Annotated in this window: 43 protein-coding genes; 15 read left to right on the top strand and 28 right to left on the bottom strand. The window is 55.9% G+C overall.

Annotated features, from left to right (window positions below):
- Positions 1 to 737 precede the first annotated feature (737 nt).
- Complete coding sequence (locus tag C8J33_RS24965; protein ID WP_132665724.1) at positions 738 to 1,169, top strand: hypothetical protein; 432 nt, start codon at positions 738 to 740, stop codon at positions 1,167 to 1,169.
- 295 nt (positions 1,170 to 1,464) lie between these two features.
- On the opposite strand, the gene C8J33_RS24960 is transcribed toward C8J33_RS24965, so the two are convergent.
- The 3 genes from C8J33_RS24960 to C8J33_RS24950 all read right to left on the bottom strand — a co-directional run bounded on the left by C8J33_RS24960 (position 1,465) and on the right by C8J33_RS24950 (position 3,724).
- Entirely contained in the window at positions 1,465 to 1,917 is a 453-nt protein-coding gene (locus C8J33_RS24960; protein WP_245507281.1) for a helix-turn-helix domain-containing protein, read from the bottom strand.
- 633 nt (positions 1,918 to 2,550) lie between these two features.
- On the bottom strand, positions 2,551 to 3,030 hold the full coding sequence (locus C8J33_RS24955) for a hypothetical protein (protein ID WP_132665722.1): 480 nt from the start codon (positions 3,028 to 3,030) through the stop codon (positions 2,551 to 2,553).
- Between the two features lie 4 nt (positions 3,031 to 3,034).
- Positions 3,035 to 3,724, bottom strand: coding sequence for a ParA family protein (locus C8J33_RS24950; RefSeq protein WP_422039086.1), 690 nt, complete (start codon positions 3,722 to 3,724; stop codon positions 3,035 to 3,037).
- Positions 3,725 to 4,433: 709 nt separating this feature from the next.
- On the opposite strand from C8J33_RS24950, the gene C8J33_RS24945 reads away from it, so the two are divergent.
- The 3 genes from C8J33_RS24945 to C8J33_RS24935 are packed head-to-tail and all read left to right on the top strand — an operon-like array spanning position 4,434 to position 7,562.
- Entirely contained in the window at positions 4,434 to 4,835 is a 402-nt protein-coding gene (locus C8J33_RS24945) for a plasmid mobilization protein (protein WP_132665720.1), read from the top strand.
- A complete protein-coding gene (locus C8J33_RS24940; RefSeq protein ID WP_132665719.1) occupies positions 4,836 to 7,355 on the top strand; it encodes a relaxase/mobilization nuclease domain-containing protein in 2,520 nt (839 codons plus the stop codon). It abuts the gene before it with no gap.
- A gap of 21 nt (positions 7,356 to 7,376) precedes the next feature.
- On the top strand, positions 7,377 to 7,562 hold the full coding sequence (locus C8J33_RS24935; RefSeq protein ID WP_132665718.1) for a hypothetical protein: 186 nt from the start codon (positions 7,377 to 7,379) through the stop codon (positions 7,560 to 7,562).
- A 63-nt stretch (positions 7,563 to 7,625) separates the two neighbouring features.
- On the opposite strand, the gene C8J33_RS24930 is transcribed toward C8J33_RS24935, so the two are convergent.
- Genes C8J33_RS24930 through C8J33_RS24870 form a run of 13 tightly spaced genes read right to left on the bottom strand, consistent with a single transcriptional unit; the run spans position 7,626 to position 20,611 of the window.
- Positions 7,626 to 9,728: a type IV secretory system conjugative DNA transfer family protein gene (locus tag C8J33_RS24930; RefSeq protein WP_132665717.1), complete on the bottom strand. Its 2,103-nt coding sequence runs from the start codon at positions 9,726 to 9,728 to the stop codon at positions 7,626 to 7,628.
- The gene (gene virB11 / locus C8J33_RS24925) at positions 9,725 to 10,747 is read right to left on the bottom strand and encodes a P-type DNA transfer ATPase VirB11 (protein ID WP_132665716.1); all 1,023 of its coding nucleotides are present in this window, start codon (positions 10,745 to 10,747) and stop codon (positions 9,725 to 9,727) included. The genes C8J33_RS24930 and virB11 overlap by 4 nt, the downstream gene beginning before the upstream one ends.
- Entirely contained in the window at positions 10,728 to 11,945 is a 1,218-nt protein-coding gene (gene virB10 / locus C8J33_RS24920) for a type IV secretion system protein VirB10 (protein ID WP_132665715.1), read from the bottom strand. Before virB10 ends, virB11 begins: the two co-directional genes overlap by 20 nt.
- On the bottom strand, positions 11,945 to 12,754 hold the full coding sequence (locus C8J33_RS24915; RefSeq protein ID WP_132665714.1) for a TrbG/VirB9 family P-type conjugative transfer protein: 810 nt from the start codon (positions 12,752 to 12,754) through the stop codon (positions 11,945 to 11,947). The genes virB10 and C8J33_RS24915 overlap by 1 nt, the downstream gene beginning before the upstream one ends.
- The gene (locus C8J33_RS24910; protein ID WP_132665713.1) at positions 12,751 to 13,443 is read right to left on the bottom strand and encodes a virB8 family protein; all 693 of its coding nucleotides are present in this window, start codon (positions 13,441 to 13,443) and stop codon (positions 12,751 to 12,753) included. Before C8J33_RS24910 ends, C8J33_RS24915 begins: the two co-directional genes overlap by 4 nt.
- Before the next feature lie 35 nt (positions 13,444 to 13,478).
- Positions 13,479 to 14,507: a type IV secretion system protein gene (locus tag C8J33_RS24905; protein ID WP_132665712.1), complete on the bottom strand. Its 1,029-nt coding sequence runs from the start codon at positions 14,505 to 14,507 to the stop codon at positions 13,479 to 13,481.
- Between the two features lie 11 nt (positions 14,508 to 14,518).
- The gene (locus C8J33_RS27710) at positions 14,519 to 14,746 is read right to left on the bottom strand and encodes a hypothetical protein (protein WP_132665711.1); all 228 of its coding nucleotides are present in this window, start codon (positions 14,744 to 14,746) and stop codon (positions 14,519 to 14,521) included.
- On the bottom strand, positions 14,739 to 15,437 hold the full coding sequence (locus C8J33_RS24895; protein WP_132665710.1) for a type IV secretion system protein: 699 nt from the start codon (positions 15,435 to 15,437) through the stop codon (positions 14,739 to 14,741). The genes C8J33_RS27710 and C8J33_RS24895 overlap by 8 nt, the downstream gene beginning before the upstream one ends.
- A gap of 12 nt (positions 15,438 to 15,449) precedes the next feature.
- The gene (locus C8J33_RS24890) at positions 15,450 to 16,538 is read right to left on the bottom strand and encodes a lytic transglycosylase domain-containing protein (protein ID WP_132665709.1); all 1,089 of its coding nucleotides are present in this window, start codon (positions 16,536 to 16,538) and stop codon (positions 15,450 to 15,452) included.
- Positions 16,535 to 18,994 (bottom strand): VirB4 family type IV secretion/conjugal transfer ATPase, encoded by a 2,460-nt coding sequence (locus tag C8J33_RS24885; protein WP_132665708.1) that lies wholly within the window; start codon positions 18,992 to 18,994, stop codon positions 16,535 to 16,537. Before C8J33_RS24885 ends, C8J33_RS24890 begins: the two co-directional genes overlap by 4 nt.
- A gap of 2 nt (positions 18,995 to 18,996) precedes the next feature.
- Positions 18,997 to 19,296: a type IV secretion system protein VirB3 gene (locus C8J33_RS24880; RefSeq protein WP_080517092.1), complete on the bottom strand. Its 300-nt coding sequence runs from the start codon at positions 19,294 to 19,296 to the stop codon at positions 18,997 to 18,999.
- 1 nt (position 19,297) lies between these two features.
- Entirely contained in the window at positions 19,298 to 19,648 is a 351-nt protein-coding gene (locus tag C8J33_RS24875) for a TrbC/VirB2 family protein (protein ID WP_132665707.1), read from the bottom strand.
- Between the two features lie 12 nt (positions 19,649 to 19,660).
- Positions 19,661 to 20,611: a lytic transglycosylase domain-containing protein gene (locus C8J33_RS24870; protein WP_245507280.1), complete on the bottom strand. Its 951-nt coding sequence runs from the start codon at positions 20,609 to 20,611 to the stop codon at positions 19,661 to 19,663.
- A gap of 175 nt (positions 20,612 to 20,786) precedes the next feature.
- On the opposite strand from C8J33_RS24870, the gene C8J33_RS24865 reads away from it, so the two are divergent.
- The 6 genes from C8J33_RS24865 (at position 20,787) to C8J33_RS24835 (ending at position 25,511) form a co-directional block, all read left to right on the top strand.
- Positions 20,787 to 21,395 (top strand): hypothetical protein, encoded by a 609-nt coding sequence (locus tag C8J33_RS24865; protein ID WP_132665705.1) that lies wholly within the window; start codon positions 20,787 to 20,789, stop codon positions 21,393 to 21,395.
- Entirely contained in the window at positions 21,392 to 21,931 is a 540-nt protein-coding gene (locus C8J33_RS24860) for a thermonuclease family protein (RefSeq protein WP_012653026.1), read from the top strand. Before C8J33_RS24865 ends, C8J33_RS24860 begins: the two co-directional genes overlap by 4 nt.
- Positions 21,928 to 22,632 (top strand): thermonuclease family protein, encoded by a 705-nt coding sequence (locus tag C8J33_RS24855; protein ID WP_132665704.1) that lies wholly within the window; start codon positions 21,928 to 21,930, stop codon positions 22,630 to 22,632. The genes C8J33_RS24860 and C8J33_RS24855 overlap by 4 nt, the downstream gene beginning before the upstream one ends.
- Positions 22,633 to 23,013, top strand: coding sequence for a hypothetical protein (locus C8J33_RS24850; RefSeq protein WP_132665703.1), 381 nt, complete (start codon positions 22,633 to 22,635; stop codon positions 23,011 to 23,013). It begins immediately after the preceding gene.
- Between the two features lie 22 nt (positions 23,014 to 23,035).
- Positions 23,036 to 23,614, top strand: coding sequence for a hypothetical protein (locus C8J33_RS24845; protein ID WP_165929888.1), 579 nt, complete (start codon positions 23,036 to 23,038; stop codon positions 23,612 to 23,614).
- Between the two features lie 712 nt (positions 23,615 to 24,326).
- The gene (locus C8J33_RS24835; RefSeq protein WP_245507282.1) at positions 24,327 to 25,511 is read left to right on the top strand and encodes a D-alanyl-D-alanine carboxypeptidase; all 1,185 of its coding nucleotides are present in this window, start codon (positions 24,327 to 24,329) and stop codon (positions 25,509 to 25,511) included.
- Positions 25,512 to 25,514: 3 nt separating this feature from the next.
- Here C8J33_RS24835 and C8J33_RS24830 read toward each other — a convergent pair whose 3' ends face one another.
- From C8J33_RS24830 to C8J33_RS24810, 5 genes are all read right to left on the bottom strand, one after another.
- Positions 25,515 to 26,075 (bottom strand): DUF930 domain-containing protein, encoded by a 561-nt coding sequence (locus tag C8J33_RS24830; protein ID WP_245507279.1) that lies wholly within the window; start codon positions 26,073 to 26,075, stop codon positions 25,515 to 25,517.
- Positions 26,076 to 26,225: 150 nt separating this feature from the next.
- Positions 26,226 to 27,245, bottom strand: coding sequence for a serine hydrolase domain-containing protein (locus C8J33_RS24825; RefSeq protein ID WP_132665699.1), 1,020 nt, complete (start codon positions 27,243 to 27,245; stop codon positions 26,226 to 26,228).
- 15 nt (positions 27,246 to 27,260) lie between these two features.
- The gene (locus C8J33_RS24820) at positions 27,261 to 28,223 is read right to left on the bottom strand and encodes an alpha/beta hydrolase family protein (protein ID WP_165929887.1); all 963 of its coding nucleotides are present in this window, start codon (positions 28,221 to 28,223) and stop codon (positions 27,261 to 27,263) included.
- An 18-nt stretch (positions 28,224 to 28,241) separates the two neighbouring features.
- Positions 28,242 to 29,249: a serine hydrolase domain-containing protein gene (locus C8J33_RS24815; protein WP_132665697.1), complete on the bottom strand. Its 1,008-nt coding sequence runs from the start codon at positions 29,247 to 29,249 to the stop codon at positions 28,242 to 28,244.
- A gap of 116 nt (positions 29,250 to 29,365) precedes the next feature.
- Positions 29,366 to 29,686, bottom strand: a complete 321-nt coding sequence (locus tag C8J33_RS24810) for a hypothetical protein (protein ID WP_245507278.1) — start codon at positions 29,684 to 29,686, stop codon at positions 29,366 to 29,368.
- Between the two features lie 396 nt (positions 29,687 to 30,082).
- Between C8J33_RS24810 and C8J33_RS24805 the strand changes: the two genes are divergently transcribed.
- Positions 30,083 to 30,715, top strand: coding sequence for a recombinase family protein (locus C8J33_RS24805; protein ID WP_132665696.1), 633 nt, complete (start codon positions 30,083 to 30,085; stop codon positions 30,713 to 30,715).
- 105 nt (positions 30,716 to 30,820) lie between these two features.
- On the opposite strand, the gene C8J33_RS24800 is transcribed toward C8J33_RS24805, so the two are convergent.
- Positions 30,821 to 32,047 carry an MFS transporter gene (locus tag C8J33_RS24800; RefSeq protein ID WP_132665695.1) on the bottom strand — a complete coding sequence of 409 codons (1,227 nt, stop codon included), beginning with the start codon at positions 32,045 to 32,047 and terminating at the stop codon, positions 30,821 to 30,823.
- A 101-nt stretch (positions 32,048 to 32,148) separates the two neighbouring features.
- On the opposite strand from C8J33_RS24800, the gene C8J33_RS24795 reads away from it, so the two are divergent.
- A complete protein-coding gene (locus C8J33_RS24795) occupies positions 32,149 to 33,054 on the top strand; it encodes a LysR substrate-binding domain-containing protein (protein WP_132665694.1) in 906 nt (301 codons plus the stop codon).
- Here C8J33_RS24795 and C8J33_RS24790 read toward each other — a convergent pair.
- Complete coding sequence (locus C8J33_RS24790) at positions 33,033 to 33,908, bottom strand: LysR substrate-binding domain-containing protein (RefSeq protein ID WP_132443036.1); 876 nt, start codon at positions 33,906 to 33,908, stop codon at positions 33,033 to 33,035. The two genes, C8J33_RS24795 and C8J33_RS24790, sit on opposite strands and share 22 nt — an antisense overlap.
- 94 nt (positions 33,909 to 34,002) lie before the next feature.
- Here C8J33_RS24790 and C8J33_RS24785 point away from each other — a divergent pair, with 94 nt between their 5' ends.
- On the top strand, positions 34,003 to 34,410 hold the full coding sequence (locus C8J33_RS24785) for a tautomerase family protein (protein ID WP_132443037.1): 408 nt from the start codon (positions 34,003 to 34,005) through the stop codon (positions 34,408 to 34,410).
- A gap of 231 nt (positions 34,411 to 34,641) precedes the next feature.
- Here C8J33_RS24785 and C8J33_RS24780 read toward each other — a convergent pair whose 3' ends face one another.
- Both C8J33_RS24780 and C8J33_RS27205 read right to left on the bottom strand, forming a co-directional pair.
- Positions 34,642 to 35,529, bottom strand: a complete 888-nt coding sequence (locus tag C8J33_RS24780; RefSeq protein ID WP_132665693.1) for a retropepsin-like aspartic protease — start codon at positions 35,527 to 35,529, stop codon at positions 34,642 to 34,644.
- A 237-nt stretch (positions 35,530 to 35,766) separates the two neighbouring features.
- The gene (locus tag C8J33_RS27205) at positions 35,767 to 35,973 is read right to left on the bottom strand and encodes a hypothetical protein (RefSeq protein ID WP_165929886.1); all 207 of its coding nucleotides are present in this window, start codon (positions 35,971 to 35,973) and stop codon (positions 35,767 to 35,769) included.
- 104 nt (positions 35,974 to 36,077) lie between these two features.
- Between C8J33_RS27205 and ltrA the strand changes: the two genes are divergently transcribed.
- Entirely contained in the window at positions 36,078 to 37,553 is a 1,476-nt protein-coding gene (ltrA, locus tag C8J33_RS24770) for a group II intron reverse transcriptase/maturase (RefSeq protein WP_132665727.1), read from the top strand.
- Between the two features lie 399 nt (positions 37,554 to 37,952).
- On the opposite strand, the gene C8J33_RS24765 is transcribed toward ltrA, so the two are convergent.
- From C8J33_RS24765 to C8J33_RS24755, 3 genes are all read right to left on the bottom strand, one after another.
- The gene (locus tag C8J33_RS24765) at positions 37,953 to 38,642 is read right to left on the bottom strand and encodes a gamma-glutamyl-gamma-aminobutyrate hydrolase family protein (RefSeq protein WP_132665692.1); all 690 of its coding nucleotides are present in this window, start codon (positions 38,640 to 38,642) and stop codon (positions 37,953 to 37,955) included.
- A 141-nt stretch (positions 38,643 to 38,783) separates the two neighbouring features.
- Positions 38,784 to 39,863, bottom strand: coding sequence for a D-alanine--D-alanine ligase family protein (locus C8J33_RS24760; protein WP_132665726.1), 1,080 nt, complete (start codon positions 39,861 to 39,863; stop codon positions 38,784 to 38,786).
- A 34-nt stretch (positions 39,864 to 39,897) separates the two neighbouring features.
- Positions 39,898 to 41,076, bottom strand: coding sequence for an MFS transporter (locus C8J33_RS24755; RefSeq protein ID WP_207904062.1), 1,179 nt, complete (start codon positions 41,074 to 41,076; stop codon positions 39,898 to 39,900).
- A 103-nt stretch (positions 41,077 to 41,179) separates the two neighbouring features.
- Here C8J33_RS24755 and C8J33_RS24750 point away from each other — a divergent pair, with 103 nt between their 5' ends.
- A complete protein-coding gene (locus C8J33_RS24750; RefSeq protein WP_132665691.1) occupies positions 41,180 to 42,673 on the top strand; it encodes a PLP-dependent aminotransferase family protein in 1,494 nt (497 codons plus the stop codon).
- Positions 42,674 to 42,811 lie beyond the last annotated feature (138 nt).

The following is a 42,811-nucleotide window of genomic DNA, read 5'->3' as shown; positions in this document are numbered from 1 at the left end:
GGCCGGCTTCAAATCGGAACGGTGGCCGGAATGAAATCGGAATGGGTGGCCGGCTTCGTGTCGGAATAGGTGGCCGGCTTCATCGGAATACGCATGCTGATCATACAAAATCCGTCTAGCCGCTGAGCTAGATCTTGGAAAAAAGCGTTTCGTTTAGTTAATTTTTAGATCAGCGTCTCCGACGATTTTTTACATCACTTCCGATAGTTAGCCCGGCTGATATAGTCCCAAATTCGCTGAGTTTTCATTTCAAAGAAATTTGGAAAATAGATCCGAATTGACAAAAACCGCAAAAAGTGAAATAAAAACAATGCTGACAATTTCGTCGGTAACAGAGGGTCTTTATATGCAGGCCACATCATGTGCAAACCAACTGGTCGCTCTTTTCGGATTTTACCGCCAGTGCGACGGGGAAAGGTCCAACTAATATGTTCAAACTCCTCAAGCGCGAAGACATCCGTATCGTCATTCTCAAATCAATGATTGAGGGAGGCAATCGATACGGCTCCGACTTGGTTAATTCGCATCGCAGAATCAAGCGAGGAGCCGTTTATGTTCAGCTTCGCCGAATGACGGAAGAGGGCTTGGTAATGACGACAACCGGTTCGTATCCAGGTCATCCAGACGTTCCGAGAACAGCCTATATCCCGACCTCAGATGGAATACGAACGTATTCCAGAGCGGTTACTAACAGCCAAGATAGATTGGCTACCTTCGAACCCACAGGAGCAACATAAATGTCCAAAGCTAAGGCCCTAAGATTCAGGCGCTCGCTGATGCTGTATAGCGTCGGCCTCGTGATCGTGATGTCGGCATCAATCGAACTCATGCGGTTACTTGAACTGATATTCAATATCGAGCACTCGATGTCTACGATCGGGTTCTGCGTATTCTCCGCCCCCACGATCACGGCGTTTCTCGGCATCGGCATGATCGAGAGAACCGGAAGGAGGCGCGGATATCGGCAAGGAAATGCCGTAATCGGATTCTGCGCCCGGAACTTCAGTAGGACTGTTGCTGAATCCATCCGCGAGGATTTGCGTGACGATGTTACGACTTGGCATACCGGCATCAAGTTTATCGATGTTGCTCTCTTCAACTGGCGCGCATTGCGCGCCACTATTAACGCCGTATTTTCTGCCTATAGTCCAAAGGGTCCAAAGCTTTAAGAAGGCCAATACAATGAAACTAAGCAGTGCTTAGGCCCCCATCTCGAAGTGAGTGGGGGCCTTTTACAATTTCAGGCTTTCCGATGTTTCGCCAAAGGCCACGTAGGCCGGCTGCTTACGCCCATAAATGGCCATTATGACAGCCAACGAGACCAAGCGGATTGCTAGCGTCCTGGTTGTATGCATCTTCGGCTCACCTCAGCGATGGCTCTGATCTTCCTTCTACATAACAAGTCACGCCCTCGGCAAAGTCCCGCATTGGTAACGTCGTTAAGCGAGGCCCTCCCTCGTTACTTCACTTATCCGACCTGTCCTCCGGGGTCATCCGCGCGACTATGCCAATCAGGTTTCTCACAGCCTCGTGTGGGAGACCCCGCGTAAGGTGCGACAACTCGAGGTGATCTTTTGCCTCTTCCGGCGTTCGTCCGTAAAGATGAGGGGCGACTGCGAAGAGCATATCGATGGGCTGAAAACCCAGGAGCTCGCACAGGTGGATCATCCGTGTGACTGTCATCCTTGAAAACGCGCGTTCGTAGCGACCGTACACGGCTGTCGAGAGACCGACAATTGAGGCGAAGTCCGCCCTGGTGAGCTTTTCATCTTCGCGAGCCTTGCGCAGAAACGCGGCAAGCCTCTCGTCCATTTCTTTAAAGCACACGATGCCTTCGAAGCCAGGGCGGCGATAAAGCGGCCGGTCTACTTCGTCGTCGGTTGTCTCAACGAGGCCCTTCGAACTCTTGTATTTCATTAGGTCCCGCGTTTCCGACATCACCCTCAGCCTTAATCCACTCTTCGAGCGGTATTATGTACCAAGCTGAACCAACTTGGCACCAGTCTGTTCCTAAGAATCACCAAATCGTCTCTCTATCAATTTGGGGGTTAGGTGCACAATCGGCGGCAAGTTGCAAAGTTATCCAAATTGGCAAACAAAATTTTCGTACTTCAGCGCTTCGACGAGCGCAATATAGCTTGTTTTCAAAATTATCCAGCTATTTAGTTCTGATCGAAACTAGAGACCAACGGTCATCTTTCCGCTCAAAGATTCCTTCCAACCGGGTATCTTTTGTTAGCCACCCGAGTTTAGCAGTCATCTCACATGCGATGGCGTTTCGAGCTAAACTAATACAGCGATTGACGGAAACTGAAGATTGGGGGCCAGAGTTTTTGATATCCCATTTGGATAGGATAAACAGTTGCTCTTTGGCCGCTTGGTCAGTCGGCCAGTCGCCCTTATCGGTTACATCGGTCTCATTCAGGGTTCGCGCTAAGATCGAATGTTTGAGCGCGGGACGATCTATACCGACCATTGCCGCTTGCGGCGCGAGGATAGCTCCGAGCACCCCGCCCAAGGCAACCCCAAGAAGGAATTTGGGGTCTAGGATCAATATCCGTTGTCCCGCAAATAATGGTCTATGGCCGTCTTGATAATAACGGTCATTTTTATTTCATTCTCAACAGCGGCGCGGGCAAGGCGCTGCTTCGTGTCGAAGTCCAAGGGGCAGTTCACGAAGTGCTTGCTTTCCCTTGCCTTCGTCTGCTTCAGATCCTGCAGGCGGACACGGGATGACTCCTGACGGAGTGCCCGCGTCGTTGTGCGCTCCCGGCGAACCTCCTCATCGGGCGAAATCAAATTTCCGGCGCGTTGTTCCGGCGCCGGCTTAATCTCTGCCCGATCAGGGGCAACGATGGTTTCCCGGCCCACCGGGACGGTGTTGATGGCTATTTCTTGTGACGGAGGCCCGGGTGCGACAAGCGCGTCCTGTGGGGCCTTTAGGGGCATAACCTGAGCGGCTGGTAACTCCTGACGCGGCTTGCGAGGCGCAACCGCGAAATCTGTAACGCTTGTATCGCGTTTCACCATTGCATCAACTCCTTGCGTTGGTCTGGAGGAAGCCTTCGACTTCCTGTTTAAGGGCAAGAACTTCTGCCCTGGCCTTTTTTACGGGTTCTGTGAGCTCGAGCATCTGGAGGGTGCCATAGCCGGTTCGTATCTCTCGATAGGGATTCCGTTCTACAAGTTCAGTTTCGAGCAGATGCGAATTGTAGCCGCCCGAGCGAAGGTTAGCGACGAACGGGCGGATCAATCGATATTCCTCGAGGGCGCGGTTCGGCATGCTTATCCGCGTCCTGTAAATGAGGTGGGGAATGTCCCGGCCTACCCGATCACTCATTTCCGCCACGTCGCTTGCGGCTTGTCCTGCGGCAAGAATCTCGTCCTGCGATGGCTGGACCGGCGTAACCACCACATGGGAGCCCGAGATGATCGTATCCCTCGTGACGGTGTCCTGACCGGGGGAGTCCATGATCACCACATCATATTTTTCGGCGTCCTGGTCGAGTATATGCCGAATACCGGCGTCCTGGGCTGCAGTGACAAGAGTTATGCCGTCTGGCTGATAGTCTTTATCAATCGACCGCTGGAACCACGTGGAGAGATTCTGCCTACCGTCGGCATCAATGAGCAGGACAGTCTTGCCTTCCAGAGCAAATTCTCCGGCCAGCAGGATGACAGCAGTCGTTTTTCCTGCGCCGCCTTTGCCACTCACTGCGGACATACAAATCGCCATAGCTACCCCTTTGTCTTCCCGAAGAGACTGGTTGCCTTGAGCCTCGAAGAAGTGGGAGCACCCCTTCCGTCTCGCGGTATTGTGGATGAGCTCAAGTCAACGCGCACGGTTGTTGGGATCTAAACAACGGCAGTGAAACACGGTGCTTTCTTACGACGAATAAATGAGCCACGGACCTACTACGAGAAAATAGGGTGCTGACGTGCAGTTCGTCAACATGTTTGTTGAGATCGGAACCACGTTTCGACGGCACGACATGAAACGATGCAGTGCTTGTGACGTACGACCTACTCATGTTGGAGCAGGCATGGAAAAAGGCTACTGGGCAACCACACGACCTATCGTGTGGTTTTCTCATGTGACCTGTTCGAGTGGTGAACCCCGGAGCCGCGTGAAGGCCGACTTTGGCAGGCGAACGGAAGCCGCAAGGGCGTAGAGCGGAGCGTCCCTTGCGGGTGAGTACGTCTGCCATACCAAGGGCTTCTTAGCGGTTTTGGCGGTGAACCCTGGTGAGCGTTTCAATGCTTTGAAGCCGATGCGTAAGCGTCGGTATCAGTGGGACTAAGTTGGATGGAGGGGGTTATAATTTTGTGGTCTTAGGGGTGGCAGGATACGCAAAAATGTTTTACATTTTGCATGCTTCTATCGAGGGACTGGCCCTCGATGCCTTCGCGTTGCTCTGGAAAGCCTTCGGCTAATGAGTGAAAACAGTTTGGTGACGTCTGTGAACAAGTCCCGGAAAGCCCGGCTTGTGAACGTGCGCCTTACTGATGCCGAACATGGAAAGATCGAAGAGGCGGCCAAAGCGGCTGATATGAGCGTTTCGGCATTCTTCCGTTCGCTGCTGCTGGAGGGTGCAGGCGTGAGGCCGATTTTGACGCGTGACGACCGGCTTATTATGGCGGCATTACTGGAAGATATGCGCAAGATCGGTGTGAACTTGAACCAGGTCGCGCGAGCCCTGAACAGCGGGAAGGCTGTTCATCCGAGTGAGCTTGATATCAACCTTGCTAACGTTCAGTCGATTCAGGCCGCTGTCATGCTTGAACTCCGATCGCTTTCAAGACGTGCTGGCTATCAGCGGCGTGGGGAGGAATAGGTGGAGTTCTTTTTCGGCGCGTTCACGAGTGAATGGGAGCAGAAGCGCGCAGCGCTTTTGCATGAGATGTCACTTGGAGGAAAGGCGGAGCAATCCGAGGAAAATCTCTTCAAGTACGTTCATCAGATCAAGGAGGTTAAGCGCGGGGGAGGCGGACCCAAGGTGAAACCTATGCGGATGCCTCGCATGCAGTTTCCCCCGATCTCCATGCCTTCTGGTATCGCGGCGGCTACCAGCCGACCGATGGAGGCGCGTCTTACCAGCGTCGCGAAGGGTAGCCAGCCAGCTGTTGTGAAAATGGCCTCCTATGGCGGCGGCGCACGCGTTGGATCGATGCTCAACTACGTCTCGCGTGGCGGTGAGCTGAAGGTGGAGAATGAAAACGGTGAGAAGCTTGAAGGCCGTGAAGATCTTGCTCGTGTTCGGGGCGACTGGAACCACCTGTTTCAGAACCGGACGGAGAGCCGAGATATTGGAAGCTTCTCGGTGGAGGTAGCCGCCAGTGCTGATGGACAGGATTTGCATGGCCGGGTGCGAGATATCCTATCGAGCGGTTTTGGCGACCGGCGGTACGCTTATGCCGTTGCGGAGCGCGCTGATGGTTCATTGACGATTGATGGCCTTGTCGTTCTACGAAGCGGGCAGGGCAAGAGGCTTACAGCCGACGCCAAGGCGGCCGGGATCGTGCAGCAAAGTTTTGACGCTAGCGCAGTCGCAGGTCTGAGCGCTGCGAGGTTTTCCTTCAGAGGTTATGGAAACGGTGTCGATTACGGCACCACGAAGGTTCGGGAGCTTATCGTGGACAGTGCAGAGGTTCGGGATGATCGCGGTCGCTTAATAGCAGACGGTAAAGCGGCCGGAGATCTCGTTCAAAAGGAGTGGCGCGAAGAGCTTCACAGCCGCAAAAGCCGTGATGTGATGCATGTCATCATGTCGGCCCGTGCCGGAACAGATGCAGGAGCCTTTGAAGGTGCTGTTCGAGATTTCCTCGCTGACCAGTTTGCTGGACATCGGTACGTCTTTGCGATGCACGACCCTGAAACCGACACCAAAGAAGCAGGGGAGGGGGGCAAGCGTCCGCATGTCCATGCTCACGCTATCGTCACGATGCGATCAGAAGCCGGAGACCGGATCGAGACAACGCCGACGACCTTCCGCCAATGGCGTGAAGTGATGGCCGAAAAGGCGCGGGATCACGGCATCAATATGGAAATGACGGATCGACGGGAGTTCGCCTCAGCGCCTGCCTACACCCGTAATCAGGTTCGCGCTGTAAACCGCGACGGTAGGACCGAGCATGTTGGAACAAGTGAACCTGCCCAGGCTCGCTACGATGCAAAGCGATCCGGTCGACGCACCTTGGCGTCAAGTGATCGTAGTCGGCAGTACACGGTCAAGGCTCAGGAGACCTGGCAGAAAATAGCTGCGGTTTCCGGTGATAGGCGGACTGTAGCTTTCGCAGCTGAACATCGTGATGTCATTGAGACAGGGCTCAGAGAGCTGGATTCTGCAAATAATTCAACAGTCGTTCACTCGGATTTCGGCGGCGATTTCCGTACAAATATGATATCATTGCAGAAGATGCTTTTGGAGGCAGAGGACATGCGCGAGCAGACACGCCAGGAGTTTGAATCATACGAAAAGACCGTCGAAACAGCTCTATTCAGACTTGAGCGAAGCGCTGGACCCGACGACAGAGCCGGTTTCGATGAGGTTGCCACTACAGCCCGAGAGATTGTGGATCTCCGACGCGAAATGCTCGAGCTCACCGAGCGCGTTGGTGACAGAGATATTGGCAATGATGCCGATCGGGAACCGCTTGCTGACGGCAGGGATCAGCGTGGGGAAGCAGAGGGACGAGGTGAAGCCCTCGCCACCGACGCTGTCCGCGATGACGCCCAACGCCTCGCCAACGAGGCTGACGAGGTCAGCAAGAAGTGGGATGAGGCTGTTGCCAAGCATGGCGAAGTGGTTGTTGAAGCTGGCAATGATGCGATGATCGATGTCGAGCATTTCAGAGAAGGTATCGCGCTAGTACAATCGGGCGAGTTTTCTGAAGAAGACCTCGAAATGTACGAGACCGGGCTCAGGTCAGCGCTGCGGCGTGCCGCCGAGCTCGCGGCCGACGGAAACGCCTACCTTCGCGATGTCGCTATCGAGGATCCAGAGCTTCGCAGCGAAGTCGAAAAAATCGACCGCGAAGACGGTCGGTCAGACGAAAGCACGACCAACAAGACCGTTTCCACGTCTGATGTTCCTGACGATCGTCAGCGCGACCTTCAGCTTGATGCGGAAGAGGAGCAAGGCCAACTTCCAAACGAGCGCGAGGCGCACGAGCTGGCCGATACGATCGAGGCTACAAAAAAGCAGCAAGATCGTGTAAAACAAGAGCGTGAGGGACAGAAAGCAGGGGAAACCACGCGAACGGACCCTGCGCAGCAGCACGTGCCTCGTCTTGAAGAACTTGAGCGCGAGCAAAACGAACAGAGGGACCGCGATCGAGACGATCGTGAGCGGTAATAGGCCATGACGGAGCGATACGTGATTCAGACGGAGAACAGAAAGTCGGATGAAGCCGTAGGGAAGGGCATCGTTGCGATTTTTGCGCTTATTGCCGTTCTTGCTGCTGTCAGTTTCGCGTATCAGACGGCTGTAGGATGGTACGAGGCGGCTGCGATCTGGCTCGCAGAGGCGGGCCAATACCTTGCAGGCTTCTGGCCGTTCTAGGCCTTCTAGTAAGTAGAAATCTTAACGGCCCTGAGAGCGGAAACTCTCAGGGCCGTCTCATATTTAGGCTGTCTCTGGGTCTGGAACGGTTGCGGCGAACACGTCCATGATATTCTTACGTTTCGTCGGGTTCTTTCCAATGCTGTTTTTCTCGACCTGTTCGCGAAGCCTTTGTGCTGCAAGGGAATGCAGCGCTTCAATCTCTTCTCGCCGTGCGATGTCAGCCGACGCTGCGCTATTGCGCTTACGCGCGGCTTTGGGCCGGGCTGCGGGCGTGGTTTTGGCTTTCGAGGTGAACGCCGCCGGGTTGACGATACGCTTCGTCGGATTGGCGGCCGGCGCAATTGCTTCCGTTGGCTCCGGCGCCTCTGTTGCGGGAATCTGCTTTTCCGGCTCTTTCTGAGCGGGAACGGCTTCCGGGGTGTTCGTTTGGACTGCAGCCGAAGGCTCAGCTACCGGCGCTGCGTTTCCGGCATTCTCATATTCTGCAGTCGTCGCCGGGACCGGTTTCGATGGAAGGTACTCGATATCCGGGACGCTCGGGATGTGAGCCTGGGCATAGGCTTCAGCTGCCTTGAATGGCTGGGTGTTGAAGAACCGGAGCTTTTCGGCAAAGATTGGACGCTGGCCCTCTACCAACAGGATCATTCTGTTTTCCGGCATTTGCCGGACTTCCTGAGACATCATGAGGTCCCGCTCGCGAATTTGCTCGACCTTCGTCCGCCGTGGAAGTCCCATGATTTCGATGGTGCGAGACTCGGAGGAATAGCGAATGGTCCTCTTGCCGAGAGCTCGTGAGGCATAATCGGCCGTCGCCTGATCATTTGCACCAAGGATCAACTGGTAGCCGCAATTTCCCAAGAGCGAGTGCCGCGAGGTTTCTCCATATATCTCATCGAGGTTTTTTAGATCCTGGATAATGAAAGCGAGCTTGATTTTGTAACCGGCCACGTAAGGCAGCTTCGTCATGATCTCGTCCATGCGTTTCAGCTGGCGAAACTCATCGAGAAGGAAATAGACGGGAACGGAGTTTGGATCATGTTCGAGTGTGAGAATATCCATGACCTGCTGGACAAACAGGGTCAGCAAGGGCCTGAGAAGTGTGATGTCAGTGATGTTCGGAGCGAGATAGATCGTTATTGGCCGCCGCTTCATGGATCGAAGGTCCATGTCCGTGAAGTTCGTTGCGGCGACAACACGTTCGTTCTTGAAGGGTCGCATAGCCTTCTGGATATCGAGAAGGGCCGATGCAGCGGCCCGATCAGACAGTGAAAGATACGAGTTGAAACTCTCGACCGTAAATTTCGAGAGGTAGGGCTCTTTCTCCTTGATGTGCTTCATCAAGGCCTGGAGATCCACGCCGCTGTTGAAGAAGGAGTTGATTTCGCCGAGATTGCGGCGGTCCCGGTAAAAGGGGCTTTCGAGAATGTAGCTTATCGCGCCGGCGAGGACCTGCTGCGCGGTGGCCTGCCATACAGAATTCTCAGACTCCGTGTTCTCCGGAACAAGAATGCTGGCAATGTTTTGAATGTCGGTTGTTCGATTGCCCCGTTCCGGTCGCACAAAATCGAGCGGATTGTAGCTGTTCGTGCGCTCGGAGCCTGGTGCAAAAATGAAAACCTGGCTACCGTTCTTCTTCCGATAGCCGGCCGTCGCCTTGAAGACCTCTCCCTTCAGGTCGGTAACGATCATCGAGCCTTCGTGCATGAGGGCATTCGGGATGACGTAGCCGGCACCTTTACCGGACCTGGTCGGCCCGATGATCAAGTGATGACGATCATCCTTGGCCCGCAGAACCTTGCCGCCGAAGCGACCGAAAATGTGCCCCTTCTTGCCGAACCATTTCCCCGTCCGCAAACCCGCGATGTCCTGAAAAGCGGCGTCCCCTAATGGACTAGTGACGGGCCTAAGGCCGAGATAGGCAGTAATTGCGGCAATCACGAAGGCCGGCACCAATGATCCCAAGGCGACTTTCTGCAGGGTAGGATTATCGCTGTAAGCCCAGAACTGTTGGATTGGGGCGAAAGGATTGCTTCGTATCGTCGTGTCGAGAATTCTGCCGTCGCCGTAAAACAAGTGGAGGCCAGCGCCATATCCAAGCATCCAGGCCGCAAAGGCAACTGCGAGGCAAAACGCAAGATAGACGGCTTTGAAGCCTTTCGTCATGCTTCATCTCTTGCAAAGAAGATCTCCGAAACGCCGCGCTTGCCCCCTTCACGGCGGAGCTGGATGACGATCGGGATCACCATTTGAATGTAGGACATCAAGTCTTGCTTCGAGTAGCCAGCCGACATGCCGGATTGCTGCATCATCATGGCAAGCTGCTCATATGCCCCCATGGGGGTGTCCGCATGAACTGTGGACATGCTGCCCGGATGACCGGTGTTGATGGCACGCAGGAAAGAGAAAGCTTCAGCGCCTCTGATCTCCCCCACGAAAAGGCGGTCAGGACGCATGCGCAGTGCCGACTCGAGCAAGTTTTGAATGGTCACATTGGCAGTGCCCTGTGACCCCTTTGACGCAATCAGGTGAACCGCGTTCTTCTGGGGTGGGAACAGCTCCCGCGTGTCTTCGAGTGTCAGGATGCGCTCATTCAAGTCAACCGAGTTGAGGCAGGCATTTAAGAATGTCGTTTTGCCCGAAGACGTACCGCCGCTGATGAGGATCGATACCCGCTTTGTGATCGCGGTATGGATGAAGTCGTAGATCTTCTCTTCACGCAAATATCGGATGAGCTCGCGATCGACGTCGCTCAATCCCCCGACGGCAACCGACACCTTATCCAGCGATCCGTTATCCCTGTAGTCTTCGAGGGAGAAGTTTTGGACGACCTGCTTTCGGATCGTAATGGATCCACCGTCAGGAGCTGCGGGGGGTAAAACGACCTGAATTCGTTCACCAGTCGGGAGCGCAGCGCTTAGGATGGGGTTGGCCTGGTTCAAAAACTGTTTCGTAGAGGCGGCGACGCGTTCGCCTATGTTTTCGATTTCCTGCGCTGTCAGAGCAGAGATAAGATGATGCTCCATATGGTCCGCGCCAAACCGTTCCACGTAAACGTGGCCCGGCTTGTTGATCGCGATTTCGACAACCTTTGGATCGTCAAGAAATGGCCTGATGGGCTCCAACGAACGGGTCAGGAAATAATGGGGATCATGAACCAGTGGATTACCTGCCGGTGCGTTCACGTTTGATCTCCTTCATCGCTTCTGTAACCGGATCGTCGTACATGTCGCTGAAATCGAGGTCTTGGCGCACGAAGATGAAGATGCGTTCGCCTTGTGGGACGCTGATCGTTGGGGGGATACGGAGATTTTCCGAAAGCACGGTGTTTGCCATGTCGCTAAACGTCTGTGCGATCGTCTCGCGAGCGAGATCCGCCCCACGCTGCGCATCGTCATTGTTGGAACCTGAACTCTGTTCGCTTCCATATCCCGTCAGATAGCTTGCGCCGCCACCAACGATCGAAAGAAGGATGGAAGCGCCGAAGCGCTCCCGGAACTTGTTATCAACGTGACCTGTCAATCCTGACCGACCGAGGCTATCCGCTCCGATTGAGTTTAGCCTCACGCTGGCACCATCGTCACGGATCAGGCGTGTCCAGACGACGAAGATACGCTTCTGTCCACGCGTAACCTCCGACTGGTATTCGCCAATCAGCCGGGTGCCTGTGGGGATGATCACGCGCCGGCCGTCGAACGAGTAGACATCCTGAGATGTAATGGCGCGGATTTGCCCGGGAAGATCACTCACGATGGCTGTTTCCAGAATGCCTGGAATAAGTGTGCCTTCTGGCACTAAAGCGTCGAGGCGCTTCAGCTGTCTAGCCTTGGCGCTGCGATCTCCTATCGCGCTCGCGGAGGAGAGATATTGGCTATTCTTGTCCTCGCCGGCAACCGTCAACGGCTGGCCGTTGGCCGACCCGTCCAGCGACCCGTTCCCGTTGCCTCCCAAATTCTGGTCCATGGTGATCAGCTTTGACCTAAAGCGCTCGGGAAACTCCTCCACTTTGGGTACTTCCACGGTCGGAGGCGGAGCCACTGGTGGCGGCGGCACGTTGAACGTTGTCGTGTCGGCTGGCGGCTCGGGTGGCGGCGGAGGTGGCGGAGGTGGCGGCAGGACGACGACCGGCTGTTCCGGAGCAGGTTGCGGCTCACCATCGCGCACGAAGCCAGGCGGCCGGAACGTCGTGGTGCGAAACTCTTCATCCGACTGGGAATTATCCCGCGGCTCATCTTTCGAGGTCGCAAGGACCATGTATGCGGCGATAACGCCGAAAATCACCAGAGCAGCCATTCCGGCCGTCTGGTTCCGTTTTGCGTTCTTGTTGCTGACATCCGTTTCGTCAGCCTGCGCCATAGCTTCAAGTTCGGGGCTGCGCTTCATTAGTTGCCGCTCCTTCTGCGCTTGCTTGCGTCCGGATCAGGTTTTGGAGCCATGATGTCAGGGGCAGGGGCTGCAAAATCGGGCTTGCGTAGATTGAAAATGCAGGTCCATTGGTTCCCGTCTCGCAGCGTGTATTGCGTCGCCGTGCCATCAACGACGATGTATTCGCCCTCTTTTCTGAAATTCCGAAGGGTCTCAGAGAAGTCGGACTGAACCGCAAAAATCGCTGGTACGCGCCCTTTGAACTTAAAGAACGTCTTTTTCCCGTCATCGAAGACCATAGACGGCTTCAAAGCGGCATCACCCGAAAATGAATAGTCGATATTTACATTGGCCTTGTCGATATTGCTTACGTTCGGATTCGCGGCTCTAAACTCCGCCTCTTTCCGCAGAGATGCGTTCAAATCCTTCTCCGGATATACGAAACGGATACCGAAGACCTTCCGTTCGTCTGTCGGCGCGTAGTCATTCAGCTCCAAGAAGTAGATCCGCTTGGATGTCACGACATTCATGTTCGTAGAAACACCTTTCGCAATTGGTTTTACGAATAGGATGTTGCCTTTCTCAGACGGTGCGACCTGCCAGCTATCGGTGTCGCCAAGCGAGATCGTCTCGAACTTTTCATCTTCATCAAAAATGATCATCGTTGAGATGCCGTAGGTCGCAGAGACCTTCACCACGTTATTCGGCTGGTAGACAACACTCGTAACGCGTGAATCCAACGTGCCCGGCCTAGGCTGCTGTGCGCCGAAGGCGTGACTCATCGTCACGGCCATGAAGGCCGCAGTGAAAAATAGTCTGACTTTCATCCTGCTGCTCCCGGCGTAACCGTTTCCTGATCGCGTCGGTAGTTGTAGACTTGGAAGCCAAGCGGATTTTCAAAACGCCAATCGTTGCGCTCCGGTGTATCCGTGTATCGGAAGCGGACCACAGAGATGTAGTGCCGTGTGATGTTATCGCTCTCAGAGCTTTCGGTGGTCGAGAAGCGGACCAGCGCGGTGCTAGCGTTCGAGAACGTGACCGACTTAACGTCAACGGTGATCTTCTTGTTTCTGCCCAAGCGCCTGCCTGGGTTGTTCGGATTGGCCGCGCTCCATTCGTCTTGGAGCTCCTTAGCGGCGTCTGCCGTTGATAGGAGGGCGGCAATTCCGAAGTTTTGCTGTATCGCAAACGGGTCATAACCCTCGCGCGAGCGGATATAACGGACCACATTGGCCTGAGTGACAGCCTGCTGGTCAGTGAGGTTTGCAGAGCGCGTGAGCCCGGTTTTAACCTCAATGTAGCCGGTGTTTTTGTCGACCTCGACGATGTAAGGTTCGAAACTCTTGAGCGGCACCAACATCACCAATGTCCCGAGCGACATAAGGGTGATGGCGCTCATTATCATGGCAACGAACCAAGCAAATGTCCTTGAGCGATTTGCCTTCTTTACGATCTCCTGTTCCCATTTATCGCCATCTTGAAAATAGCTCCTGAGAGCTTCGTTTGAATCTGCCATGGTCTAGCCCTTAAACCCCTCTGAACAGCCTGCGTTTAGCGCGGCACGCTGTTGCTACTGATGCGATTTTGCATCGCACTCGCACTTGCATTTCGAATATTTTCCCGCATGCCGGCTTGTGTCCGCTCGCGTGCCTCCATGCCGAGTCGGCCAGCTGTGCCGGAGGCACTACGCGCGCCGGTTAGCATTGCAGCTGGAGCACTGAAGCCTGTCAGGCCCCCGACAGTTCGCGCCACTTGACCGATTCCGGCCGCGACGCCGCCCGTGATCCCCTGAGCAAGCGTCTGGATGTTGAAGAGGACAAAGGCACCTGCAGCACACAAAAGAAGGAAAGCCGCGACATCATCGAGTTGAAGCCTGCGCTGGTCGGCCGCCGCAGTGACCTTCGTCAACTCTGGATCCATTGCGGAGATCAGGAACGCAGCAACCACGTAAACGAACAACGGAATAAGCGCGTACATCAGCACACTTTGAAACCACGCCATTCCGTAGCTTCGGGTGGATTGAAACAACAAACATGCGATGAAAATGGGGGCGGTTCCTAGCAGCACCCACATCATGACCTTCGCAAGCAAAAGGATCGCAAGAGCGACCGCGATAAACACGCCGACGCCAAACATGATCAGAAAACCCACCATAGCCGGAAGAACGGAAAAATAACCGGCCTGTTCAGCAAAGGCCCCCGCCGCCTTGTTGGCCGTTTCCCAGATCATCGAAAGGCCGTTCGTCGGCTCCGTGATGCCTGTGTTGCTCACAGCTAGAATGGCGCGGCCAACATCTTCCGGCGTATCGCTCAGCCAGGTGTAGAAAAATGTGTTGAAGTTGCCCCATGAGTTTATGAAAGCAACGATCAGCGTCATCCTGACCACACGGCTGATGACCTCGCCGACACTGACCCGAGCCGTCCCCATGATCAGTTGAAGACCGTAGTAGGCGACGTAGGCGATCAGTAGCACGGTTAGAAGCGGCGTTACTTCGCTCGAAACCACCTCATAGGCGCTTCGCGTAAAGTCAGCGCCCGTCTTTTCGATCCGATCCAAAAGCCCACCGAGGAAATCCTCCATCGCCCAACATCCTATTCAGTTGCTATTGTGCCGATGGCCGCCAGAGCGGCGGATGGTTCGCCATTGACGCTTGTCATCGGACCACAGTCGTGACGTGGATCCTCAGCATAAGACGTCATATTGGCGGGCCGTTTGCATGGTGCCGTTTTCTCTTTCGCGGCCGTCCCACAGCCGGCAAGCCCGGCTGTCAAGGTCGCGACTAGAAGCACCGTTCCCGCTATCTCGAATGCCTTAATCACCGTAGGTCATCGCCTTTTTCGAGTTCGACATATCGACAAGACGCTGCTGATTTTGGGCATTAAGCGACTGAACGGTGCCATTCATGACGCCAATCATTTCGTTCAGGACCAGCCCCGATTGAACTTGGAGCTGCGTGTTCTGATCGATCGAGCCCTTGATATCCTCAGCCTTGCCGATCTGCTGACCCGCTTGCTGGAAGGATTGCGTACGCTGCTGCACAGCCTGATTTGATCCAGTCACCAGAGCAGCTACACCAAGGACCGTATTCATCACTTCCTCATACGACTTATCGCCTGAGAACGTGCTATCGGCCTTTCCCGAAAGGTTTTTCACCAGCTGCAGCCCGTTGATGAATGTGGAGGCTACTTTGCCGATATCGCCGCCCATGCTTCCGAAATTCGGCACGCCACCGCTCATCAAGCTGTCGAAGGACGGCATCTGGGAAACACTAAAGCCATTGCCGATAGCAAGGTTCTGCATAGGGCTTTGCACGCTTCCACGGTCACCCGTTACGGCTTTAAGTGTTTCTTCGACCGTCTTAAGAACCTCCTTGTTGGTATCGAGGATGTCGGTCGTTGTTTTCGATGTTTCCTGAGCAACCTTCAGGTTAGCATTGTCGATTGTGGGGACCTGAGCGTACGCTGTCGAAGCTAGAGCCAGCGAAAACGCCGTTGCGATCGTCTTTTTCATGGCAGTTCTCCTTTATTGTGTACTCAACATCAGTTTCATTTCGGACGCCCGTTCCCTCTTCTGGACGCAAGCTTGTTCCGTTTCGTTCCATTCTACGTTCAGCGCCGGGTCACAGAGCTTCACCGTTTCGGGGTCTTTATCGTCTTTTTTCTTCACCGAGCTCGTGCGAGACGAGCCGGACCTTTCACCGAGATCCAGCGCGTTCTTCGAGTTCATGAGTTCAGCCATTGTCGCTCCAAGACGAATGACCTGATTCATCATTTCGAGATTCGCGTTTCGCGCCCCTGAGTTCTGGTCCCAGCTGTCTTGGATCGTGCCCGTCTGCATCTGCCCGAGCTGCTGCAACCACGAACTGACATTGCCACTGCTTTCCGTGATGGACTGGCTCGTCGCCATAGCGTGCATCGAGCTGTCACGAGCACCCGAGAAGGCTGTGCTGCCTCCTCCATAGTTTATCGGAATGTTGGAGGTATCCGACCCGCCAAACTGCGGCATCCATTGTTTCGTGATGCTCGCGACATAGCCTTGGGTTTCTTTGAATGGTGGGATGCCGCCATACTTCTGCACGTTGCCAGGGCCAGCATTGTAAGCGGCCAGAGCGAGGTTCGTATTCCCGTTGAAACGCTTCAGCTGTTGCTTGAGATACCGCGCGCCGCCCCGAAGGTTGTCTTCAATGTTGTTTGGGTCAACGCCGAGGTCCTTCGCGGTTCCTGGCATAAGCTGCGATAGACCCGTCGCGCCTACCGGTGATTTTGCGCACGGGTTGAAGCGGCTCTCTTGATAGACAAGAGACATGAACAGCGTTTCGTCTACGCCCTCTTCCTGGGCAACGCGCTTTACGAGGCCGACGATCTCCGGATTAGCTTGCGCGGCAGACGGCGCGTCGCCTCCCTTCCCCTTTTTGTACATCGAGCAAGTGACGCTCGTGCTGACAGAATGACGTTTCTTGTCTGTTTCCTTGATGTCGTCGGTTGTTTTCTCCCTCACCGTGTCGTCCGCCGTTAGTGCGGCGTCGGTGATTGGAACCTGCGTAAAGGCTGCGCTTGGAGCGCCAATCGACATGGCTGTAGCAAGCAGCACCAGAGTGGGACTTTTCCTCATTCAGCATTCTCCCATCCGCAAAATTTAGCCAACCAGTTTTCCGGCTCGTCTCCGTATTGCTCGCGGAGTGCAGCGCACTCCTCGATCGTCTCCTTTCGCCCGGACAGGACTTTCACCAGATCGGGCATGCTCGACAGGTCGAGCCTGGCTATGACGGAGTCATTGCCGTGCTTGATCAGGAAGGTTCGCTTCTCGGGCGGGGTATTCTTGATGAAGTTGTATTCCTTCACCGTGAGACCAAAGCGCTTGATGTAGCTCTCTTCGTCTGCACGCGGATTTGGGAAGTGAATGTTCGTGGATGATTGCTCAATTAGCGTGTGGGACACCTTCGATTTTGCAATGTCGGCGGCCGACTGAGTGCCAAAGCCTACGATGCCGTTGAGCTTGCGAATGGTCTTCATTTTGTCGACAATGAACGCGCTGAAGGTGTCGTCCAGGAGCAACTGCCAGCCCTCGTCCATGAAGAACATGACGGGGTTGCCATCCAGCAGTTCATCAAGTCGATGGTAGAGATACATAAGTGCGGGTGTTCGCAGCTCCTCGTTGCCAAGAATGTTGGTCATGTCGAAGCCGAATACGGTCCTGCCGGAGAAGGACAGCACATCGTGCGGAGCGTTAAAGAGCCACGCTTTCTCACCTTCGATCCAAGGACGAAGGCGGGAATAGAGATCGTTTGCGTCCGCCCGTGCACGGCCCATAAGCAGGTTGCCGAGGTTGGTGAGGTTTCGCTGTTGTGCCGGCTCTTCCATGAGGCGGACGACAGCGCGCTCGATGATATCTTCATCTTCCTGGGTGAAGTCGCGGCGATCACGTCCACCGAGCATTGCCTTGAGAAGGCGCTGAAGAAATTCTCTGTTTGGTCCGGTGTTCTTCAACTGGAGCGGATTGAATCCAGTTGGTGTCCCCGGGGAAAGGATCTCGTAAGATCCGCCGATGGCTCGAACGAAGATTTCGGCTCCGCGGTCCTTATCAAAGAAGACGGCGCGCGGCGTTGGAGAAACTCGCATGGCCTGCGCTAGCAGGAAGCTCAAACCGACAGTTTTACCCGAGCCTGTCGGTCCTGTGACGGTAAAATGCCCGATATCGCGGCGGTGGAAATTGAACCAATAGGGCGTCTGCGATGTCGTCTCAAGGATAGTGATGGGAAGGCCCCAATGCGTACGTTCCGCCTGACCACTGGCGAAATTGTGCATCGATGACAGGCCCGAGAAGTTCGAGCTGGAGAGCATCGCCTTTCTAGCAATATAGGAGTGGTTGCCGGGCAACTGCGCCCAAAACGCAGCCTCAAGATTCAGATCTTCACGCAGCCAGTTGATGTTCATGTCCGTGAGGCATGCACCAAGTTCCGAAACGCAGCGGCTCAAGCCTTCGAGGTCCCGGGAAATGCAAAGTAGCGAAAAATGGTGGAAGCCGAATACGGCTTCCTGATTCAGCATGCTGTCGAGAGCAAAATTGATGTCAGATTCTACAGACGTCCCAGCTTCGTCCGAGGCACGGATTTGTCTCTGAAGGCGCGTTATGCGCTCCTGCGCAATCGGCTTGTCGGCAAGGGTAAACGACTGCGTCAGAATGAACTCGTGGTTCACCTGTAACAGTCCGTCCAACATGCCGGGTCCAGTGAAAGGAGGGTATTCCTTGATGGACAGCAGTGCGCCATACCGCGAATCTTCGTCCACGGCGGCATGCGCGTGCAAAGCGCGCTTGGCGAAGTGGAGACGAGATGTTCCAATGAAGTTGCGAATGCCCATACGCGGCAGTCGCATCTTCCGAGACACGCTACCCGTGAGGATAGAATTGAAGAATTCGCAGGGCTCGGAATACGGTTCGCCCTTGGTCTCTTCCTCCTGCCCCTCGATCTTTGCGGTATCGTCGGACTTCTTCCGGTAGGTTATGCCGAGCGAACGGGCTCCGTATTTACTCAGTTCACGGACGATATTGCCGATCAGTTCCTCTAGGTCCGTTACCTCTTCGCGAGTGGCCTGTGTTTTTGCGTCCTTGTTAGACTGCGTAAAAATCCGCTTGAGCGTGTCGCCAACACCAAGCGCCCCGCGCATGCCCGAACGGACGATCGTCAAGTAGATCTCGTTTGTGAACATGCGCTTCTTGCGAAGCTGACCCATGTATCGCGTATTCAGGATGTCGCAGAATGATTGATCAAACGTTCCGCCGATCTCGGTCTCGACCTCGCGACGGATCACGGTTGACCATAGGGAAAACCGGCTTGAGCCGAGCGCGCGGATCATCGTGTTCTGGACGACTGATCGCATATTCAATTCGGCCTGGTCTTCGGTCTGGAAAAACAAGCCGTCGAGCTTGATGACACTGGCGAGTGATCCATTCTCGAGACCTATCACCGTGTCCGAGACATGCCGCATGTAGGGAATATGAACGGACATAGGCCGCTCGTTTCCGGCGACCTTCCCAAATCCTAGCTCTTCTTTGACGACTTTCAGCATGATTATGGTCCGTACGAGTTGGTGCCCCAAAAGCGCTTATTGGGAGTGCGGGGGGTCTTGCGTGACGAAACCTGAAGCACGTCGAGAATTTTCGCGTCCCATGTGCAAAGCGAGAAAAGGACGAGGTAGCCAACAGGCGCGAGCAGAAGTGCGGCAAGATGGTTTGACGCAAGCCAGCCGATGATGGTGAGGCCGATGATCAGCACCACCGCCATGTATGGCACGCCCCATAGGGTAGGTGATCGGGTCAGACCGATCACCAAAGGCGTAAGCGCCGGCTTCTCATCCGAGAACTCGCTCAACTTACTGCCCGCCCACCGAAGAAATCATCTGATCAACAATGGCCGGAGCGCCGAAGACGAGCCCGATGCCAATAACGACCGCGCCGGCAGTAAACCAAGACAAACGACCGGCAAATGCCATGAAGCCCAGGGCGATAACGGCGATGATCGCCAACAACCGGCCAAATGGGCCAGTGATGAAATCCACGATCATCTGCACGGCGGTCTGGATAGGGCCGAAAGCACCGCTACCGCCCCCGCCTGCCCCTTGCGCAAAAGCCAGCTCTGCGCCGACGATCTGTACCGCCGCGACCACGCCGAGAAGCGCGATCACCTTAACCGCCTGGGATTGACCCAACTTCACACTTTTCATCTGACTCTCTCCTTAGAAGTGCATCACGCCGCCGACAAACTTGCCGGTCTTCTCAACGGCAATTACCCCGCTACCGTTGGCCGTATTCGTCGCCGCTGCCTCGCGGACGACATTTCCGGCCTTCCGCTTGCCCGTAGGCATCGGAAGGCCAAGCTGAAAATTGAGGACTTTTGCTACGTATCCGACCGTTTCCTGAAACGGCGGCACGCCGCCATATTCGTAGATCCGGTTCTCGCCGCTGTTGTATGCGGCGGCTACGAGCAGAGGATTTTGAAACTCATCGAGCAGGAAGCGGAGGTACTTGATACCGCCTTCGATGTTCTGCCGAGGATCGCAGACATCAACGACACCGAACCTCGTAGCGGTGTCAGGGATAAGCTGCATGGGGCCACGCGCACCTTTGGGAGAGTTGCGAACCACATCAAACCGGCTTTCGGCCCATGTAATCGCCACAGCAAACCCCTCGTCAACCTGATGGCGGCGCGCGGTTTCTACAACCAATGCTTTGATCTCGTCAGGCGTCATCGGAGACGCCCCGCACTCCTTTGTCCCCACCACGGGCGAAGCTAACACATTTCCTGCGCCAATTTGGCTAAGTGAACCGCTGGCACGAGGAGCGATAGGGGAGTCGGCTTCTGATCCTGTCACATCCACGAAGGGGGTGGTTGCTGCGCCAATTTTAGTAATCGGCAAAGCGGCCGCTTCGGTCATCTCTTTCTGCTGGTTCGCGTCCTTCACTACGCCATCAGCGCCCAAGACAAATTCTTTGGCTGCGACAGGCTCCCCAGCCCATCTTTCCGCGAAGTTGGTAGCTAGTGACAGTGGCTCAGCCGTTGTTGCTTCATTGTATCCGCTGGCTATTCTGGTATTTTTTACAGCATCTTGGGCATATGCGCAGTTGGCCGACCACAGCGTAACGAGAGCTGTCCCAAAAAGGACGGTGGTGCCTGAAAAGCCTGCCATGCTAGCCCTTTTTTCCATCGTCTCCGCCTGCCAAACGGTGTTGTGATTAGGAAGAAAACCGATTAAGTTGATGCTTGTATGATACCGATTTGGCTCAGACTTACAAGTTTTTGTGCCAGTGTTAAACCCCCTTTCTCAAGGGAATCCGTTGTACCAAGATGGTTAGGGCTAGAAAATGATACGGACCATCATTACCGCACTCGCAAGTTGCGCAATGGCAACACAAGCTTTTGCCGCGCCGGCAATCAACAAGGATTACGTCAAGTCGCTCGCCGCCCCCGGTAAGACGGCTTTGGTGATCGAGTATTATGACGGCAATGGGAAGGTCGTTGACCGGAAGGGCTATGCAACAGCCTCAGGGTTCAAGGCGGTATCCGGAACCGACTTCAAGATTGACGATAAGACGACAGTACATCTGTACGGTCTCCAGCCGTGTAAGGGGGATCTGGTCAACCGGACCGAAGATTATGCGGGAACCTGTGATGACTATGCTCTTAAGCAGCTTCAGGTCATGTTGCAGAGCCCAAAGGTCGTTTTCTGCCGCGCTTTCGTCAGCGAGCAGGGGGCGACGATGCAGAATGCGACGTGCTACGGGTACTACAATTACCCTGGTGCGATGGACTCGGTCGATAATTTCGAAGAGCAGCTTCTCTCTCTGGGCGCTCTTCGTCTCGCCAAGAAGCCTGATGGTTCGGTGGAGCGGCCTGATCTACAGGAAGCCGAGAAGCTCGGGAAAAAGGGCGACTTCGGCATGTGGGCTGATCCGCGGGTAAAGTCGCAATGAGGCGGATAGCTCTTCTTATGGCGGCATTGATGCCTTCCTGGGCTATCGCAGCCCCGGAGGGCTATTTCGATTTAAAGCCAGACGGGATAACGCTCGAGACCGGAGACACATGGGTGTCCAATGGAGAGCGGTTCCGTCTCTATGGCATACAGTCATGTTTGCGCGGCACCAACTATACCGATGCCCACGGTAATACTCGCGATTGCGGCGAGGCGTCCCTTGCTGTTCTTGCCGCCTATATCAAGGACACACAGCCGATTTGCGCACCAGTCGCTAAGGCAAACAACATTTCGTATGTCATTTGTTACGCGACCGTTGGGAGCCAGCGGCTGGATCTAGGGCAGGTTCTCGTCAGCAGTGGGTACGCGTTTGCTGCATTGAAGAGCGACGGACTTCCATATCATGTCCCCTACTCTGTGGCCGAACAGATGGCCCAGCAGAAAAAGGCCGGTCTCTGGCAGTTCAAAGACGTCCAGCACCCTTCGATTACCCTCAGCCGAGAAGCCAATCAGCGCGCCAGGAAGGCGGAGCAATGAAACATATTCCACTGTTCGGCGTCATTATCGCTGCGATTGCCACACCTTCAATGGCCGCCGACCTACAATACTATACCCCGCGCTACTCGGGGCGCGTTGCACCACCCGTCGATTCCGCGCCCGTCAGGTTGCCGGTCTTCAAAGGCGTTGTAACCGTTCTGGACGGCCGCACTCTTTGGTATGGCTCTCTCGGACTTGGCTATAAGGTCCGCCTCGCGAGTATCGACGCATGCGAGCTTCCGCAATGGGCTCTCCACCCCAAGTGGGTAGACCGGACAAAGCACCAAGCGCCTATGCCGGTTCCCTGTGGGCCGCTTGCGAAAGCTTGGCTTAAGCGAACCATTGGCAACAAGGTGACGGTCTGCACGACGCTTGGGTATGGGAATGATGGCATTCCTCTCGCTCAATGCACGGTCAAAGGCCGGGACGTGGCGACGGAAATGCTGCGCGTAGGTTGGGCGCGAGTGGATTCCCCCTACGCCAACCAACAGTACCTTTCCTATCAGCACGATGCCATGGCCGCCCGTTATGGAATGTGGGGCACCTATGTGCTCGACATGAACGAATGGCGGCGCAAAGCGGTTGATAAGACCCTTGAGCGGCGGCCTCTGGCGGATTTCAACCTTTTGGCTGAACGAAAAAGCGAAATCTCGCCGCCGTTTGATGACGCACGCAACAAACCTAAGAGGACAGATCGATAGTTGCCGGATATCGCACATATCGCGACATCGTTCGCGGTCGATCCGATGGCGGCGCTATTGGTTGCCATTCCACTTTCGCTCGCCCTGATCGTGCCCTGCGAACGTTTGTGGTGGATCCACGCCCCCTGCGCTCTGGTCCTCCTTGCGGTCTCAGCCTTATTCCAGGCCGAGCGTCATCTCGCTTTCGACAGCTATCTTGTCGCCTTTTTTGCATTTGCGGCGGTTTGCAGGGATATCCCAAACCGCCCCCTCCTCTACCGCGTCGGTATCCTCTGGTTTGCAGCATTCTCGTTGATCGCCGCCGTCATTTATGCGGCCTCCGACCGAACAGACCCCCACGCGATAGAAGCCAAGATCTCACACCGGCCAATTCCGCAGTGAACGAATGAGAGAGGGAAAGCTAATGAAAGCTCTGTATTTTGTCGCCGCAGGTGTTGCGGCTTTTGCCATGACACCTGCCGCAAGGGCGCAAGATGCGTCTTGGGGGTGCCAGATCCTCCTTTGCGCAGCGTCCAAAAACCCTTCATGGCAGGGGGTTGGGTACTGCGTGCCGCCGATGCAGAAGTTGATTTCGGCTATGAAGAAGCCGGGCTTTTCGTGGCCGATCTGCGAAGAAGCTAAAGCCGGGAAACCCGGCCATGAACCTTTTGAAGATTGCCCTGCCGGTTTTCAGGCCGGACGGGCATCGTCTGGCCGCGACAACGACTCCCTCTTTGGCGGTGGCGAGGCGAATGTATGCACAAAGACGATCAACCAGTGCAGCAACCGCGGCGCTTTCCGGACGCTCTACGGGAACGAACGCGCGAACCAGCAGGCCGGCATCACAATCCGCGAACTTAATTCAAACAATGACAACGGCTTTGGCAACAGCTGCCAAGTTGTCATCACGCAGCCACGGCCAATCAGGGCTGACCCCTATTACTTCGATATCCCGAACGACAAAGGCGTGAAGGAACGCCATTGGTTCAACCTCAATCTATGAGGCCAGCGCCATGAACCAGAACATTCTACTCGTAATCGCTACCGGCGTTGGCATTGCTGCCGGCTCCGGCGCAACTTACGTTTTGATGCCGCAACCAGATCCGCAAGTTCGCGCACCCACGCATGAAGAAATTGTAGCAGCCATAGAAGCTGATCCGTCTCTTCTGCCGCGCGAGTTTTTAGCTCCGGCCTTGGAGACCCCGAGCGAAGAAGAGGCCTTGGCGGCATACCGCCGAGCCTACTCCTCCAATCCGATGCGAACTCGCGGATCTGAGGACCGTATCTCAATACGACTTGGCGAGTGCGACCAGAATCCAGACGGGCCGGGAGTGTCTTGTCTTACGTCCATTAAGTTTACCCCGTCCGCCCAACCTCTCGATCGCGTTATTGGATATTCGAAATCCGCGTCAGGCGATTGGGTTGCGAACGGATATTAGAAGTGGTTCGGCCGGTAGGAGTTCACCGTCGCTTTCGGGCTCAATCGGTCGCGGCAACTGCGAGCTGACACCGGACTCAGGGAATATCCACGACGGCGGGACGATTCATGCTTTCTTAAATACGAATCCAATTCGTAAAATTTTAGCTTTCTTGTTGCGCAAATACGGCACTATTAATTCGCCATCAATCATCAGCATCAGGATGGCGTAACGATGCGCAATGTGTTTTGCAGACTAATAAAGCGGTCCTTGGTCGCATTCGCTGTTGCAGCCGCAATGAATATTTACGCGGCGCAGGCCTATGCCGGTTCTGCGCATTTTGTTGTTGATGCGAACACAGGCAGGGTGCTGAGTTCCGAGAATGCGGACGTTATAAATCACCCCGCGTCGCTCACGAAGATGATGACCCTGTATCTGACGTTTGAGGCACTGCACAACGGCCGCCTGTCGTGGGAGCAGCCCATCACCATGACAAAAAACGGGGCCAACACCATTCCGACGAAACTTGGTGTCCCTGCAGGCAAAACATTCACTGTTCGAGAGGCGGTTCTCGGCATGATCGTCAAATCGGCCAATGACGCGGCCGAAGCGATGGGCGATCATCTTGGCGGATCGGAAGCGCAATTTGCTGATATCATGACACGTAAGGCCCGCCAGCTCGGTATGAACCGCACCACGTTTCGCAATGGTTCTGGCCTTCCCGATGGCCGCCAGGTGACGACAGCGCGGGACATGGCGACACTCGCTATCGCCTTGATGAGGGATTACCCAAGAGAATATCAGCTCTTTGCGGAACGCTCTTTCATGTTTCGCGGACGCAAGATCACCGGCCACAACAACCTAATGTATCGCTATAAGGGTATGGATGGCATCAAGACCGGCTACACCAATGCCTCCGGCTTTAACCTCGTCAGTGCCGTGAACGACAATGGCAGACATGTTGTCGGGGTCGTCCTCGGTGGAAAGACAGCTCGCAGCCGGGATGCTCGGATGGCCTCGCTGCTGGATGCCACAATGCCGAAAGCATCAGTTCGGAACGGCACAGCGATCGCTCGTCTCTCCGTCAAAACCGATTTCGACCTTGCCCAGGGAAGTATCCCGCTCCCTGTAGTGGCCGATCGAGCAGCTCCAATTGAGGTTGCTTCGATCAGCAACGACATAACGAACTCGATCTCTGTATCGGTGGCAAAAACAGCCACAAGCGAGCGTGGCGGATGGGAAATCCAGATCGCCGCATCCGACTCCAATGCAGCCGCCCAGAGCCTGCTTGCCAGAGCAAAGGCGGATGCTCTCGGTAAATATGGCGCGATCTCCCCCTATACGCAGAGGACCACAAGCCGCTCTGACACACTCTATCGGGCAAGATTTACGGGTTTCGGCAGCCGGTCTGCGGCCATTTCAGCCTGCAAGGCGCTCAAGCGTCATTCCTATGCGTGCCTCGTGCTTCCGAACAACGGATAACGATCAATCGAGCGATTCACTCTCATCGGGCAAGCTGTGCTCGGCCCACTCTTCATGGGGAATGGGTTCGCCAACCAGAAACTCGAACGCTGAGACCATTTTGTGATCCGGCGTCAGCTCGCACTTGAATTTAAGCGCGTACCAGTCCTTCTTGCTGTGAAGCGCTGCGCCATCTGCTGAAAAGGCGTCCCCGATCATCTTCGGGTCAGCCATCGCATAGGCTACCAAACGATCGGGCCGAAGCTCCTTGCTCCAAGCGCCGACCTGGGCCATGGCTTCGAGGCCGCAAAGCTGTTCGATCTGGTCGGCGGGTGCGAGGGCTGCCAGTTCCTTTCTTGCCTTTCGGCTACGGGGATCATCGAGAACCTTCTCCGACAACATGCGCGTCGGCTTCACCATCGCCGGCGTGTCATCCTGTGGCTCGGCTTCTTGAGGAACTGTCGGCGTCGCTTTTTCCTCGGATTTGCCTACTGGTACGGCATCCTTCTGAATTGCGAGAGGTGGCTGGCGCGCGGGTTCGTGCCTCTCTTCCAAAACTGGGGGCGGGAGATTCACAATCTCCACCTGAACGCTTTCCTCTTGTGGCGAAGGCAATTGCATTGGAACCGGCAAGAGCCATGCGAGGACGCAAAGGGCGAGGTGTAGAAGGGCAGATGCAGCAAAGCTCCATCTGCCAAACTGATCCTCCGTACCCGCCCGCCGCATCATCACGCGTCACGGCGCAGCGGCGGCGAGCTGCTGCAACAGCTTGACGAAATGACTTGTCCGGACACCTTTCGCGTTTTGGGTCGGATCGACGGTTTGCACGACAACCAGATGCTTTGATGGCACGATGGCAATCGCCTGACCGCCGTAGCCGGACGCCAGCGCCGCACCGGGGCCGAAGACATCGGGGTTCAACGTCCACCACAGATAGCCGTATCCCATGCTGCCACGATCGGTAGAAGAATAAGCCGTGGTGGACGCCTTCACCCAGGACGCAGGAATAACCTGCCGACCGCTCCAGCGCCCTCCATCGAGATAGAGCTGGCCGAAGCGGGCAGCATCTCTTGCGCTGAGGCGAAACGGATAGGCGGGATGACTGGAATGCCGCTCGGATATATACGTGCCATCCCGCGCTGAGAAATCCTGCATGCCGATCGGTTCGGCGATGCGCTGCGCGAAGCTCTTGAAAATATCCTCGCCAGTCTTCTGCCGGTAGATCGTCCCGAGTGCGTTGAAATCCCAATTGTTGTAGAACCAGAATGTGCCGGGCGCGTGGCTTCCCCGTTCCGGCCTGTTTCGCCGCATGTCGCCGGTTTCATAGGCGGCCGGATGGTAGATGCCGGATCGCGCCATGAGCAGATCGCGCACCGTGGCCCGTTTTTCCGCTCCGGTCAGCGCCGGAGACTTGTCGTCAATATCGAGGTCGGCAAGGGTGTTGCCGAGATCAATGCGCCCCTCCGAGACCGCGATGCCATAAAGCGCGCTAAGCAGGCTTTTGCGGACGGAGGCGACATTCACCTTGCGGGACACGTCGCCCCAACTGGCGACCACCTTGCCGTCCTGCACCACCATGACCGCCGTGGGTTTCAGACTGGAGGCATAGTCTTGTGCCTCCTTCAACTTTTCAACAGACCAGCCGGCCGATGCAGGATTGATGCTTTGCCACGGCTCAGCGTTCGCATTTCCTGCGATCACAGAAGCAAAAAGCCAAACCAGAATGGCAAAGAGATTTCCACGATAGGGCCGCATGCTACCTCCACACGTTCATTGTTTTGGCGCGACATTGAGAGCGCGATTGAAAAATTCGACAACCTTCCGGTTAAATTGTTCGTGGAAGGCCGCGCGATCGAAGCCAGCTGGCCCCTTACAACTGCGCCTGTTTTCGTCTCCGGGCTCACATGGCCGGGAAAATGCGAAGTGATCCGCACCTTTTACGAGTTGGTATTCGGGCGTGGTTGGAAGCCTGTCCAAAAGGAGGGCTGTGTTTGCCGTAACAGGTGCTCTGTCGTCTTTCTCTGCGGCCCAAAGTTGGATCGGTATGCGCACCTTAGCCAACCCATCTCTATCGAACGAAAAACCCAACGCAGGTGCAGCGATGACAGCAGCCCTTATGCGCTCTTCATGATGCCACGCATATGAACCCGCGTCTTTTCCGACTACCCGCGAAAGTTCAGCGTCCAGCTTCAACCTGCAAGCAAATTCAGCGGTGGCTTTCCGACAATATTCCTGTGCCAAAGCAGCACGCGGAGACGCCCCGGACGCAACCAGCATTGTGAAGCCGCCAGCAGAAAATCCGAAAGCTCCGATCCGGGATCTATCAACCGCAGTGCGCCCCTCCCATTCGGATTGCAGGTAGTCGAGGACCCGGGTGACATGGCCGATGCGTTCAATCAACCATTTGCGTGCAGGGTCACGATCATCGCCCTTGGTGTCGCCGGGGTGAGCGATCGCGACGACGATGTAGCCGGCATCCGCAAGCGCTTCGGCAGTATCGGCATGCGCTGCAAGGCCGCCCCCGTTTCCGTGTGAGATAAGGACCAGTGGATGAATTGCCGTGCTGCCTGAATTGGCCGTCTCGGGAAGCCATATGGCAATTTTGATGGGCTTCCCGTTCCCGTTCTCGACGCTGTGTTGCTGATAGGCTGAAGCAACCGAGTTTCCGAACAACAAAAACGCTGCAAGGAGAAGGAAGGTCGCGGCAGATCGCACAACGAAAGGAAAACGCATGAACGCACTTGGCCTCATCTATGGAGCAGCGGCGGCGATTTTCCGCATAAGCTTGAAGAAATCCCGCATTTCGATACCGCGCCTGTTCTGAGCCGGGTCCACGGTCTGCACAATCACGAGCCGCTTTTCCGGCACATAGGCAACAACCTGGCCGCCGTAGCCAGCGTTGAAGGCACCGCCCTGTCCCCACTGATCGGTGCGGAGCGTCCACCACATGTAACCATAACCGCTATTGTGGTCGGATGGCTGCGACAGCGCCGTGGTGGATTCCCGCACCCAAGCATTGGGAATGACATGCCGGCCTTCCCACTGGCCTCCGTTGAGGAAAAGCTGTCCAAAACGCGCAAGGTCGCGGGCGCTCATGGTGAAGGGGTAGGCCGGATGAACCGAGGATTTATCGAGGGAATAGCTACCGTCACGCGCCGAAAAATCCTCCATGCCGATCGGCGCGGCGATGCGCTTCGCGAAGCTCTGGAAAATGTCCTCGCCGGTCTGCCGCCGGTAGATCGTTCCGAGCGTGTTAAAGTCCCAATTGTTATAGAACCAGAACGAGCCGGGGACATGACTTCCGCGTTCGGGCCGCTTCTGGCGGATATCAGCGGTTTCGTAGGCGGCGACGTGGTAGACTCCAGATCGCGCCATAAGCAGATCGCGGATGGTCGCCTGTTTCTCGGTCGCCGTCAGCGCCGGACGCTTGTCATCAATGCCAAGATCCGCAAGGGTGCTCCCGAGATCAATGCGGCGCTCTGCGACCGCGATCCCGTAGAGGGCGCTGAGCAAACTCTTGCGAACAGATGCAACATTCACCTTGCGCGATACGTCGCCCCAACTGGCAATGACTTTGCCATCCTGCACCACCATGATGGCGGTGGGCTTCAGGCTGGTGGCGTAAGCCTGCGCCGCCTTCAGCCCATCAATCGACCAACCCTCAGATGCTGGATCGGTGTTCTGCCAAGGCTGCGCATTCACACCCCCGGCCAGAACAAACGTCATAAAAGACATGATGGCAAATACAATCGAACGCATAGAATGACCTTGGAACAGTCAAGAGAATGAACAGCTTTATCTATCATGACGGCGCCAGCGTGGCTTCGGTAGATTGTCCCCGCATAAATTCGCTGTGGCTTGGAAAGCGATCTTCGCTATCCGTCAGCCACCTCTTCGATCACTTGCATTTCTCTTGGATCCAATGCTGCCTGGGTCGTCAGGATATAGGCAGCGATATATTCGAGTTTGCGGTCGGATTCGTTTCGGTCGGCTGGCTTGTGCATAACGATCGATAGTCGTGCTGCCTCGTCTTCCTTGGACGCAGCAGCCAAAGCCGCCGCATAAATCACAGGGCTCATGCGCTTAACCGCTCTCTTTTCGTCCCACTCCCTAACTGTCTTTGCCGTCGCCTTCTGAGCCGCAATGTGGCGCTCCATCTTTTCGAAGAGCGAACCGTCTCCCAATACCTGCTTCATTATCTTACACCTATCCACAAAACCGACCGAAAACTGTTTGGCCTCCCAAATCGAAGGGAGGGCAGGACCTGGTCCTGCTCCCGAGCTCGTGCGGAACAGCTGGAGAGAGGGGGACAAGCGCTAAACCGGAGGGGGATCACCCACCCGAAGGGCCGCGTTGGATTTTTGTAGAAAATCGGACCGGTGCTGCAAGCCGCAGGCTGAAGCATGGGGAGACCGGTTTAGTGCTTGTGGGGGAGAGAGGGCAGCGCGCCTTTCTCCCCTCTCAATGACTTATATTGTCATAATATCTAAATCGAGGTAGGTTTACATGACACAGAATATAACACGGGTTATGTGACGCGCTTTTAGTTTTTCGCCGCCGTCACACTGACTGTAACAAATACGAGCGTTAATGTGACAGCCCTTTTAGGATATGCCCGTGTCTCAAAATCTGACGGCACACAGCTTCACGATCTACAGCGGGACGCGCTGGTTGCGGCCGGTGTTGACGGCAACAATATCTATGAAGATTCCGCCTCTGGAAAAAAGGACGATCGTCCTGGACTGACAGCTTGCCTTAAGGCTCTTAGAGCCGGAGACACTCTCCTTGTCTGGAAACTCGATCGACTAGGCCGCGATCTCCGTCACCTGGTCAACTTGGTCGATGAACTCACGAAGCGAAATATTGGTCTCAAGGTGCTTGCCGGCGAAGGCGCGACGATCGACACCTCAACGGCCAATGGCAGGCTCGTGTTTGGAATATTCGCGGCATTGGCCGAATTCGAACGGGCATTGATCATCGAAAGGACCAAGGCCGGCCTTGAGGCGGCGCGGGCGCGCGGCCGCAACGGCGGCCGACCATTTAAAATGACATCTGCAAAGCTTAGGCTTGCACAGGCGGCGATGGGGAAGCCGGAAACAAAGGTTGCGGAGCTGTGCGCCGAACTGGGGGTAACGAGACAGACCCTCTATCGGTTCGTTGGCCCGGGTGGAGAGATCCGACAAGATGGAGAAAGGCTACTAGCGCGAGGCAAACGGGGGTCGTAAGGCCCACCGTGCAGAGCGGAGCCTGTCGCAGATATCCTGATTTTGCGACGGTGCAGAAGTCGGGCCAACATATCGAACAAAAATCGGGATTTCCGGGACGGCCTGTCAGGAGACCTCTATCGTTTGCTTCGGTTGGTTACGCAGCATGAAAACCATAAGGCCCGCCCCCACTGCCAGCCCAATCGAGATCAGCCAGACCCACTCATATCTCATGGTCAGGTCGAAGATGTATCCGCCCGAATATGCGCCGGCCGCCGCACCGAGCGAGTGCCCCGCCGAAATCAGTCCCATAGCAAGACCCATGACGCGTAGGCCTATATGGCTGGCGACGAGGCTGGCGGTGACCGGAACGGTCGCATAATCGACAGCGCCGAACAACATCGCGAAGACGACCAGCATTTCATAGCTGGCTCCGACATTCATGAGGATAAGGAAGGTCAGCCCGCGCAGGATGTAGATCGAGCCAAGCAGAACGACGCGGTTCATCCGATCGGTCAGCCAGCCAGCCCCGATCATGCCGAGCAGGTTGACCGCCGACAGGACGCCATAGGCCGCAGCGCTTGGAACCGGCCCGAAACCGCAGAAAGAAGCATAGGGCAGGAAATGCGTTTCGATCACGCCGGCCGTTGTGTAGCCGCAAAGAAGGAAGCTCCAGAACAAGACATGGAAAGCCGGTTTCCGCAGGATCGCGGAGAGATCGTCTTTCAGGGAGACGGATGGCATGGAAGAGGAAACGTCTTCCCCGTGGCCATCCTTTGTCGCCAGTGTCCGCCATAGCAGCGGGATGAGGACGAGGCAGGCCAGTCCGATGGCGAAAAAACTCCACCGCCAACTGAATACAGTCAGAACCGCCGCGACCAGGGGAACGATCAGGAATTGCCCGCCTGTTGAACCGGAGGTGGCGATGCCCGTCGCAAGCCCACGGTTTGTGTCGAATTGCCTTGCGATGGCCGTTGATACCACATGCGTTGCCACGATCCCGAAGCCGAGCGCCGACAATCCGCTGAAAGCCAGAACGAAAACGGCGGCATTGCTGGTCGCCGAGACGATCAGGCATCCGGTCCCGACAAGGGCAAGGCCGAGCGCGAGCGTTGACCTAACTCCATGCTGATCGACCAGACGGCCGGCGAACGGCGCGACTGCCGCCATGACCAGCAGCGCCGCCGCAGCCGATCCAGAAACGAAGCTGCGCGACCAGCCAAGCTCTTGGGACCAGATCGGCATGACCATTCCAAGCGTGGCCCGCGCCGAGAAGGCCAGAGCGAGAGCCAGAAAACTGAACGCGACGACCGCCCATTGCTGAATTGATGTCGATGATCGGCTCGAATCCATGAAATTTCCCCTGCATGTCTTGCGAGGACAATTCCGCGAGCAAGCGACGATCGGCAAACGACGGTTTTACCGGGCATGTTTAGCTGTGCTAAATATGCCCCATGACAATACCGCTCTCCTTGCTCGAAACGTTCATTGTCGTGGCCCGATCAGGACGGATGCGGGATGCCGCCATCGCTTTGTCCCTCACGCCTGGTGCAATCAGCCAGAGGGTGCGGGAACTGGAAGAACAGGCGGGGCATCGGCTGTTCAGGAGAACAGCGACAGGTGTCACGTTGACCGAGGCCGGGCAAACGTTGTTCGCTGTCTTGGACGAGCCGTTCCTCAGGATCGACGGCGCGCGGCGCGGATTGGAGCGGTCATCCAGTCATCGCATCAGGATCAGTACCATGGCGTCCTTTGCTGCGAACTGGCTGGTCCCGCGCCTGTCGCGCTTCTCGAAGATCCACCCCCATATCGACATCGAGCTGGAAACCGACAGCCGCATTGTGGACCTGAAGCGCGAGCCGGTGGATATGGCGATCCGTCACGGGCTTGGGGACTATCCGGGGCTCCTGTCGGTCCCCCTCGTCGCTCCCGAGCTGATCGTTGTCGCCAGCCCGCAACTTCTTCAGAGCCGCGCCCCTATCAGGATTCCTGCCGATTGCCTTGGGTTTCCTCTTCTGCACGACCTTGATCGTGCGGATTGGCGGCTCTGGTTCAAGGCATATGGTGAGGACGTGTCTGCGCAACTTCCCGGCCCCTCTTTCTCCGACGACCATCTGACGGTGAAGGCGGCCGTAGCAGGACAAGGACTTGCCCTGGTCCGCGATACCTATGCCGACGACGATCTCCGTTCCGGGCGTCTCGTGCGGCCCATCTCAATCCAGTGGCCGACGAACTTCGCCTATTACGCCGTGAGCACGGCGGAGGCGTTGCAACGACCCGCCGTTGCGCACTTTCGGGATTGGTTGGTCTCTGAAGTCCGTGCGGATTCGCAGATATCCTACAATATGCGACTGTCCTGATGGGCGATCTCTTTAAGCCACTTGACGAAATGCTCTGTCTTCGGTCTTCCCAGCCGGATCACCTGCACGGCATAAACATAGTTGCTATCCACAAACCCAAAAGGTGCGCGCAATCGACCGCAGCCAACGTCCTCAGCCACCAGATGCCAGGGAGCGATTGCAATGCCGAGGCTGTTGAGGGCAGCCTCAATGGTCATGTGATAATGATCGAAAATTCGGGTTCCGCCGGTTTCGTTATGCCCCTCTGTATGCGTCAGACGTGCCCATTCGCGCCAGGCGTCAGGCCGCGTCCGTGTCTCTAGTCGAGGCAGCGCGAGCACATCGGTCCGGTTATCCGCTGCAAGCGATGGCGCGACGACCAGCGCCAGCTTCTCGCGGAAAAGCAGTGAACCGTTTTCCGGAATAACAGTTTCCCCAGGTAGAACCAGAATCTGAACATCGATGTGATTGCGTGCGTGCTGATCATCCGTTGCGAGGCGCACGTCATAGTGTGGATACCTGGCTGTAAAGCCATGAAGACGTGGAATAAGCCAACGCATGGCAAAGGTGCTGAGGCAGGCCACGTCCAAAATGCCGCGATCGCCTCGCCCGATGATGCGAAGCGCGTCCTCCATCTGATCGAAAGCAGCAGTCAGGGCAAAGCCGAATACCCGGCCCTCTGCGGTGAGCTTCGGACGGTTTCGCGCTCCCTCAAACAATTCTGCGCCGACAAATGTCTCAAGATGGCTGACATGGCGGCTAACCGCCCCGTGGGTCACCCCGAGTTCTTCGGCGGCTGATGACAGTTGGCCATGCCGTGCAGCGGCCTCGAAGGCTCTCAGGGCGGCGACGGGTAGATTCTTACGGCTTTTCATGTGAATTTTACTCACAATGAAACGGCCGAACTGTCAATAAGCAAAGCACACTGGTGGTGATAGATAGTGCTTCATTGAAACGATGAGGTGAACCATGCCATTTGTCAGAACAGCCATGCCTAAAGGAACAGAGAAATCACGGAAACAACAGATCGTACAAGGAATTCACGAGGCCCTTGTCGAGGGTATCGGTATGCCGAAGGATGAGTTGTTCAATCTTGTTAGCGAATATGAAGACGGCGAGTTCTTCTATGATCGAAGCTTCAACGGCATTGCCCGTTCCGAAAACCTGATTGTCGTGGAAATCACAATGCGCAGGGGCAGAAGCGATGCCATGAAACGCGATCTCTATGCTGCCATCACCCGGAACCTTGAAGCGGCGGCGGCTGTGTCGCCCAAAGACATTTTCATTTTTATGCACGAAAACGACTATTCGGACTGGAGCGTCGGAAACGGGGTATTCGCTATGGCGATAGCCCAGCAGCGCGGCGCTGACAGTTAAGCCCAGCTATCGCAAAATTGCTACAGACCGTCCGAAAACTCAAGGCAGGAAAATTTCGTTAGAAAATGATGCTAGCAGCTTCTCCTGCTGCCACCGTCTATAGAATGCATCATATTGAATAGTCGGAATGCCGGAAGGAAATTCTACGTAGGAAATTTCATTCTGAGTTTTCGGACGGCCTGGCTAACATTCGCGACAACGCTCAATTCGTCATCCGCGATCTTGTCCCGCCTATGGTGCGAAAGCGCGCACGAACATTCGATCAACCTTCAGATCGATTTCGACGGCGTGCTGGAAAAGGAAGTCGCCGCCAAGCAGGCCAACACCTTCGAACTTCCCTGGGTCGTCACGCATTAGGAATGCGTGAACTGAGCGGCGGAAGCCACCAAACTCTGTCTCTACCGGAACCAGCTCGCAATCCGTTTCCGGCAAGTTCGGATAGATCGCTCGGCAGGGAACCGATGAAGCCGCAGCGTCGATGCGGTCAGCAAACACCATCGACATTGAAGCACCGCTGTCGAGCGACATCAGTTGCGCCTGGCCACCTATATTGGCGTCAAGGAGCAATCCTTCTTCTGTTCGTCGAAGCGGCACCTCGGTCCACCCACCCTTGCCGCCAGCGTCAAACTCCGGCCCACTTTCGGAAACAGTCAGCGTTGAGGCTTGGTAGTCGATGACGATGCGACGCCCTTCGAAGAGGTTTAGACCGATTACCGGAGAAACGGGCGGCTCGTCCGCACCCATCATTGTCACAGCCCAAGGCGTGAACTCGACACCCGAGACATCGTGAAATGTTTGGCCGTTGATTGTCAGCTTATCGACAACGAAACGAGCGTTCTCCTGCACGTCGCCAGCGATGTTGCTCGACTTTTGCGTCTCCCCTGTGAGCCGCGCGCCCTCGATCCGTTCGATCATCGGCCGCGTCAGATGCAGACCCTCGGCCGATCCCGTATCCAGCATCAGGGCGACAACCGTGCCGTCCAGTTCCAGCTCGACCATGGGCGTGGAGAATTCATCGAACCTGATGGGGAACACCAAATCCGACGCCCTGGCCGTTTCGGCTGCGCCGGTCATAGCTATCGCGACAAATGCTGCAATCGTGCTGTTGAAGAGCCTCACGGGCTGGTCCTCTGAGATGGCCTCAACTTTTGATAGCCAGCCAAAGTAGATTTATCAAATGCAGCCCAAGGCGTCACTTGTTGTATGAACGCAAGTCTTCCGGCAACAAAGGGTCAGAAGCGTCACGCCAATTTTCGCAAAAGTCTCTCGCAAAACTAACTATTTTGCGAGAGACTTTTGCAAGTGCGCCGGGAGACCGGCAAGGAGTATATGGTGCAAGTCCATTTCGGTGAAGGATTAGCGACCCACACCGGCCCCGAGCCGTGCGCTGACGTCCGCGAGGACGGCGGCGAAGCGTCGGTAGGGGAATGCATAGGCCAGCCATTGAGCCGCGAAATAGTCATGGTTCCGGGTGCCGACGTTGTTTGCAAGACGGAAGGCAATACGCACGAGCACGCTATCGCAAGTGCTTGGACGACCCGGCGTGGTCGCAGACCCTGGCATGTGCAGACGCTCCTTGTACGGGAACCGGGAGATCTCATGCCCGGCCGAACGCGGTTGATGCCCCGTCCGGTCCGCATCGGGAAGGCGAGGAGCCGTAGCCGATGATGAACGGACATGAGAAGTCAGACTCGGCCATAGTAGCTGTGAACCCGACGAACAACACCGGAGAGCCGGTGGCGGAGCCGGGGAAGCCAAGGGCCGGGACCAAGGGGAACGCGAACGAGCAAAGCACGCGCCGGGCTCAGGACCGGGAAAGTGTGTCACAGGCGCTCGAACGCGTACGGAATGCCGCAAGGCAAAGGAAGACGGAGCGGTTCACCGCCCTGTATCACCACATCACACCGGAATTGCTCCGGATGTCGTTCTTAGCCTTAAGGCGCGGCGCGGCGGCCGGTGCGGATGGAGTGACGTGGCAGGGCTACGAGGCAAATCTTGATAATAACATCAAGGCACTGCACGAACGGGTCCATCGGGGCACATACCGGGCTCAGCCGTCTCGGCGGCGGTTCATACCCAAGGCAGATGGGCGACGACGCCCGCTGGCGATTGCCGCCATTGAGGACAAGATCGTCCAAAGGGCGACGATCGCGGTGCTTAACGGGATTTACGAGGAGGACTTCCTCGGCTTCTCGTATGGTTTCCGCCCTGAGCGCGGCCAGCACGATGCGCTGGACGCTCTCATGGTTGGGCTGAACGAACGGAAGGTGAACTACATACTGGACGCCGATATCCAAGCGTTCTTCGATGCGGTCGACCAAGATTGGCTGATCCGCTTCCTGAACCATCGGATTGGCGACCAGCGCATCATCCGCCTGATCCAGAAATGGCTGAAGGCGGGGATTCTGGAAGATGGGGTGGTAACGGTTAGTGAGACAGGGACTGGACAGGGCTCGGTGGCATCGCCGCTCCTGGCCAACATCTACCTGCACTACGTGTTCGACCTGTGGGCTGCCCGCTGGAGACGGCAGAAGGCCAAGGGCGACATGATCATCATACGGTACGCCGACGACATTGTGATCGGGTTCCAGTATGAGAACGATGCCCGCCGCTTCCGGGAAGAGATGCGCGAGCGACTGCAGGAGTTTGCGCTGTCGTTGCATCCGGAAAAGACCCGCCTGATCGAGTTTGGCCGCTTCGCAGCGGCTCAGCGCGGAAAGGTCGGGCTCGGAAAGCCTGCAACCTTCAACTTCCTCGGCTTCACCTTCATCTGCAGCAAATCCCGTCGGGGTAAATTCGTCGTCAAGCGCCGAACCAGACGGGATCGCATGCAGGCAAGGCTGCAAGACATAAAGGGGGAGTTGAGACGGCGACTGCACCAGTCCATTCCTGAACAAGGGAAATGGCTGAGGCAGGTCGTTACCGGTTTCTTCAACTATCACGCCGTGCCGGACAATGGCGCGGCGCTGGCGGTATTCCGTCACTATGTCACTGATCTATGGCGGCGGTCGCTTCGACGACGCAGCCAAAAGGATACGATGACATGGGTCCGGATGAAGACGCTGGCTGACGACTGGCTCCCAAAACCGCTCATCCGTCATCCTCGGCCCAGCGAACGCTTCGCCGTCAAACACCGGAGGTAGGAGCCGTATGCGGGAATTCCGCACGTACGGATCTGTGCGGGGGGCGCTCAGCGATGGGCGTCCCTACCGCGATCAGAAATTCCAGTGAAAATTCAATGCCCGCGATTTTGTCGCGAATATTAGGCAGGCCGTCCGAAAACTCAGAATGAAATTTCCTACGTAGAATTTCCTTCCGGCATTCCGACTATTCAATATGATGCATTCTATAGACGGTGGCAGCAGGAGAAGCTGCTAGCATCATTTTCTAACGAAATTTTCCTGCCTTGAGTTTTCGGACGGTCTGTAGGATTTCCGCGACAAGCCAAGCGAATAGCTACTTAATTTAGAACCACAGAGTTTAGCGACACTTCGCGATCCAGATTCCACGCTGTTACGTTCCCTGTTTGGAAGTCGGTGTGCTTATGACGACGCCTCTACCAAGCCGGTGAACAGGCGATTTCCGGGATGATCCATTTCTGCCAGCAGTTCCTGATGCCACTGAATTCCAATAGCAAAGGTATTGGTTGAGATCTCGATCGCCTCGACAATACCATCCTCCGCATACGCGCAAGCATTCACTGCTGGAGACAATTGGGCTATTGCCTCGCGGTGAAAGGTGTTCACCTCGATACGCAGCCTTCCGATCACCTCCGCAAGGCTGGATCCTTGGACAATATCTATCGGGTGAAAATAACCCCGCTTGTCGTGTTCAAGGGCGTTTGGATTCGATGCGCGAAGATCTGGCGTAAGACGGCATCCATTCAAGCAGGCAAGCATCTGCATTCCGGCACATATCCCAAGCACCGGCTTATTTCGTTCAAGGAAGCCTTCGACGATAGCTTTCTCGACTTCAAATCGTTCAGACGGCGGCGCTTTGGAGCTGGCATTATCGACGTACCAATCATCGGGATAAGCGAACCTGCCCCCTACAGAAACCAGCCCATCAAACTCCGCCAGGACAACGTCCACTACTTCGTGAAGATATGGGACCCCAAAGGGTAATCCGCCCGCGTTCCTAACGCTCGAAAAATATCCCTTCGCGGCTTCATAGTGAGTCCCGCCCGAACTCGTGTTTTCGTCAAGGACAACGGCGATGCGGGGCTTTCTCATGGGTTCAAACCTTTGGGTAGAAAATTTTTCCGGAGCATTGAGCAGCGGCCTTCGGTAGTCGATCGCAAGCCTTGTCCTATTTCTGATCACATAATAAACCCGACTTCCGCAACGTCGGAGATTCAGGACTTTCGCGAAAATTCAGAGGGATCGGCTCGCGCGCGCCAAGCCATGGGCAACCAGTCGGTCAATCGTTTCGGTATAGCTGACGCCGCTTGCCGCCATGACCTTCGAATACATGCTGATGTCCGTAAATCCGGGAATCGTGTTGAGTTCGTTGACCAGGATTCGCATGTCTTCTGTGACGAAGAAGTCCGCCCTCGACATGCTATCGCAGCCCAATGCACGGAACGCTCTCGCCGCATAGGCTCGGATTTTCTCCTCAACTTCGTGAGGTAACTCAGCCGGCACCCTTAGCGCTGCCCCGTTCGAGTCTATGTATTTGGCGTCATAGGTATAAAAGCCATGGCTTTCAGCCGGAATGATTTCACCTGTCCTCGACACGAACAGGGAGCCATCAATATTTTCTAAAACGGCACATTCGATCTCACGCCCCTGAATGAACTCCTCCGCGAGAAGCTTTCTGTCGTGCCGAAAGCCTTCTGAAAGGGCGGCCTCATAATCCGCATTATTCGAAACCTTGCTGACTCCGACCGAAGAACCTTGGCGAGCCGGCTTAACGAAGATGGGTAGACCGAGCGTCCGCGCAAGTTCACCGAACGTTGGTGCTGCACCGTGATGTATTGTGATAGAACGCGCGGCTGGCACGCCTGCCTCATTGAACAATCGCTTGGCGATGTCCTTGTCGAGTGCGTTGGCGGAGCCGGGTATGCCGCATCCTGCCAGTGGCACACATGCTACCTCTGCCAGCCCTTGCACTGCGCCGTCCTCGCCGTGAAGCCCATGCAAGACAGGAAACAGGATATGAATCTTTGGCGGCTCATAGGCAGCGCGATCAACAGGAAGGGCGATCACCCGCCCATATCCCCCTGGAATGAAACAAACCTCTGTGCCGATCGACGGAGTTGCGAGCGTGCCACTTTCAAAAACACTCAGTAGCCATTTTCCTTCACGGGTGACGAAAATAGGTATGGCATCGTATTTTTCAGGGGCCAGCGCATTCATGACGTTGGTCGCAGAGAGAACCGACACGTTGTGCTCGGTCGATCGGCCGCCATAAATCACGGCAATACGTATTTTGGGATTGTTCTCTTTTTCCATCATCAGGCCGTCCAACTACAGTTCCATATTCTCATTACCGTAGCACAGCGCTTTTCCTGAAGGTGATCGCAAACGTAGCGATAGCAACTTCCAGAACGGCCGCGAACAGCAAAGCCGATAGAAGCGCCCCTTTTCCGAAATTGACCAGAATCCAGCCGCCGAGAACGGGGAAGCCGAATATGCCAACAAAATAAATGAGGACGAACCAGGTCAGAGCCGCATGCCGGTGCTCTGGCGCGGCGCTGTTGACCGCCCATGTCTGAATGACGGGATAGACCAGGCCATAGCCGATGCCTGTCAGCACCGCCGACACCATCTGAAAAACAGGAGACGAAGGAACTCCGAACATCGCCGCCACACCGCAAATCATGACCAGCAGCAGCCCGATCGCAAGGCCAGACTGCGGTAGCCTTGCAAGAAAGCGAGCCAGCGTAATACGCGCTCCGACAACCGTGACCGCATAGAGGATGAAAAACGAACTGGCGTTGGCCTTCGTACCCTCGACCAGTGAACTCTGGAAACTCATCAGGCCCGAGAAAACGCAGGCTCCAAGCCCGACCATCAAGATTGGCCGTATGGTGTGTGATGGCGCAATGCGTGCGATGTCACGCACCCACGGGCGGATCGCCTGCCCTTGCCTCGGAAGGGGAGATTTGTTGCCGAATGCCAGCAATAAAATGCTCGCGGCCAGCGCAGCAAATGCGACCAGCAGAAAAGCAGTCTCGATTGCCAGCCCGAAATCCCCGATGGCGAGGTTGACGAGCACAGGACCGCCACCGATTCCTGCCATCTGGAATGCACCGAAGCGCGTGAACCAGAACCCTCGATCGGCGTCCGTCACCCGCTCGGACAATGCCATGGGCGCGCCGATGTAGAACATGCCCCAGCCAAGGCCGATCAAAGCACCAGCAACACGGCTAAGGGCAATCCCGTGGGCGCCAGCGAAGGCCAGTACGAGGAAACCGCAGGCGATCGACACGGCGGCAATTGCCGTCATTCGTGCGGCATCGATGCGACCTGAAAACCACCCGACCAGCGGAACGCCGGCAAATGTGCCGATCATCGCTGCGCCCAGGGCCAAGCCGGTATCGATGTCATCTCCACCACGAGCGCGGATGTAAGCCGAGAACAGGAACGTCGCACCATATCCGGCTGCGGCAAATATGGTGCCTGCGAACAGGAATGGCGCGGAAGCGGCGCGCATAGAAGTCATTTGAGCCTCGGAAAAGATTGAAGTGGCTCTATTAAATAGCAATAATGTTCATTATTTAAGCGCCACTCCGCGCTCCTTCCTTGAGCCACTTTTGGAGGAATCAATGAGCCAGACGCGAAGACGTGAGAGCCTTTCGGCGGCGTTTCTTCCACACATCGATCCGGAGTCGGAAATTTCTCTTGTAAGGCAGCTCTATCTCTCGCTGCGTAACGCCATCATGGCTGGCCGCTTGGGATCGGGACATAGACTGCCCTCGACCCGGTTGGCGGCGAAGGAATGGAAGCTATCGCGCGGCTCCGTCGCTGAAGCTTATGAAATCCTGATTGCTGAGGGCTATGCGAGCGCCAGGCATGGGTCCGGCACCTATGTTTCACCGGGTCTGCCTGACGTATTCAGCCAGCCCGACAATTTGACGCGACAGAGCACAGATTCGCCGCGCCGCACCGTTTCGGCGGCAGCGACGAAGGCCCTTTCCCTGGCGACCAGCCTTGAGACGCCGAAGCAGTTGCCCTTCACAACAGGCCGCATTGTCCATGATGAACGAACGACACGCTTGCTCAGCCGTATTGCCGGCCGGCACCTGAATTATTCCCGCGACGGATACGGGGACACTCAGGGGGAAGTGGAGCTAAGATCGGCTATCGTTGCGTATCTCACCGCCTCGCGCGGTGTGCGCTGCACCAGTGATCAGGTATTCATCACATCTGGAACTCAGCAGGCCCTCGATCTCGTCTTTCGCGTTCTGGTTACGCCGGGAGAGACCGCTTTCGTGGAAGACCCCTGCTACCCGCCCGCAAGACATGCGTTGATCCTTCAAGGAGCCAAAATCGTCGGGTATCCGGTAGATCGGGACGGTCTCATTACCGAAGCTCTGGTCCGTGCCAATGTAGACCCGCCAGCGCTCATCTATGTCACCCCCTCGCATCAATATCCGTCGGGAGCGGCTCTCCCCCTCCCGCGCAGGCTGGAACTACTCTCTTACGCGCGGGAAAACGGCTGCTGGATTATTGAAGACGATTACGACAGCGAGTTTCGCTACGATGGGCATCCGATCGCATCGTTGCAGGGACTCGATCAGGCCAACAGGGTCATTTATGCGGGAACCTTCAGCAAATCTCTTCTGCCGAGTTTTCGGGTTGGCTATCTGGTGGTGCCACCCGATCTAACGCAGGTATTTCGGGCGGTGCGTCCGATCCTTGATCGCTTCCCCCCGGTGCTACCGCAACGCATCGTGGCCGATTTTCTGAACGAAGGCTATTTTCCCGCGCATCTTCGACGGCTGAGAGAGCGCCACCGGGCCTCGCGTGACCTGCTTGCCCACCTCCTACAGGAACGTATGGGTGACCATTTGAACGTCTCCAGTCCGGAGCAGGGCATTCACCTGACGGTGCGGAGTGCCGGAATATGGAGTGACGATGTTGCCGTTTCGAACGCTGCGCAAAAGCGTGGTGTTATCGTCATTCCGATCTCTCCCATGCATGTCTCCAGCTCTCCCGCGCCAGGACTGATGCTTGGGTTTTCAGGGCTTTCAGAGCAGGAAGCCGATATTGGGACGCAATGGCTGGCAAGGATGTTCGATCAGGAGCGTTTTCAATAGTTTTAGTCGTTCGTGATTTCCGACCACCGTCGCAAATCTCCCGCAGAGCGTCCAAAAACTCTTTTGGGGAATGAAGTCCTGCGCTGTTCAATGCCGGAACTCTATGGGCGACGAGATTTTTCAGATTTCGCAGCCAAA

It is taken from the genome of Rhizobium sp. PP-CC-3G-465 (assembly GCF_004343445.1).
Classification (GTDB): domain Bacteria; phylum Pseudomonadota; class Alphaproteobacteria; order Rhizobiales; family Rhizobiaceae; genus Ferranicluibacter; species Ferranicluibacter rubi.
The sequence above is the reverse complement of the archived record's forward strand: the minus strand, read 5'-3'. Positions and strand labels throughout refer to the sequence as shown.

Bases quoted from the DNA above. Each gene is read 5' to 3' on its own strand.
- ltrA (WP_132665727.1), top strand. From the start codon at position 36,078: ATGAACGGACATGAGAAGTCAGACTCGGCCATAGTAGCTGTGAACCCG.
- C8J33_RS24750 (WP_132665691.1), top strand. From the start codon at position 41,180: ATGAGCCAGACGCGAAGACGTGAGAGCCTTTCGGCGGCGTTTCTTCCA.
- C8J33_RS24895 (WP_132665710.1), bottom strand. From the start codon at position 15,437: ATGAAAAAGACGATCGCAACGGCGTTTTCGCTGGCTCTAGCTTCGACA.
- C8J33_RS24960 (WP_245507281.1), bottom strand. From the start codon at position 1,917: ATGAAATACAAGAGTTCGAAGGGCCTCGTTGAGACAACCGACGACGAA.
- C8J33_RS24955 (WP_132665722.1), bottom strand. From the start codon at position 3,030: ATGGTGAAACGCGATACAAGCGTTACAGATTTCGCGGTTGCGCCTCGC.
- C8J33_RS24860 (WP_012653026.1), top strand. From the start codon at position 21,392: ATGAGGCGGATAGCTCTTCTTATGGCGGCATTGATGCCTTCCTGGGCT.
- C8J33_RS24905 (WP_132665712.1), bottom strand. From the start codon at position 14,507: ATGGAGGATTTCCTCGGTGGGCTTTTGGATCGGATCGAAAAGACGGGC.
- C8J33_RS24810 (WP_245507278.1), bottom strand. From the start codon at position 29,686: ATGAAGCAGGTATTGGGAGACGGTTCGCTCTTCGAAAAGATGGAGCGC.
- C8J33_RS24865 (WP_132665705.1), top strand. From the start codon at position 20,787: ATGATACGGACCATCATTACCGCACTCGCAAGTTGCGCAATGGCAACA.
- C8J33_RS24845 (WP_165929888.1), top strand. From the start codon at position 23,036: ATGAAAGCTCTGTATTTTGTCGCCGCAGGTGTTGCGGCTTTTGCCATG.
- C8J33_RS24765 (WP_132665692.1), bottom strand. From the start codon at position 38,642: ATGAGAAAGCCCCGCATCGCCGTTGTCCTTGACGAAAACACGAGTTCG.
- C8J33_RS24760 (WP_132665726.1), bottom strand. From the start codon at position 39,863: ATGGAAAAAGAGAACAATCCCAAAATACGTATTGCCGTGATTTATGGC.
- C8J33_RS24795 (WP_132665694.1), top strand. From the start codon at position 32,149: ATGACAATACCGCTCTCCTTGCTCGAAACGTTCATTGTCGTGGCCCGA.
- C8J33_RS24835 (WP_245507282.1), top strand. From the start codon at position 24,327: ATGAATATTTACGCGGCGCAGGCCTATGCCGGTTCTGCGCATTTTGTT.
- C8J33_RS24855 (WP_132665704.1), top strand. From the start codon at position 21,928: ATGAAACATATTCCACTGTTCGGCGTCATTATCGCTGCGATTGCCACA.
- C8J33_RS24820 (WP_165929887.1), bottom strand. From the start codon at position 28,223: ATGCGTTTTCCTTTCGTTGTGCGATCTGCCGCGACCTTCCTTCTCCTT.
- C8J33_RS24790 (WP_132443036.1), bottom strand. From the start codon at position 33,908: ATGAAAAGCCGTAAGAATCTACCCGTCGCCGCCCTGAGAGCCTTCGAG.
- C8J33_RS24890 (WP_132665709.1), bottom strand. From the start codon at position 16,538: ATGAGGAAAAGTCCCACTCTGGTGCTGCTTGCTACAGCCATGTCGATT.
- C8J33_RS24950 (WP_422039086.1), bottom strand. From the start codon at position 3,724: ATGTCCGCAGTGAGTGGCAAAGGCGGCGCAGGAAAAACGACTGCTGTC.
- virB10 (WP_132665715.1), bottom strand. From the start codon at position 11,945: ATGAAGCGCAGCCCCGAACTTGAAGCTATGGCGCAGGCTGACGAAACG.
- C8J33_RS24965 (WP_132665724.1), top strand. From the start codon at position 738: ATGTCCAAAGCTAAGGCCCTAAGATTCAGGCGCTCGCTGATGCTGTAT.
- C8J33_RS24785 (WP_132443037.1), top strand. From the start codon at position 34,003: ATGCCATTTGTCAGAACAGCCATGCCTAAAGGAACAGAGAAATCACGG.
- C8J33_RS24910 (WP_132665713.1), bottom strand. From the start codon at position 13,443: ATGGCAGATTCAAACGAAGCTCTCAGGAGCTATTTTCAAGATGGCGAT.
- C8J33_RS24885 (WP_132665708.1), bottom strand. From the start codon at position 18,994: ATGCTGAAAGTCGTCAAAGAAGAGCTAGGATTTGGGAAGGTCGCCGGA.
- C8J33_RS24915 (WP_132665714.1), bottom strand. From the start codon at position 12,754: ATGAAAGTCAGACTATTTTTCACTGCGGCCTTCATGGCCGTGACGATG.
- C8J33_RS24945 (WP_132665720.1), top strand. From the start codon at position 4,434: ATGAGTGAAAACAGTTTGGTGACGTCTGTGAACAAGTCCCGGAAAGCC.
- C8J33_RS24875 (WP_132665707.1), bottom strand. From the start codon at position 19,648: ATGAAAAGTGTGAAGTTGGGTCAATCCCAGGCGGTTAAGGTGATCGCG.
- C8J33_RS24800 (WP_132665695.1), bottom strand. From the start codon at position 32,047: ATGGATTCGAGCCGATCATCGACATCAATTCAGCAATGGGCGGTCGTC.
- C8J33_RS24815 (WP_132665697.1), bottom strand. From the start codon at position 29,249: ATGCGTTCGATTGTATTTGCCATCATGTCTTTTATGACGTTTGTTCTG.
- C8J33_RS24825 (WP_132665699.1), bottom strand. From the start codon at position 27,245: ATGCGGCCCTATCGTGGAAATCTCTTTGCCATTCTGGTTTGGCTTTTT.
- C8J33_RS24755 (WP_207904062.1), bottom strand. From the start codon at position 41,076: ATGACTTCTATGCGCGCCGCTTCCGCGCCATTCCTGTTCGCAGGCACC.
- C8J33_RS27205 (WP_165929886.1), bottom strand. From the start codon at position 35,973: ATGCCAGGGTCTGCGACCACGCCGGGTCGTCCAAGCACTTGCGATAGC.
- C8J33_RS24930 (WP_132665717.1), bottom strand. From the start codon at position 9,728: ATGACGAAAGGCTTCAAAGCCGTCTATCTTGCGTTTTGCCTCGCAGTT.
- C8J33_RS24870 (WP_245507280.1), bottom strand. From the start codon at position 20,611: ATGGCAGGCTTTTCAGGCACCACCGTCCTTTTTGGGACAGCTCTCGTT.